Origin of the sequence: Novosphingobium sp. fls2-241-R2A-195, from assembly GCF_030209485.1 — a bacterium.
GTDB lineage: Bacteria > Pseudomonadota > Alphaproteobacteria > Sphingomonadales > Sphingomonadaceae > Novosphingobium > Novosphingobium resinovorum.
In genome coordinates, this window is the sequence record NZ_JARVRY010000039.1 from 1 (window position 1) to 57671 (window position 57671).

Annotated in this window: 41 protein-coding genes and 3 pseudogenes (1 of these 44 running past the window's edge); 15 read left to right on the top strand and 29 right to left on the bottom strand. The window is 63.3% G+C overall.

Annotation, left to right across the window (positions count from 1 at the left end):
* Nucleotides 1–9 precede the first annotated feature (9 nt).
* The 8 genes and pseudogenes from istA to QRN25_RS24815 form a co-directional block, all read right to left on the bottom strand.
* Nucleotides 10–1515, bottom strand: a complete 1506-nt coding sequence (gene istA, locus QRN25_RS24780) for an IS21 family transposase (protein WP_502910497.1) — start codon at nucleotides 1513–1515, stop codon at nucleotides 10–12.
* A 177-nt stretch (nucleotides 1516–1692) separates the two neighbouring features.
* Nucleotides 1693–2650 (bottom strand): annotated as a pseudogene (locus tag QRN25_RS24785) (IS91 family transposase); the annotation flags it as partial.
* Nucleotides 2651–2828: 178 nt separating this feature from the next.
* On the bottom strand, nucleotides 2829–3059 hold the full coding sequence (locus tag QRN25_RS24790; RefSeq protein ID WP_285022067.1) for a hypothetical protein: 231 nt from the start codon (nucleotides 3057–3059) through the stop codon (nucleotides 2829–2831).
* A 97-nt stretch (nucleotides 3060–3156) separates the two neighbouring features.
* Nucleotides 3157–3432 carry an HU family DNA-binding protein gene (locus QRN25_RS24795; protein WP_285022126.1) on the bottom strand — a complete coding sequence of 92 codons (276 nt, stop codon included), beginning with the start codon at nucleotides 3430–3432 and terminating at the stop codon, nucleotides 3157–3159.
* 108 nt (nucleotides 3433–3540) lie between these two features.
* On the bottom strand, nucleotides 3541–4560 hold the full coding sequence (locus tag QRN25_RS24800) for a MucR family transcriptional regulator (RefSeq protein ID WP_285022068.1): 1020 nt from the start codon (nucleotides 4558–4560) through the stop codon (nucleotides 3541–3543).
* 167 nt (nucleotides 4561–4727) lie between these two features.
* Nucleotides 4728–5942: a GGDEF domain-containing protein gene (locus QRN25_RS24805; protein ID WP_285022069.1), complete on the bottom strand. Its 1215-nt coding sequence runs from the start codon at nucleotides 5940–5942 to the stop codon at nucleotides 4728–4730.
* Between the two features lie 120 nt (nucleotides 5943–6062).
* Complete coding sequence (locus QRN25_RS24810; protein WP_211151889.1) at nucleotides 6063–6590, bottom strand: MgtC/SapB family protein; 528 nt, start codon at nucleotides 6588–6590, stop codon at nucleotides 6063–6065.
* Nucleotides 6583–7191 (bottom strand): DedA family protein, encoded by a 609-nt coding sequence (locus QRN25_RS24815; RefSeq protein ID WP_285022071.1) that lies wholly within the window; start codon nucleotides 7189–7191, stop codon nucleotides 6583–6585. Before QRN25_RS24815 ends, QRN25_RS24810 begins: the two co-directional genes overlap by 8 nt.
* Nucleotides 7192–7649: 458 nt before the next feature.
* On the opposite strand from QRN25_RS24815, the gene QRN25_RS24820 reads away from it, so the two are divergent.
* Together QRN25_RS24820 and QRN25_RS24825 are read left to right on the top strand one after the other, a co-directional pair.
* Nucleotides 7650–7832 carry a DUF6771 family protein gene (locus QRN25_RS24820; protein ID WP_211151887.1) on the top strand — a complete coding sequence of 61 codons (183 nt, stop codon included), beginning with the start codon at nucleotides 7650–7652 and terminating at the stop codon, nucleotides 7830–7832.
* Between the two features lie 90 nt (nucleotides 7833–7922).
* Nucleotides 7923–8174, top strand: a complete 252-nt coding sequence (locus tag QRN25_RS24825) for a hypothetical protein (protein WP_211151886.1) — start codon at nucleotides 7923–7925, stop codon at nucleotides 8172–8174.
* Between the two features lie 56 nt (nucleotides 8175–8230).
* Here QRN25_RS24825 and QRN25_RS24830 read toward each other — a convergent pair whose 3' ends face one another.
* A complete protein-coding gene (locus tag QRN25_RS24830; RefSeq protein ID WP_285022075.1) occupies nucleotides 8231–9193 on the bottom strand; it encodes a tyrosine-type recombinase/integrase in 963 nt (320 codons plus the stop codon).
* On the opposite strand from QRN25_RS24830, the gene QRN25_RS24835 reads away from it, so the two are divergent.
* On the top strand, nucleotides 9113–9562 hold the full coding sequence (locus tag QRN25_RS24835; RefSeq protein ID WP_285022077.1) for a UTRA domain-containing protein: 450 nt from the start codon (nucleotides 9113–9115) through the stop codon (nucleotides 9560–9562). The two genes, QRN25_RS24830 and QRN25_RS24835, sit on opposite strands and share 81 nt — an antisense overlap.
* Nucleotides 9563–9958: 396 nt before the next feature.
* Here the strand turns inward: QRN25_RS24835 and QRN25_RS24840 are convergent, their stop codons facing one another.
* Both QRN25_RS24840 and QRN25_RS24845 read right to left on the bottom strand, forming a co-directional pair.
* Nucleotides 9959–11146, bottom strand: coding sequence for a M24 family metallopeptidase (locus QRN25_RS24840; protein ID WP_285022078.1), 1188 nt, complete (start codon nucleotides 11144–11146; stop codon nucleotides 9959–9961).
* Nucleotides 11147–11158: 12 nt separating this feature from the next.
* Entirely contained in the window at nucleotides 11159–12379 is a 1221-nt protein-coding gene (locus tag QRN25_RS24845) for an NAD(P)/FAD-dependent oxidoreductase (protein WP_285022079.1), read from the bottom strand.
* A 308-nt stretch (nucleotides 12380–12687) separates the two neighbouring features.
* On the opposite strand from QRN25_RS24845, the gene QRN25_RS24850 reads away from it, so the two are divergent.
* From QRN25_RS24850 to QRN25_RS24865, 4 genes are all read left to right on the top strand, one after another.
* Nucleotides 12688–13344 (top strand): GntR family transcriptional regulator, encoded by a 657-nt coding sequence (locus tag QRN25_RS24850; RefSeq protein WP_211151763.1) that lies wholly within the window; start codon nucleotides 12688–12690, stop codon nucleotides 13342–13344.
* A 23-nt stretch (nucleotides 13345–13367) separates the two neighbouring features.
* Complete coding sequence (locus QRN25_RS24855; RefSeq protein WP_211151764.1) at nucleotides 13368–14789, top strand: amino acid permease; 1422 nt, start codon at nucleotides 13368–13370, stop codon at nucleotides 14787–14789.
* Nucleotides 14790–14838: 49 nt separating this feature from the next.
* Entirely contained in the window at nucleotides 14839–16365 is a 1527-nt protein-coding gene (locus tag QRN25_RS24860) for a glycoside hydrolase family 27 protein (RefSeq protein WP_285022080.1), read from the top strand.
* Between the two features lie 147 nt (nucleotides 16366–16512).
* Nucleotides 16513–19437: a TonB-dependent receptor gene (locus QRN25_RS24865; RefSeq protein WP_285022082.1), complete on the top strand. Its 2925-nt coding sequence runs from the start codon at nucleotides 16513–16515 to the stop codon at nucleotides 19435–19437.
* A 96-nt stretch (nucleotides 19438–19533) separates the two neighbouring features.
* Here QRN25_RS24865 and QRN25_RS24870 read toward each other — a convergent pair whose 3' ends face one another.
* The 10 genes from QRN25_RS24870 to QRN25_RS24915 all read right to left on the bottom strand — a co-directional run bounded on the left by QRN25_RS24870 (nucleotide 19534) and on the right by QRN25_RS24915 (nucleotide 38155).
* Nucleotides 19534–22635 carry a glycoside hydrolase family 2 TIM barrel-domain containing protein gene (locus QRN25_RS24870; RefSeq protein ID WP_285022083.1) on the bottom strand — a complete coding sequence of 1034 codons (3102 nt, stop codon included), beginning with the start codon at nucleotides 22633–22635 and terminating at the stop codon, nucleotides 19534–19536.
* 42 nt (nucleotides 22636–22677) lie between these two features.
* Nucleotides 22678–24939, bottom strand: coding sequence for a S9 family peptidase (locus tag QRN25_RS24875; RefSeq protein WP_285022084.1), 2262 nt, complete (start codon nucleotides 24937–24939; stop codon nucleotides 22678–22680).
* 70 nt (nucleotides 24940–25009) lie between these two features.
* Nucleotides 25010–26008 (bottom strand): 4-hydroxyproline epimerase, encoded by a 999-nt coding sequence (locus tag QRN25_RS24880; RefSeq protein WP_211151768.1) that lies wholly within the window; start codon nucleotides 26006–26008, stop codon nucleotides 25010–25012.
* 10 nt (nucleotides 26009–26018) lie between these two features.
* On the bottom strand, nucleotides 26019–26948 hold the full coding sequence (locus tag QRN25_RS24885) for a dihydrodipicolinate synthase family protein (RefSeq protein ID WP_285022085.1): 930 nt from the start codon (nucleotides 26946–26948) through the stop codon (nucleotides 26019–26021).
* Between the two features lie 89 nt (nucleotides 26949–27037).
* A complete protein-coding gene (locus tag QRN25_RS24890; RefSeq protein WP_211151770.1) occupies nucleotides 27038–27334 on the bottom strand; it encodes a hypothetical protein in 297 nt (98 codons plus the stop codon).
* 256 nt (nucleotides 27335–27590) lie between these two features.
* Nucleotides 27591–30317: a TonB-dependent receptor gene (locus QRN25_RS24895; protein ID WP_285022087.1), complete on the bottom strand. Its 2727-nt coding sequence runs from the start codon at nucleotides 30315–30317 to the stop codon at nucleotides 27591–27593.
* A gap of 230 nt (nucleotides 30318–30547) precedes the next feature.
* The gene (locus QRN25_RS24900) at nucleotides 30548–32131 is read right to left on the bottom strand and encodes a family 43 glycosylhydrolase (RefSeq protein WP_285022088.1); all 1584 of its coding nucleotides are present in this window, start codon (nucleotides 32129–32131) and stop codon (nucleotides 30548–30550) included.
* Nucleotides 32121–34946: a DUF885 family protein gene (locus QRN25_RS24905; RefSeq protein ID WP_285022089.1), complete on the bottom strand. Its 2826-nt coding sequence runs from the start codon at nucleotides 34944–34946 to the stop codon at nucleotides 32121–32123. The genes QRN25_RS24900 and QRN25_RS24905 overlap by 11 nt, the downstream gene beginning before the upstream one ends.
* On the bottom strand, nucleotides 34943–37315 hold the full coding sequence (locus QRN25_RS24910; RefSeq protein WP_285022090.1) for a glycoside hydrolase family 127 protein: 2373 nt from the start codon (nucleotides 37313–37315) through the stop codon (nucleotides 34943–34945). Before QRN25_RS24910 ends, QRN25_RS24905 begins: the two co-directional genes overlap by 4 nt.
* 102 nt (nucleotides 37316–37417) lie before the next feature.
* Nucleotides 37418–38155: a FadR/GntR family transcriptional regulator gene (locus QRN25_RS24915; RefSeq protein ID WP_285022092.1), complete on the bottom strand. Its 738-nt coding sequence runs from the start codon at nucleotides 38153–38155 to the stop codon at nucleotides 37418–37420.
* 255 nt (nucleotides 38156–38410) lie between these two features.
* Between QRN25_RS24915 and QRN25_RS24920 the strand changes: the two genes are divergently transcribed.
* The 4 genes and pseudogenes from QRN25_RS24920 to QRN25_RS26465 form a co-directional block, all read left to right on the top strand.
* Nucleotides 38411–40654: a S9 family peptidase gene (locus QRN25_RS24920; RefSeq protein WP_285022093.1), complete on the top strand. Its 2244-nt coding sequence runs from the start codon at nucleotides 38411–38413 to the stop codon at nucleotides 40652–40654.
* 19 nt (nucleotides 40655–40673) lie between these two features.
* A complete protein-coding gene (locus QRN25_RS24925; protein ID WP_285022095.1) occupies nucleotides 40674–43430 on the top strand; it encodes a DUF5695 domain-containing protein in 2757 nt (918 codons plus the stop codon).
* 1 nt (nucleotide 43431) lies between these two features.
* A complete protein-coding gene (locus QRN25_RS24930; RefSeq protein WP_285022096.1) occupies nucleotides 43432–45282 on the top strand; it encodes an Svx/AvrXca family virulence/avirulence protein in 1851 nt (616 codons plus the stop codon).
* Between the two features lie 36 nt (nucleotides 45283–45318).
* A pseudogene (locus QRN25_RS26465) lies at nucleotides 45319–45471 on the top strand (IS30 family transposase); the annotation flags it as partial.
* A 379-nt stretch (nucleotides 45472–45850) separates the two neighbouring features.
* Here QRN25_RS26465 and QRN25_RS24935 read toward each other — a convergent pair.
* The 3 genes from QRN25_RS24935 to QRN25_RS24945 form a co-directional block, all read right to left on the bottom strand.
* Nucleotides 45851–46282 (bottom strand): hypothetical protein, encoded by a 432-nt coding sequence (locus QRN25_RS24935; protein WP_285022098.1) that lies wholly within the window; start codon nucleotides 46280–46282, stop codon nucleotides 45851–45853.
* Nucleotides 46283–46770: 488 nt separating this feature from the next.
* A complete protein-coding gene (locus QRN25_RS24940; RefSeq protein WP_285022099.1) occupies nucleotides 46771–47040 on the bottom strand; it encodes a hypothetical protein in 270 nt (89 codons plus the stop codon).
* A 55-nt stretch (nucleotides 47041–47095) separates the two neighbouring features.
* Complete coding sequence (locus tag QRN25_RS24945) at nucleotides 47096–48052, bottom strand: chromate resistance protein ChrB domain-containing protein (protein WP_285022101.1); 957 nt, start codon at nucleotides 48050–48052, stop codon at nucleotides 47096–47098.
* Nucleotides 48053–48138: 86 nt separating this feature from the next.
* On the opposite strand from QRN25_RS24945, the gene QRN25_RS24950 reads away from it, so the two are divergent.
* Both QRN25_RS24950 and QRN25_RS24955 read left to right on the top strand, forming a co-directional pair.
* The gene (locus QRN25_RS24950) at nucleotides 48139–49467 is read left to right on the top strand and encodes an alginate export family protein (protein WP_285022103.1); all 1329 of its coding nucleotides are present in this window, start codon (nucleotides 48139–48141) and stop codon (nucleotides 49465–49467) included.
* A gap of 341 nt (nucleotides 49468–49808) precedes the next feature.
* Nucleotides 49809–50069 carry a hypothetical protein gene (locus tag QRN25_RS24955; RefSeq protein ID WP_211151415.1) on the top strand — a complete coding sequence of 87 codons (261 nt, stop codon included), beginning with the start codon at nucleotides 49809–49811 and terminating at the stop codon, nucleotides 50067–50069.
* 612 nt (nucleotides 50070–50681) lie between these two features.
* Here the strand turns inward: QRN25_RS24955 and QRN25_RS24960 are convergent.
* A pseudogene (locus QRN25_RS24960) lies at nucleotides 50682–51037 on the bottom strand (IS66 family transposase zinc-finger binding domain-containing protein); the annotation flags it as partial.
* A 60-nt stretch (nucleotides 51038–51097) separates the two neighbouring features.
* The gene (locus QRN25_RS24965; protein WP_248006245.1) at nucleotides 51098–51421 is read right to left on the bottom strand and encodes a hypothetical protein; all 324 of its coding nucleotides are present in this window, start codon (nucleotides 51419–51421) and stop codon (nucleotides 51098–51100) included.
* A 132-nt stretch (nucleotides 51422–51553) separates the two neighbouring features.
* Here QRN25_RS24965 and QRN25_RS24970 point away from each other — a divergent pair, with 132 nt between their 5' ends.
* On the top strand, nucleotides 51554–52177 hold the full coding sequence (locus QRN25_RS24970) for a TetR/AcrR family transcriptional regulator (protein WP_285022107.1): 624 nt from the start codon (nucleotides 51554–51556) through the stop codon (nucleotides 52175–52177).
* A 227-nt stretch (nucleotides 52178–52404) separates the two neighbouring features.
* Here the strand turns inward: QRN25_RS24970 and QRN25_RS24975 are convergent, their stop codons facing one another.
* From QRN25_RS24975 to QRN25_RS24985, 3 genes are all read right to left on the bottom strand, one after another.
* A complete protein-coding gene (locus QRN25_RS24975; RefSeq protein ID WP_285022108.1) occupies nucleotides 52405–54786 on the bottom strand; it encodes a TonB-dependent receptor in 2382 nt (793 codons plus the stop codon).
* Nucleotides 54787–55083: 297 nt separating this feature from the next.
* Nucleotides 55084–56700 (bottom strand): cytochrome P450, encoded by a 1617-nt coding sequence (locus tag QRN25_RS24980; RefSeq protein WP_285022110.1) that lies wholly within the window; start codon nucleotides 56698–56700, stop codon nucleotides 55084–55086.
* A gap of 34 nt (nucleotides 56701–56734) precedes the next feature.
* Entirely contained in the window at nucleotides 56735–57052 is a 318-nt protein-coding gene (locus QRN25_RS24985) for a 2Fe-2S iron-sulfur cluster-binding protein (RefSeq protein WP_211151408.1), read from the bottom strand.
* 563 nt (nucleotides 57053–57615) lie between these two features.
* Between QRN25_RS24985 and QRN25_RS24990 the strand changes: the two genes are divergently transcribed.
* Nucleotides 57616–57671, top strand: the 5' portion of a protein-coding gene (locus tag QRN25_RS24990) for a glycosyl hydrolase (protein ID WP_285022112.1). The gene runs 3355 nt beyond the window's last position; only the first 56 of its 3411 coding nucleotides appear in the window; the start codon lies at nucleotides 57616–57618; its stop codon lies beyond the right edge, outside the window.

Here is a 57671-nt window from a genome sequence, read left to right on the forward strand (position 1 = left end):
GAGTTGCGTTCATGCGGCTTCTCCCTGTTCGATAAGTCCGTCGTAGATCGAGAGCTGCACCAGTTCGACCACGACTTCGGGCAGATCGGCAGGGTCCGGACAGAACCGGGCCCGCAAGGTTGTCAGGCAGGGCGTTCGGCGCGCCGCCAGGTCCTCGGTCAGGAGCCCCGCGAGTTCAGCTTCGCATGCACGCTCGTGAGCCATGGCCAGAAGTTCGACGGTGGTGCGGCAGGCTTCCCGCTCGCCCTGAACTTCCAGCAGGTGGTCGAACATCAGGCGATAGGCCTCTCGCGGGAACAGGCTATCGCGATAGACCAGCCCTAGCAGTGCCATGGGCTTACGGCGCAGAGAATGGATCACGTGACGGTAATCGACAACGTGGCCGTGCTTCCCGTTCATGCCTGCGCGTCCGCGCGGCAGGGTCATGAGTCTCGTGCCGCCGATGAAGAGGTCGAGGCGGTCATCATACAGGCGAGCCCGCAAACGGTGCCCGATCAGGCGGGATGGGACCGTGTAGAACACCTTGTGCAACGTGAAGCCGCCCGAGGATGTGACCGTCACGAGGATCTCCTCGTAATCGGTGGTGCGCACGTCCGGCAGCGGCCGCAGGAACTTGCGTTCGGCATCGATCCCGGGGCCGTGCCGCCGGTTGCGCGCATTTACGACCTCGTCGATGAAGCGGCGATAGTCGGCAAGGTCGGAGAAGTCGGCGCTCCCGCGCAGCAGCAGCGCATCCCTTATGGCAGCCTTGATATGGCCATGGGCACTCTCGATCGCGCCGTTCTCATGGGCAACGCCCCGGTTGTTCCTCGTGGGCTCCATTCCATAATGGTCACAGAGCGCGTCATAACGCTTGGTCAGGTCGATCCTGGCATCAGCGTCCAGATTGCGGAAGGCGGCCGAGAGGCTGTCGGTACGATGAAGCTTCGGCGCACCACCTGCGGACCAGAGCGCGTTCTGCAGCCCTTCGGCCAAGGCGACGAAGCTCTCGCCGCCCAGGATGATGTGCCCGTGTTCGAAGCCGCCACAAGGAAGCCGGAAGTGATAGAGCAGATGGTCCAGGGGCTGTCCGGCGATGGAAACTCCCAGATCGTCCATGCACGTGAAATCGGACAGGCCGAGCCGCCCGGCCTCATGCACTTGCCGGAAAATGACTTCGCGATCTTGCCCGTTCATGGCGCGCCAGTCGCGAATGCACCTCTCCAGGGTTCGCCGGGAGCCGAACTCCGTCTTGGGATATCGGCGCCGCAGCTCCTCGAAGATCGCTATGGGCCGAAGGCCCGGGGCAGCCTCTAACATCGGCACGACAACTTCATCGAAAATACCGGCAAGCGGATCGGGTCGGCGCCGGCTGCGCGGTGTTTGCCGCTGCGATGGCAGCTGGGTGTCCTGCAGAACCCGATAGCCCGTCGCCGGACTGAACCCGGCCTTCGCCGCCGCCAGCGCGACGGGGTCATAACGTCTGTTGGTCATGAAAAGCCTCACTTGATGATCGTTGATGTGTCGGCCGGCCACACGTCCAGTCCTCCTCCCCGGAAAACCCGATGCATAGCGGCCACCACGACCATCACAGGCACCCGGCAAAGAGTGCCTCCGGTGTGTCGGGACCGGCTACGGGCTACGCCCTACGCCGATCCCGACACACCGGATTCTCATCTTGATTGTCGCGCTTTCTCATCCAGATCGCCGCGCGACACGGTGGAAGCCGCGCGGTAGGACATGGGTCAGGAAGCGCCGGATGAACTCGTCGACCGGGAGGGCCATGACGCGCTGGCGATCGGCTCCATCGCGGCGGTAATCCTTGTAGCGCAAGGTGACGTTGGCGCCATCGAAGGCCAGTATCCGCCGGTTCGATATGGCAACCCGGTGCGTATAGCGCGACAGATAGGCCAAGACGGCCTCGGGTCCTGCGAACGGCGGCTTGGCGTAGACCACCCAGCGCTTCTTGCGGACCGGAGCGATATGACGCTGGAACGCCCGGCGATCGCTCAGCGGCAGGAGCGTTCCGAAGAAGGCCAGCTTGCCGCTGTCGTGGAGCTGGGTCAGCCGGGTAAGGAACAGCCGGCGGAACAGCTTGCCCAGAACCCGAACTGGCAGAAGGAAGGCGGGACGCGAGGATATCCAGCGCGTCCCGTCTGAGGCCAGGCCTCCACCCGGCAACCATGTGAACATGCGGGTGGTGCGTCATGGACGAACCCCACGTGTGCAACACCGCGGTGATGCCGATGCGCGCGCCGAGATGTTTGGGATCGGCCGCGATCGTCAACATGGTTTCGGACGCAATGCGGAACAGCAGGTCGTAGAGCAGCGCCTTGTTGTGGAAGGCGATCTCGGCGATCTGCGCTGGTAGCGTGAAGACGACGTGGAAGTAGCCCACTGGCAGCAGATCGGCCTCGCGTTCCGCCAGCCAGGTGCGCGCTGCCGCACCCTGGCACTTGGGGCAGTGCCGGTTGCGGCAACTGTTGTAGGCGATGCGCCAGTGCCCGCAGTCCTCGCAGGTCTCGACATGACCGCCCAAGGCAGCGGTGCGGCAGTTCTCGATCGCGGTCATCACCTTGAGCTGTGTCAGGCTCAGATGGCCGATGTGGGCCGCCCGATAGGCCGGCCCAGCAGCGCGGAAGATGTCGGCGACCTCATGGTCGGTGCGCACGCCTCAGCCGTCTGGCGATGCCTGAGGTCGAGGGGAGCCGATAGAGTCTGCCTGCGCTCGCCTGCGCTCAAGTCAGGCGCATCGCAGGCGTGGCCCGCACGACATCAAGGTCATAGGCCAATCCCGCGCAGCGGGTTCGTACAAGTCCCAGCCCCGGCCATTCCCGTGCGCCCTACTCTCAGCTGGCAACGACGATTGAGTGTTCAAGGCGTACGTCGTCGAGAAGTCGCTCGATGGCGGAACGCTGCCTATCTGTCCCGCTGGGCCTGACATCCCAATTGCAATGAGTATAGGTTTTTGCGTCGCGAACGATGATTTTGCCGAGAGCTCGCCGCCATGTTTGCGATGTGCCACCGCTTTCCCGAATGAGCCGGGCAATCAAAAGCTGTTCGAGGTCCGATGCAGTCATTGCATCCACTTAACCGCCACCGACTGCAAGGCAAGCGCAGCGTCAGGTAGCTCGGGCAAAAGGCGACGCCTCGCTGGGGGCGCCGCCTTTCCAATATTCAGCCGTTAAGCTTGTCTTTGATGCCCTTGGCAGGGGTGAAGCTCAGCTTGCGGGCGGCCTTGATCGTCATCGCTTCGCCGGTGGCCGGATTGCGGCCTTCGCGCTCAGGTGTGTCCTTGACCTTGAACTTGCCGAAGCCATTGAGCGAAATCTCCTCGCCCTTGGCCGCCGCATCGGCGATCGCATCAAACACTGTGTCGACGACCTTGCGCGCCTCCGCCTTGGTAAGCCCGGCATCGGTGGCGATCGCCTCGGCCAGATCATTGTTGTTCATAGCAGTTCCTTCTTCTTTTAATGGGCGGCGGCCCTTAGAGCCGTCCGCCAGATCCATCACGTCCGAACGCTGCGCGCCCGGCCATTATTGAGAGGGCGGGCCGCAAACTCAGCCAGCGTTGTTCGGGGTCGCTTTCGGCGCGCGTGCCATCCGCTTGGCCCTCGGTGCCTTGGCCGGATTAGCGGTCTGCACGGGTTCAGAGGGTATTTGTCCCTCAGCTGCAGGATCACCGTCACCCGGCGTCGCCAGTCCTTTGCCGAATAGCCCCAACTTGCCGCGCGGCTTGCGAACCGGTGTCGGTGCGGGTGCCGGCGCGCCCGCCGGAATTGCTTCGGCAATTGGAGTCGGCGCGACGTCAGCCGCTGCGTCCTTCTTCGCCGCACGCTTCTTTCGGGGATCGGCCGCGCCTTCCGATGCGGACGTCTGACTGCCCTTAGGCTTGCCTTTCGCCTTGGGCGCGACTGGCTCGGCCGAAGCAACCTTGTCATCCTCGGCGGCCGCAGCAACTGGCGTATTATCTTTAGCTTTGACTGGCTTGGTAGCGGCCTTCCGCTTCGCCTTGCCTGCGGGTTCTGGGGATTTCGGGGCCCCTTTCCTGGCGATTGGCGGTTTGACCGCAGGGATCTCCGCAGCCGATGGCTTGCTCTCGGCAGCAGGCTCAGTGCTTGCCCCGGCCAGGGGCGCTGCAACGGGCTCCGCATTGCCTACGGCGCTGGCGGTTTTCGGGCGATTGCCGAGACCAATCTGCTCCGCAATGGCGCGGCGCTTGGCCGCGAAGTCCGGGGCGACCATGGGATAGTTCGCCGGCAGTTTGTACCGCTCGCGGTAGGTCTCCGGGGTCAATCCATTTGCAGCCAAGTGGCGCTTGAGCGTCTTGTAGCGCTTCCCGTCGATGAGGCTGATGAGATACTCAGGAGACGATATACTCTTTCGCACCGACACGGCTGGCGTGTGCACCTCAGGCTCCTCAGCTGGCGCTGAAGCAGCGGCATCCTGCGCCAACGCCTCCCTCGTTGTGCGGATGAGATCGGCGAGGTTCTCCGAAGCAACGGTATTATTGGTGAGGTATGCGCTCAGCAACTGCACCGTCAATGCCGTGACATCGGCGGGATTTTCAGGTTCGGCCATTACAGATGCTGCTCCAAAGACTGCCTATCAGGATCGACAATTTGCGACCGCATGCTTGTCATGCTCGGACTAACATCTTGCAAGTCAGAATGTGCCCAAGAATCCTGAATTTGGCGGACGGAACGTCTTGATGGGGGGATCCAAGGTCTGTCGCTCAATCCGAGGGCCTACGCAACCACCCTTCCCCGGTCGCCCGGCACCGGGTCATCGCAGAAATGCACCTGCGCTTTGCCCTTCCTCTTGGAACGGTACAGCGCGGCATCGGCACATTGCAGAAGCCTGTCGAGGTCGAGACCATGAACCGGCGCAAGTGAAATCCCGACGCTGGCGGAAATCTGCATCTCCGTATCGTCGATGTGGTAGCTGTCGGAGAGTTGGCGGATAATCCGGCGCGCAAGAAGCTCCGCCTGGTCCGCATGAAGAACGTCAGGCTGAAGCACGACAAATTCATCGCCGCCCAGTCGGCCGACGACATCATCACCTCTTACCGTAGCCGCCAATCGCCCGGCGACCTGGACCAGCAGCCTGTCTCCGATGGGATGGCCGAACTGGTCATTGACCGCCTTGAACCCGTCCAGATCGAGATAGTGAATGGCGATCTGGCGATCGACCCGGCACGATTGCGCCTGTCTCAGAAAGCATTCGCGCACCAGCAACCGATTGGCGAGGCCGGTGAGTGGATCGTATCGCGCCAGGTTTCCAAGGTCATGCTTGGTCGTCAGATGCTCGAGCGCCGATTGATAAAGATGTCGGACGGATTCGATGCTCATCGCGGCCACGACGAGAAGCAGAATGGCCTCAAGTATGAAGAACTGCCCGGTGACGGTAGAAGCACCGATCCGCGTCGCATGCACGAGCATTCCCAGCGAGACTGGAACAACTGTGATCGTCTGGCCAAGCAGACAGAGCCGGGGTCGGCCCGCATTGCGCGATACGATCCCGGCGCCAAAGGTGAAGATCAGGCTGACGGTGGCCAGATGGACGAGTGGATGAGGCGCTCCGAGCGCCACCAGATTGAGGCTCGCGATCAGGCCGGCACAGGCACATGTTGCCCACGTGTAGCGCTTCTCCCATCGTCGAAGCGCAGACACCTCCTGGGTCATTCCCCCTGCCCTGTGATACCCGCGAATGATCAGAAGGCGGATGGCGGTGACAATGCTGGAGCACACAACCAGCGCGAGGACTGCTCGGCTGTGCCAACTGACGAAGACCAGTATTCCAACGACCGCGTAGAGAATGCCAAATCCCAGTATGGGCGTTGCCATGGCAAAAAGAGGTGCCACGAGATCGCGATAGACGGCCTCCGGCAGCAACTGATCGGCCGCCCTTGCAAAAACGGTGGCTTGGGATCGCGCGCGGGGGGATGGGGTCCGTCTCTCCATCAGACGATCATACAGATCCAGAATTAACGATTTGACCAGAATGAGGCAGGCTGTGTGTATCGCTTGAGCAGCCGCATTACGCTCGGGCTCTCCAAGGTCTTTGAGGCCTTCCGTCTAAGCCTAATCGTCGTTTTCCTGCGGCTGATCGGAAGGAGTAGGCGGAACAACTGCGCCGCGCCGGTTCGGCATTTGCGTGGGTTTCGGGTTATCCGGGGTTTCGTCCTCCTGCGGAAGGCACCGTTCGACGAGGGACGCGGCGACGAGCAGCAGAAGAGCGAGCGCGGTACCGGCCAGCACGAGAATATACTGCCCAGCCCCGGCAGTGATGCCCACAGCGGCCGCCATCCACAAGCTTGCCGCCGTGGTCATATTGCGCACATCTCCGCCGCGCACAAAAATGAGCCCGCCGGCAATAAAGCCGATGGCCTGGGCGAGCCCCTGTATGACGCGAACAGGGTCGCCTTCTGGATGGTGTTCCACGAGTTCCAGCGCCGACAAGGTCAGCATTCCCGAGCTCAGCGCGACAAGTCCATGCGTGCGTAAGCCCGCATCGTGGCCCCGGCGCTCGCGTTCGAAGCCCAGAGCGAGGCCCAGAATCGTCGCAAGCCCAAGCCTCATGAGGGTGGTGGAGATGTCGTCCTCAAGCATTTTTCGTGCTCGGCCTGAAGGTGATGACGCGGTAGATGTAGTACAGCAGGACTGCCCCCATGATCCCGAGGCCCGCAGGCCCTAGGTACCGATCAACCGCTGAGAACTGCTTCCCCAGAAGGTATCCCGCTCCAGCCAGAAGACTGTTCCAGACCGCCGATCCCGATGTGGTCAGGACGATGAACCGGGCGAAGCGGGTGCCGAACATGCCAGCCGGGATCGAGATCAACGTACGTAGCCCCGGCACGACATGCGCGAGAGGAATAGCCCAGGAGCCATGGCGATCGAACCAGTCATCGATGCGATCTATTTCATCGGCTGACAACGTCAGCCAGCGGCCGTGGCGATCCGCGAGGGCCTTCAGTCTCCGCTCACCGTACTTGCCTGCCAACCACCACCAGAAGGCGGCGCCCTCAACCGTCCCAAGCGTGCCGGAAAGAATGACAAGCGCGAGGTTGAGACCGCCATCGGCCGCCGTATAGCCAGCGAGCGGCATGATGACCTCGGAGGGTATCGGGGGAAAGACATTCTCGAGCAGCATGAGCAGGGCTATGGCCCAGTACCCCAGCTTCTCGACAATGCCGGTGATCCATTCGGTCATTTGCGCTGCCCCCAGGGCCTGAACAACTTCACACGCGTCGCCGCTTGCCCGTCAGGCCCGCATGCGTCTCCTCTCAAACAGGCTTCGCGCCACCCCGTTCCCGAGGACATGGGCGCTCGTGCTCTTTCGAAGCCTTTTCGGCGTTCAGATCGTCCGTGCCGTTCACGCAAAGATGGTCATGCCGGAGACTTGGGTGTCGCAGCAAAACCCAACACCGATGAACATCGAGCAACCCCCCGCGTATCCGCCAATTCCCCACCCATTTTGCGCTGGTTATACTCCAAGTTATCCACACCCCTCCCCTGAATGTGCCTTGGCGCTCGCCGGCTCTGATTAGCGGTAAAGCGTAGCTGCGCTATTGATCGTCGCCCGGCAGTGCTTTCCGATTTTTGGGCGGCGAAAAGCCGCGAGCTTCTACAAGCTGGACACATCCCGCGCCGCGCGTTCATAGGCAGGCGATGACGACCTTGCTGACTTCCACCATCCTTGCCGTGATCGAGCGCGCGCCGCAGTGGGTTCGCCACGATCTCGAATCCAAGGATGACTCCCTTCGCGCCCGCGCCGAGGAGACACTCGCGGCGATGATCGCCGCAGCCCTTCAGGACGCGAAAGAAGCAACGCCGGGCGGCCCCTCCGCCTGAACCCTGGGCTCGCCTTGCGCGATCGGCGAGCCCAAATATCAGGAACAATTTCGGACGTCTGCCTTTGATCCTGGCGAAGGAGACAATCGCATGATTGGCAAGATTATCGGAGCGATCGCCGGAACCCAGGCGTCGAAGCACGTGCGAGGCCTCAATGGAACGGGCGGTGCACTTCTGGGTGCCGCAGCGCCGATCCTGCTACGTCGGCTCAGTCCGCTCACGCTGATCGCCGCGGCCGCAGGCGCGTACGCCGCCAAGAAACATGCCGACGGCCAGAAGGCGGAAAAGCTGCCGCGCGCACGGCCTAGCGGTATTGTCGAACCCACGCGGACCCAGGCCTGACGCAAGGCTCGGCGCTCTCTGAAGGGGCGCCGGGGGCCTTATGGCTTGCTAAGCGCTCAGCCCAGCTTCTTCATCAGCCGTCCGGCCGCGCCATTTTCAGCAGCGAGGTTGCGATTGTAAGCAAGGGGCATGCGCGGGCTCTTCCAGCGCAGCGCGTCCATGATGCCTGCGAAATCCTCACCACTCGCGAAAAGGTCCTGATTGAGGCCAACCCGCGTGGAGTGCCCGCTGATGCGCTTCAGCCAGTGCTCAAGATCGTCGCGGGTCAGATCAGGCAAGGCCCCCTTCTCAAATGCTCGCCGGATGATCGCGCGCCAGATCGGCCCAATCGAGCCGGGGTGAAGCGCGGTATCGCCGATACTGTATTCCGTACGCGCCGCCACGGCAGGCTTGGGCAAGGCCTTGCGCCAATCATACGCCTCGCGCCCGGACAGCGTCGTCAGGTCTCGGCCGGGTACGCGGGCCCTCGCCTTGTAACGGCGCACGAAGACCCGCCGGAACAGTGCGCCCTCGCTGATCTCGGCCGCGTCCAACCACGCTTTCACCGCACGCACGGTGCGAGGGCTGAGGAAAGCGGTAGCCCCTTCCCCTTCGCTATCGCTCTTGCTGCGCGGGATCGCAAGCAGCCGCGCATCGGCGTCGATGGCCGGGAGGATGTGCCCGACTTCGACGGCGACCAGTTCGCTGGCCCTGAGCCCTGTGTCGTAGGCCAGACTGAGGAGGGCGCGATCGCGCAGACCCACGAGGTCCACATCGCAGCTTTCCAGCAGCGCACGAAGATTGAGACCCCTTGCCAGGTCGCGTTCGATGTCCGAGATAGGTCCCTTGAATCGCAGCGGCGCCGCCTGGCGCTGGGCCACCCCCTTCTCCTTGCGGATCGCCGCCAGCGTCAGCTTGACCAGCGGAGCCGTTGTGGGATCGATGAGGCCAAGCAGCTGGTGCAGCCGCGCGATCGACGCCTTGTTCTTGCCAATAAGCTGGGGCTGCGCCCGGGCTCCAAATGGCTGAAGATTTCGCATGTCAGGTTCGATCCCGAGACACCTGACGCTCTCCCGATTTGCTGGACCGATGTATATGTTCCAGAACGGCATGCAGCCTACGTCAGGGAGCACCTACCGGATCACCCAAATGCCATCTCGGAGTTGGTGGAGCAGTCTGCAGGCCGGGCAATCAACGATATCGAGCAAGTGCTGGCTGCATCAGGTGTGCCGGAGCATCAAGCGGAGGAGCTTCGAGCCAAGGAAGGAAGCTATGCGCTCGAGATAGTGCGGAAATACTACTTTACTGCGCATGACCTTGCAGAAGTGTCTGTCTCACTGCACCCCGCAGATCGCTTTGCTTATACCGTTCGCCTTACCCGCCAGCAGCCGGATAATATAAGCGGTTGATGTGCTGTTCTCGGTCGGTGCTCAGTTGAATCAGAGGGCAGCAACGCGCCCCTTGTCGCCATTCGACGGCAGATTTCAGCTTCTCGGAAGCCGCCATTCGTTCAGGTTAGACTCGGTCACTTGACGCGAGAAAAGCTGCCAGTCAAGCAACGCCCCGTTGCGGACATAACGACGGTCGCCATCATGCGAGCCGATTGCGCGATATGCTCCTGCAAGTGCTTCCTTACCGTGACCGCCACGCCGATCACCGAAGCATTCTGAGCAGAACGATCAGACCGCGACTACGCTGATCGACAAGCGGGCCGCTAAGTGCGCCGCTTCTCATCTACCGGCAAGTTCGTTTCGGACTTGCCGGATGGCCATTCCGGCAGGGCGCACATCGCTGGATGGCCCGTGTCAGAGCGCGAGTTTATCAATCCTGGCTTGCGGCTCGGTAAACCAGCGGGCGCCACCGTCCGCCACGTACATGTGATCTTCCAGCCTCACCCCGAAACGACCGGGGACGACGATCATCGGTTCGTTGGAGAAGCACATACCCGGCTCCAGCAATGTTCGGTCCCCGCGTACAAAATACGCCGGCTCGTGGATCGACAGCCCTATGCCGTGACCCGTGCGGTGTGGGAGTCCGGGCAAGGCGTAGTCAGGGCCAAGACCGGCTTTCGCCAGCACGGCGCGCGCGGCATGGTCGACGCTTTCGCACGGCTCGCCAGGGCGGACCGCATCAAAGGCGGCCTGCTGCGCCTCCTTTTCGATCGCCCAGATATCTTGGATGTCCCCCGACACTGCACCGAAAGCATAAGTACGGGTGATGTCCGAATGGTAGCCCTCGACGGTGCAGCCGGTATCGACGAGGACGAGTTGTCCTTCCTGCAGCGCGCGATCGCCGGGCAGGCCATGGGGATAGGCCGTCGCCTCCCCGAACTGGACGATGCAGAAACTCGATCCGCTCGCGCCCAGCCGGCGATGCGCGGCATCGATGAAGCGGACGACCTCGCTCTGGCGGATGCCGGGCCGCAGGATGCGCGCGGCGGCATGCTGGACCATCAGCGTCATCGACTTCGCCTGTTGCATCAGCGCCAGTTCTGCGGCGGACTTGACCATGCGGCACTGCTTGACCACCGGCATGGCGTCGATCAACCGCGCGGTCCCGGCGGCGCGGATGCGCTCGGCGAAGTGGAACGGCAGTTCGGGGTCGATCGCCAGCGTCTTCGCACCGATCTCGCTAAGGGCATCGATCACCAGTGCCACCGGGTCCTCGTCCTCCTGCCATGACCTGATCTCGACGGGCACCGCCAGATCGGCCTCCAGCGTGCCGATCTCGAAGTGCGGACAGATCATGATCGGCGTGCGGCCGGGCGCGAGCAGCATCGAAACCAGGCGCTCGGTCTGGCCCCAGGGAAGGCCCGTGAAGTAGCGCAACGATGCACCCGCATCGACCAGCAGCGCATCGGCGCCGAGCTTTTCGGTCAGTTCGCGGGCGCGCTCCATCCGGGCTTCGCGCTCGGCCGGGGCGATGGCGGGAGCGCGGTCGTCCCAGGGGGAGAGCCGGGCGAGTTCGGTTTCTGCGGTCGATCCACCGATCATGTCGTCAATTCCTTATGCAAAACGTGCGATGTCGAACGGCGCCAGCGGTATGACGGGCGGCGTACCGCCGATCATCGCGGCGACCAGCCGCGCGGTTATCGGCGCCAGCGTGAGGCCGAGGTGCTGATGCCCGAAGGCATAGAAGAGGTTATTCGCCTTCGTCGAGCGACCGATCGCCGGAAGGTAGTCCGGCAGCGTCGGGCGGCACCCCATCCAGCGCGTGAACGGCCCCGAAACAGGCAGGCCGAGCTGCGCGACGTGCCGTTCCAGCCGCTCCCATTTGCGCGGGTCGGCGGGCGTGTCGGGATGGCCCAGTTCCACGAAGCTGGCGGCCTGCAACGTGTCGCGGTAACGGGTGACGATCATCGCGCGGTCCTCGAACACCAGCGGAGGCAGGTCTGCGGGCCAGTCGCTTTCGCGCACTTGCGCGCGGATGTGATAACCGCGTTCGGCGATCATCGGGACGACATGGCCGAGCCCCTCCATGATCGCGCGCGATCGGACGCCCGCGCAGACCAGCACCCGGTCCGCATCGAGCCCGGCAATCCGCGCGCGACCATCGATGAGCGCGACTTCGGCTTTCGCCTCCATCAACGTACCCCCGCCCTCGACGAAAGCGCAGCGCAGCACTGCTCGCAGATCGCCGAGGTCGGATATCTGCGCAGTGCCCGAAAAGCGCACGGCTCCCGCGATCGGCTCTCGGCACAGGGCGGAAAGCCGCGCGATCTCATCGGACGTAGCGGGATGGACTTGCGCGGTGCCCGTTTCGGCGGCGTCCCAGGCGGCCTGTCCTGTCCGTGCGGCCTCGTCGCCGTGCCACAGTATGAAATGGCCCTGCGTATGCAGCAACTCCGGCACGCCGATCCGCTCGACCCGCCCCGCCCAGGCCGGCAGCGCCTCGGCCATCAGCGGCCGCATAGCCTCGCAACCAGCGCGAAAACGCGAAGGCCGTGCCGCGGCCAGCAGGCTCAATCCGAACGGCACCCACTGCGCCATCGCGCCGGGCGGAAAGGCCAGCGGGCCGCCGCGCATGAACAGACGGCTTGGCAAGGTACGCACCATGTCCATCGACGCCAGCGGCTCGACCTGCTCCACGGCGATATGACCGGCATTGCCCCATGATGCCGCGTGCCCCCGCACGTCGTCATCGATGAGGGCGACGCTATGTCCGGCTTCAAGCAGGTCCAGCCCTGCACACAACCCGACGACCCCGCCGCCGACAATACCGATCACCCCCACGAAAACTCCATTGCATTTGTCGGACTATATCGTATACCATATATCAATCGCCATCCTTTCGTACAAGGCTCGATGCGCAAGATGCTTCGCCCAGCTGTCTATCCACCTGCCGCCATGGCACTCCTGAGTGCCTTTATGGTACCCTTGTGTGCGGGGATGGTGGACCTCGGGCGGAACCTGCCGGACCATCACGCGGTCAGAGTACAAGCGGAGCGATTGCAGGCAGATCGCCAATCATCTACGGTATACGGTAATTTGCTCCGGCGCCATCGCCGCGCCGAGAACCGTATGGAGATCCACAGATGACTATCGTCGTCCGCACGCTTGCCGAACGCATTTTCGACGTGATCCGGGAGAGAATCGTAGAGGGCAAGCTCCCCGTCATGGAGCCGGTGCGCCAGGATGCCCTCGCCGCCGAACTGGGTGTCAGCAAGATCCCGCTGCGCGAGGCGCTGGCCCGCCTGGAACACGAAGGGCTGCTGACCAGCCAAGCCAATCGCGGCTGGTTCGTGCGCCCGATGTCACAGGATCAGGCCGAGGAAATCTACCTCCTGCGCCTCGCCACCGAACCCGCTGCCGCCGCTTATGCCTGCGCCCGCGCGGACGAGAGCGACAAGGAAGCCGCCCGCCGCGCCTTCGATATCCTCGATGCCGCCGCCAAGGGGGATCGCGCCGAAGTCGCTGTGCGTAACCGCGAATTCCACGTCTCGCTGGTGCGCCCGGGCAAGCGCCTGCTCACCACCCAACTGGTCGAGCGCCTTGAAGTGCTGGCCGAGCGCTATGTCATTGCGCACCTGGAGCCCGCCGGGCGCGGCGACCGCGCGCACAACGAACACAGCGAACTGCTCGACACCTGGCTCGCCGGAGACGCGAACACGGTGAAAGACCTGCTTACCGCGCACATTGCCAGCACTCTGGACGATTTGCGCGCCCATTTCACAGCCAGCCAGACCGGCTGAAACATAAAACTTCAGGGGACCTTATGCTCGGACCGCGAAAATCCATCGAAAGACTGTCGCAACGCGAATCCGGGCATTCCCTGGCCAAAACCCTGAGCTGGCCGCACCTGATCGCACTGGGCGTCGGCGCGATCGTCGGCACGGGCATCTACACCCTCACCGGCGTCGGTGCCGAGCGTGCCGGCCCGGCAGTGATCCTCGCCTTCGCAATCGCGGGGGCTGTCTGCGCCTGCGCTGCGCTGGCCTATGCCGAAATGGCGACCATGATCCCGGCAGCGGGCAGCGCCTATACCTTCAGCTACGCCGCGATGGGCGAGACGATCGCCTGGATCGTGGGCTGGAGCCTGATCCTCGAATACTCGCTCGCCTGCTCGACGGTCGCGGTGGGCTGGTCGGGCTATCTGGTCGGCTGGATAGAATCCGCCGGGATACACCTGCCGCACATGCTGCTGGTGGGGCCGCACGGCGGCGGCATCGTCAACCTGCCCGCCGTGCTCGTGGCGCTGGGCGTGATGGGCATGCTGATCGCGGGAACCCGTGAAAGCGCGACGCTCAACATCGTCCTCGTCATCATCAAGCTGGCCGCACTGTCTGTGTTCGTCATCATGGCGCTGCCCGCGTTCCAGTCCGGCCACCTTGAGCCGTTCATGCCCTACGGCTTCGCCAGCACCGAGATCGAGGGCCACAAGCGCGGTGTCATGGCCGCCGCCGCCATCGTCTTCTTCGCCTTCTATGGCTTCGACGCGGTCGCCACTTCCGCCGAGGAAGCCAAGAATCCCGGGCGTGACCTCACCATCGGCATCGTCGGCTCGATGGTCGTCTGCACGCTGATCTACATGGCCGTCGCCGTCACCGCGATCGGCGCTCTTCCGTTCCAGCAGCTCGCCAACTCGCCGGAGCCGCTGGCGCTCGTGCTGCGCAGTCTCGGCCAGCCGGTTGCCGCGCATCTGATCGCCCTTGCCGCCGTGCTGGCGCTGCCGTCGGTCATCCTCGTCATGATGTACGGGCAGAGCCGGGTGTTCTTCGTCATGGCCCGCGACGGGCTGCTGCCCCGCGCGCTCGCCAAGGTCAGTCCGCGCACCGGCGCTCCCACGCGCATCACGCTGATGACCGGCATTTCGATCGCCGTCGTCGCGGGGATCTTCCGCCTCGACGAGATCGCCGAACTGGCCAACGCGGGAACCCTGATCGCCTTCATGTCGGTGGGTGCCTGCCTGATGATCCTGCGCCGTCGCCGCCCCGACCTGCCCCGCCTGTTCCGCTGTCCCAAGCCGATGCTGGTCGGCACGCTGACGATCCTGGGCTGCGCCTACCTGCTGTTCAGCCTGCCCAGCAGCACGCTGATCCGCTTCGGTGCGTGGAATGTCATCGGCCTTGTGGTCTACGTGCTCTACGGCCGTTTGCGCAGCGAAGCCGGGCGCGAGGCGGCCGCCGCCGGAGCCTGAAGCCCCCTTCCCTTTTCGTTTCCCAGTCTTCCCTTCAAAGGAGATCGCGATGTCGCGCGCCCTGTTCGCCGCTGCAGCCCTTGTCGGCACCTGCCTTTCCGCCGCTCCCGCCCTTGCAAAGAGCGCCTATGACGGCGTCTGGTTGTTCGATGAAGGCCAACCCAAACTCGGGCCCAATCCCGGCGTCACGATGATGGAAGTGGCCTCGAAGGGCGGGAAGATCACCGGCAGCGTCACCACCCAGTGGTACGGCCCGGTCGAGATGCAGGATCCGCACGTCGAGAACGGCGTGCTGCGCTTCACTGCCCGCAACATAAACGATCGCGAGCATCCCACCCGCGACTGGAGCGTCACGCTCGAAGCCGGGAAAGCCCACCTCAAGGGCCAGATCTGGGAATCCGAGGTAGACGGCTTCGGCCGCCCCGGCACTGCGAAGGACGCAAAGGCGCGCGCCTTCAGGTTCACCGCCCTGCCCGCGCTCGGCGCGCCGATCCCCAAAACGCTCGCCGCCACGCCGCCGATGGGCTGGAGCAGCTGGAACAAGTTCGCCGAACACATCGACGACAAGACCGTACGCGCCATGGCCGACGCTATGGTCTCCACTGGCCTGCGCGACGCGGGCTATACTTACGTCAACATCGACGACGGCTGGCAGGGCAAGCGCGACCCCAATGGCGTGCTCCAGCCCAACGCCAAGTTCCCGGACATGAAGGCGCTGACCGACTACGTCCATTCCAAGGGCCTCAAGATCGGCATCTATTCTTCGCAGGGGCCGCGCACTTGCGCCGGGTACGAGGGCAGCTACGGCCACGTCCAGCAGGATGCGAAGACGTATGCGGAATGGGGCTTCGACTACCTGAAGTACGATCTGTGCTCCGGCGAATGGTTCTATGCCGATGCCGACACCGTCCAGCGCAGCTACCATGAAATGGGCGCGGCGCTGCAGGCGACGGGGCGCGACTTCATCTTCTCCCTGTGCGAATACGGCCGTTTCGACGTGGGCCGCTGGGGCCGGGACGTCGGTGGCCAGCTGTGGCGCACGACCGGTGACATCACCGACGACTACCCCACGATGGCGAAGATCGGCTTCGACAAGAACGGCAATCCGGACTGGGCCGGCCCGCACGGCTGGAACGACCCGGACATGCTCGAAGTCGGCAACGGCGGCATGAGCGCAGACGAATACCGCACCCACATGACCCTGTGGGCGATGTCCGCCGCGCCGTTGATGATGGGCCATGACTTGCGTGAAACCTCGCCGGAAACGCTGGCGATGCTCACCAACAGGCGCGTCATCGCCATCGATCAGGACGCCAGGGGCGTACAGGGCAAGGCCGTGCGCAAGGACGGTGCGACCGAGGTCTGGGCCAAGCCGCTCGCCGACGGGCGCGTCGCGCTGGCGCTGTTCAATCGCGGAGATGCTGCGGTCTCGCTCGCCATCACGGCCCAGGACGCAGGATTACGCGAAATCACGCAAGTGCAGGATGCATGGTCGGGCGCGACTTCGCCGCGACCAGCGACAGCATACGCCATCCCGGCGCGCGGCGCGGCGCTAATCGTCCTCTCTGGAAAATAAGCCCCGGCGCCGCGTGGGAGCCTCTTTCGACGCGGCGCATCCTGCGGCACACACGTCTCGTCACAAATCTACGATATTTCGTATACTATATTTGACTTGTCCGACTAGATGACGCATCCTCCTGGCATCAACAAGGGAGTGACATTCATGAGGGGTCATCACAGGAAACTTTATTGCGCGGTTGCGCTGGCGGCACTTGTCGCCGGCACCGCGCAGGCGCAGGACCTGCCTGCCGACGGCGCGGAGGCCGCACCCGCGAACGACATCGTCGTCACCGGCACCCGCATCAAGCGCGCCGACCTGCAAAGTAACAGCCCGCAGACGATCGTCGGTTCCGAAGAATTCCGCTACCAGGGCGCGACCACCGTGGAGCAGGTGCTCAACCGCCTCCCGCAGTTTACCGCCGACGCCAACGAGAACGTCTCCAACGGTTCCGATGGCACCTCCAAGATCAACTTGCGCAACCTTGGATCGAACCGCGTGCTGGTATTGATCGACGGCCAGCGCATGATGCCTTCGCAGGCGGTCAACCTCAGCTTCCTGCCCAGCAGCCTAGTCGAGCGCGTCGACGTGATGTCGGGCGGCGCCTCTGCGGTCTATGGTTCGGACGCGCTTTCGGGCGTCGTCAACTTCGTGCTGAAGAAGAACCTCGACGGCGTCCGCGTCGATATGCAGACCGGCTTCGCGCAGCATAACAACAACAATTCCGCCATGCGCAGCCTGCTCAGCACCAAGGGCTACGACTTGGCGCCCAGTTCGGTGATCGACGGCGGCAAGCAGGATATCACCGTTTCGGCGGGCAAGAACTTCGCCGACGGGCGCGGCAACATCACCGTTTACGGCGGCTACCGCAGCTTCAGCCCGGTGCGCCAGTCCACCCGCGACGTGTCTTCTTGCGCGCTGCAGGACCAGAACAACGGCACCGAACTGTTCTGTGGCGGTTCGAGCAACTCGCCCTTCGGCTCCTTCGTTCCTTTGTCGGACAAGAGCGCCTTCCAGGGCCAGACGCTGGTCAACAACCGCAATGGCGACGGCACGCTGGTGCCCTACGACAACTCCTACGCTTACAACTACGCGCCCGACAGCTACTTCCAGCGTTCCGACGAGCGCATCACCGCTGGTGGCTTCGCACACTTCGAATTCAGCAAGGCGGCCGAACTCTACGGCAGCTTCATGTACATGCACGACCAGACGTTCTCGCAAGTCGCGCCTTCCGCGATATGGCTGGGGACCGCGTTCCCGATTTCCTGCAACAACCCCTATGCCAGCGCCAGCCAGCTCCAGACGATCTGCGGCAGCGCGGCGGGCACCAACACCACCGAGGACGCGCTGGTCGCCTACCGCACCGATGTGGCCCCGCGCCGGGACAACTTACGCTTCAACGACTTTCGCTACACCGCCGGCCTGCGCGGCGACCTGGGCATCGGGTTCAGCTACGACGTCAACTACATGTACTCGCTGGTCAAGTACAAGGAGACGTACCTCAACGACGTGAACCAGGTGAAGGCCGGTCGCGCCCTCAACGCGATCAGCGTCAACGGCGTGCCAACCTGCCGCTCGGTGATCGACGGAACCGATCCCGACTGCATTCCCGTCAACGTCTTCCAGCCCGGCGGCGTGACGGCGGAGCAGGCCGCTTACCTGTTCGGCGAAAGCAACACCGCCTCGCGCAACTCGCTGAGCGTCTTCTCCGGTACGCTGAGCGGCGACCTCGGTCAGATGGGCGTCACTCTGCCCTGGGCCACCAAGGGCGTCGCCATTGCGCTGGGCGCCGAGCGCCGCCGCGAGACGCTGAACTTCACCGCCGACGAAGTCGCGCAGCAGAACGGCACCGTCAATTCCGACGGCATCATCAGCGTGACCGAGTTCTACGGCGAAATCGAAGTGCCGCTGATCGAGGACAAGCCGTTCTTCCGCTCGCTGACGATCAACGGCGGCCTGCGCTATTCGTCCTACGACAACAAGCAGAACTCGACCGGCTACGGCTCGAGCTACAATGTCTGGACCTACAAGGGCGAACTGAGCTGGCAGCCGATCGACGATCTGCGTATCCGCGCCAGCTATAACCGTGCCATCCGTGCGCCCAACGTGGGCGAGCTGTTCGCATCCCAGTCGGTCGGCAACGTCGCGGCGCAGGATCCCTGTGCGGGCGCCAACCCCAGCGCGTCGCTGGAAATCTGCCAGCTTACCGGGGTGACGGCGGCGCAGTACGGCCGTATCGTCGAATGCCCGGCAGCGACCTGTTCGGCGCTCGGTGGCGGCAATCTGGCGCTCAAGCCCGAGACCGCCGACACCTACACCGCAGGCGTCGTCATCACACCGAAATTCCTGCGCAATTTCTCGCTGTCGATCGACTACTACAACATCAAGGTGAAGGACTACATCGGCTCGATCGCGCCTTCGCTCATCATCGGGCAGTGCGCGGAAACCGGCGATCCGTATTTCTGCGGGCTGTTCAAACGTGACTCGCGCTCGGGCGCGCTGTTCGGCCAGAACGCGGGCTACATCGTCTCCACGACGATGAACACCGGCTATCTCAAGACCTCCGGCATCGACATCAACGCCGACTACACGTTCGACATCGGCAATGCCGGACGCATCAACGTGGGCGTGGTCGGCACCTACCTCATCAACCAGGTGTCGCAGCCGGTTCCGGGCCTGGGTTCCTACGACTGCAAGGGCCTGTTCGGCTATACCTGCGGCCAGCCTTCCCCCGAATGGCGTCATGTCGCGCGGTTCACCTGGATGGCTCCGGGCGACACCGTGGTCTCGCTGTCGTGGCGCCACATCGGCGGCACCACGCTGTCGAGCCTGACCGACAACCCGCTGCTGAGCGCGCCGCAGACGGTCGTGAACAGCAAGATCAAGCCCTACAACTACATCGACCTGTCGTTGACCCAGACGATCGACAAGCGGCTCACCCTGCGCGCGGGCGTGAACAACCTGTTCGACAAGGATCCGCCGGCACTCTCGGCCGGGCTGCTCCAGCTGTTCGGCAACGGCAATACGTATCCGGGCGTCTACGACGCGCTGGGCCGCACGATCTTCGTGGGGGCCACGGTCAACTTCTGATCCGAAAGACGGGCGGCGGCCTACCCTCACCCATCGAGCGCCGTCGCCCGCGGAGTGACCCGCCCGGTTCCAAGGAGCCGGGCGGGTCTTTTTTGTTCAGGGCCTGCCGATGGTGAACGACCAGGTCACCGGCTGCAACGCGATGCGGTAGGGCATGTGCGCACGGCCATCGAGGCTCCAGCCGGTATCGCCGCCGACCCCGGCCTGCGCGGCATCGATCAGCAGCGTGCCGTTGCCATGCGGGCGAATGTCCGAGCTATGCGCCTTGCCGGGGGCTTTCAGATCGAGGTCCGCGTAAGGAAACGCCAGCGCGTTGACCGAAAGCGGCTGCGCGCCCGTGACGCGCAGGCCGGTATGTCCGCCGGCCAATTCGATCCAGCGCACGTCGGTCTTGTTGCCGCTCTCCTGCGGGCGGGCATAGCCGTGGTACTGGTCCGCCAGCCTGCCGCCCCAGCGCGCGATCATGCCGCCGCTCTTGCGGTCCGCATACGTCTCCTGAGGCCCGCGCCCGTACCAGCGCACGGTGTCGAGCACCGGCGGCATCTCGAAGGCAAGGCCAAGGCGTAGAGGATCGGGCAGCGTATCGCGCACCGGTTCGAACCGCGCGGTGACGCCGACGGTGCCGTCCGCCGCCATCGTCCAGCGGGTCTCCATCTTCACCGAGCCCACGCCCATGTCATGCCGCACGACGATTGCGTCGCCGTCCCGCGTGACCGATTCCACCCGGCGGTTCCGCGAGAAATGCTGCCACATCGCATGGGATTTGGGCACGGCCGCACCGACGTCGTTGTCGGTCGGCGCGCGCCAGAAGTTGGGCGCGCCGCCGGTCAGCAGGACCGTGCCGCCCCTTGCGTAGCGCCGCACGAGGCCGGTGGCGCGGTCGATCTCCAGCACCGCATCGCCTGCGGTGAGGCGCAAAGCACCGTCGTCCTCCTGCGGCACAACAGCGCCAGCCGGAACATCCACCGAGGGGCCCGGTGACAGCACAAACTGCTCCCAACCGACGACGTGCCCTGCAGGCTGCGTCGGCACCGTGCCCGCCTTCGCCCTGGCACGCAGAGTCAACAGGCGCTCGGCCGAGGCTCCCGTCGCCGCCGGGACAGGGACCGCAAGCGGTGCGCTGCCGCCTGCCGCAACCGCAGGCACGGGCAAGGTGCCGCGCGCGGTCTCCACGCCGTCTTCGGTCACTGCCCAGTCCAGCGTGAAGCCGGAAAGGTCGATATGATCGTGACGATTGACCACGCGGTAACCGCCCGCGTCCTGCATGAACGCCACCGGCGACTGTACGTGCGCCAGTTCGTAGTATTCAGGATCGGGCGTGCGGTCGGACCGGATCACGCCGTCGCCGACCGGACTGTCATCCCCATGGACGCCGGGCGCGGCGGGGTCCGGATCGAAGTCCACTCCTTGCGCCCAGTAGTCCCGCCCTTCGGCGTCCTTCAGCAGCATGGTCTGGTCCACCCAGTCCCATACGAAGCCGCCCTGCAGCTTGGGATGGCTGCGCATCGCCGCCCAGTACCCCGCCAGATCGCCAAGGCTGTTGCCCATCGCGTGCGCGTACTCGCACAGGATCAGCGGCTGGACGAAGGCGGGGTCGGCGGCGTAGTCCAGCATCTTGGGCACGTCATCGTACATCGGCGCGAAGATATCGACGTAGGCGTTGGTCGGGTGGCGCCAGTTGCTCATGCTCCAGCCGAGGAAGCTGACAAGGCGGGTCGGATCGCTCGCCTTCACCCACTTCGCCGCCGCCTCGAAGCTGTCGCCGATACCCGTCTCGTTGCCGAGCGACCAGAATATGATCGAGGGATGGTTGCGGTCCCGCTCCACCATGCGGCTGACACGGTCGAGATGGGCGATGCGCCACTTCGGGTCGTTGCCGAGGAGGTACGACGGATCGTTGCCATGCTCCTGCGACAGCGAGAGGTAGCCGTGGCTTTCGATGTTCGCCTCGTCCATCACGTAGAGGCCGTATTCGTCGGCGAGGTCGTACCAGCGCGGATCGTTGGGATAGTGACTGGTGCGCACGGCGTTGACGTTGGCGGCCTTCATCAGTTCGATGTCGCGGCGCATCGTCGCTTCGGAAACGATGCGGAAAGTGTGCGGGTCGTGCTCGTGCCGGTTGACGCCGCGGATCATGATGCGCCTGCCGTTGACGCGCACTTCGCCCCCGGCGACTTCCACCGTGCGAAACCCGATGCGGCGGCTGGTCGCTTCCACCAGCCTGCCCTGCCCGTCCAGCAGTTCGACCAGCAGCGTGTAAAGGTTGGGCGCTTCCGCCGTCCATGTCCGCACGCCGGACAGCGTGGCGGCAAGGGACAGCGTGCCCTGCCCGGCCATTTCGCGCGTCAGCACCTGCCGCTTGCCGTCCAGCACCGCCATGCGCACGCGCATGGCGGCAGGCTTGCCGCCCAGATCGACCTTCACACTGAGGCTGCCGTCGCGGTAGCCGTTCTCAAGCCCGGCATCGACGACGAGATCGCGGATATGCGTCGGCGGCGCGGAATAGAGCGTGACGCTGCGCTCGATCCCGTTGACGCGCCAGAAGTCCTGATCTTCAAGGTAGCTGCCGTCAGCGAAGCGGTAGAGTTCGATCGCCACGGTATTGTTGCCCGCATGCGCGTAGGCCGTGACGTCGAACTCGGCCGGGAGCTTGGAATCCTCGGAGTAGCCCACCCGCTGCCCGTTGACCCAAACGTAATACGCCGCGCCCGCCGCGCCGATCGTCAGCAGCAGGCGTCGCCCGGCGAAGTGTGGCGGCACGGTGAAGTCCCGCCGGTAGGAAACGACTTCGTTGACGCTATGCTCGATCTTCGGCTGATTGCGCGGGAACGGATAGCCGCTGCCCACGAAGACCGGGCGACCATGCCCCTCGGCCTGGAGGATGCCGGGGACTTTCATGGTGCCCCATCCGCTCACATCGAAATCGGGCCGGAAGAAGTCCGCCGGGCGGGTCTCGGGCGTGGCGGAAAGCTGGAACTTCCAGTCCCCGTCGAGCGAGAGGTGATAGCGCGATCTGCCCACGTCGCGCGAAAGCGCACCCGCGCGGCTTTCGAAGCCGTCGAAGGTGGTGTGCATCGGCTCCGCGCCCTGCCGGACGATTTCAGGCTGCTCCCACTCCGCCGCAGGTGCGTCTGCAAGGGCGGGACTGGCAAGGAGGCATGCGGCAAGCGCCGCCATGCTGGTGTGGACGGAGCGCATGTCGGTATCCTCTCGTATCGTTCGCGGGGGGCGTGGCGCGCCTTACTGAAGGGCGTGCACGAAGAAATCGAACTGGCGGCGCGTCACATAGTCGATCGGCCCGCTGGAGCGGCCGACGCTGTGCTCGCCGCCCGGGACGACCAGCAGATCGAAGTCCTTGTCCGCCTTGATGAGCGCATCGACCACCTGCATCGTCGATGCAGGATCGACGTTGCTGTCCTGCTCGCCGACGATCATGAACAGCTTGCCCTTGAGGTTCGCGGCGTGATCGACGCCTGACGCGGCGGCGTAGCTGGCATCCACCGGCCAGCCGAGCCACTGTTCGTTCCAGCTGATCTTGTCCATGCGGTTGTCGTAGCAGCCCGCCATGGCGACCCCCGCCTTGTAGAAATCGCCGTGGAACAGCAGCGCGTTCAGCGTGCTCTGTCCGCCCGCCGAGGCTCCGTAGATGCCGACGCGGCTGATGTCGTACGCCGGATCACGCGCGGCCATGGCCTTGTGCCAGGCGATGCGATCGGGGAAGCCGGAATCCTGCAGGTTCTTCCACGCCACGTCCTGGAACGCCTTGGAACGATTGGCCGTGCCCATCCCGTCGATCTGCACGACGATGAAGCCGAGGTCGGCCAGCGCCTGCATGCCGATCACCTTGTCGCCGCCCGAATGGTAGCCGAAAGGCCAGAACTGCTTGGGCACGAAGCTGTCGTGCGGACCAGCGTAGATGTTCTCGATCACCGGATACTTCTTCGCCGGGTCATAGTCGCGCGGACGCACGACGAGGCCCCAGATATCGGTCTTGCCGTCACGCCCCTTCGCGCTGAACACTTCAGGCGCACGAAAGCCCGCAGCGGCAAGGCGCGTGATATCGCCCTTGGTCACGGTCGAGACCGGCGCGCCGTCAGCCGCGCGGCGCAGGACGCTGACGGTCGGCAGGTCCACCCGCGAATAGGTATCGACCAGGAACCGCCCGTCCGGCGAGAGACTGGCGACATGGTCGGCCCCCTCCGGTGTCAGTGGGACAAGGTTGCGCCCGTCGAAATCGACGCGATAGTAGTGCCGGAAGTATGGATCCTCGCCTGCGTTCATACCGCTGGCGGCGAACCAGATCTGGCGCTTGTCCTCGTCGATCCTGACGACATCACGCACCACCCAGTCGCCTTTGGTGATGCGGTTCTTCACGCGGCCCGTGCGCCCGTCGATCAGATAGAGGTGATTCCAGCCGTCGCGTTCGGATGCCCAGACGATCTCGTTGCCCGCCTTGCCTAGTTCCGAGGCGAAGCGGCGATCGGCATAGACGAACGTGCGCGCATCCTCGGTGACGGCCGCATGAGCCTTGCCGGTGGCGGCATCCACCGCGACGATCCGCGCCTGCCCGAAACCGCGCCGCACGTAATCGAAAGCGACGCTTTGGCCATCCGGCCGCCAGCGCGGCGCGGAGAGTTCATAGGCATTGGGAAACAGCGCGGGATCGATCACCGTCTGCCGCCCGCTCTCGACGTCGAACAGCACCGGCTGCTCGATATCCACCGCATCGCCGGGCTTGGGATAGAGCTGGCTGCGCAGCACCGGCTGCAATTGTCCTTGCGGTGCCGCTTCCACCCGCAGCACATGGCGCGCGTAGCCCGGCCGCACGCGGTAGATCATCAGATGGCGACTGTCCGGCGACCACGCGATCGTCTCGGGGTCGTAGAAGTCTCCCGCCGAACCGTCCGTGCTGAGCTTTACGAGATCGCCGCCCTTGCGGCGCACCACGAGGTTGTCGCCCTCCACGAACGCCTCGCGGCTGCCATCGGGCGACAGGCGCGGATGGTTGTCCGCCGGGACCGACAAGTCGCGCACCACGCCGAACCCGCGCGGGCGACCGGCATTGACCTGTGCCTCGCAGCGGTAGTCCGCCAATGTGCAGCGCCAGCCCTCCTCATCCAGCCAGAAGGTGATGACCTGCGGGTCACCGGCATAATCGAACTCGGCGAAGGGCAGGCGCAGCGGCTGCACCGGACGGCCGAGCGCCCGCGTCAGTTCGCGTGCGAGCCGTTCGTGATCGAAGGCGAGGGACTTCTTCAGCGTCGCGGCATCGACCGTCTCGAACGCGAACCCGCCCTCCACGGTCTTGCGATACGTGAATGCGGTGGAATCCGGCGTCCAGTGCGCAGGCCAGGCGATTTCGCGCGTGAGGTATTGCCAGTCCTCGCGCAGCGCAACCGAGCGATCGATCTGCTCGCGAGTGGGCGCCGCGAGCGCCGGAGTGCAAAGCAATACGCCCGCAAGGACGCCGGACAGGGACAGGCGGCGTAGCGCGCGGGACATGGCAGACCTCTTCGACGAAGACAGTGCCGCCGGGCCGCACACATGTGCGCGGCCCGGCGGTCGGGGGGGGTTACTTGACCTGGAAGCCCGCCCAGAACGGGTCTTCGCGGTCGATCCAGATGGTGTTGAAGCCGGTCGCCACCGCCGAACCCTCGATCGAGGGGATGATCGCAGGCTCATCGCCCAGCGTCACCGCCTGCTCCACGCGGCCGATGAAGCGACTGCAGATGTAGCTTTCGTGGACGAAGCTGTCGCCAACCGAAAGCGCGCCCTTGCCCGCCAGATGCGCAAGCCGCGCCGACGTGCCGGTGCCGCAGGGGCTGCGGTCGATCGCCTTGTCGCCGTAGAACACCGCATTGCGTCCGTCCGCGCCGTCATGCTTCGGCTTGTCAGCCCAGAGGACATGGCTGACCCCGCGAATGGTGGGGTCGAGCGGATGGACCGGCTCGAACTTCGCACGCACCGCTTCGCGCACGCGGTCGCTGAGTTCGACGATACGCGCCGCGCCCAGATCGTCGAGGCCGGTGTACGCGCCCTGCGGCTCGACGATGGCGTAGTAGTTGCCGCCATAGGAGACGTCGATGGAGAGCGGGCCAATGCCCTCCACGTCCACTTCGATGCCGCGCGCGGCGACATAGGCGGGGACATTGGTGATCCGCACCGAAGTGACCTTTGCGCCTTCCACCTCGTAAGCGATCTCGATGGTGCCGGCGGGCACTTCCACCTTCAGGCGGCCAGGCACCGCGGGCTGGATCAGGCCGTGTTCGAGACCGAAGGTGACGATGCCGATGGTGCCGTGGCCGCACATCGGCAGGCAGCCGCTGGTCTCGATGAACAGGATACCGATGTCGTTCGCGGGGTCGACCGGTGGATAGAGGAACCCACCCGACATCATGTCATGACCGCGCGGCTCGAAGCACAGGCCGGTCCGGATCCAGTCGAAACGCGCCAGGAAATCCTGCCGCCGCTCGGACATCGAGGCGCCCTTCAACAGCGGCGCCCCGCCCGCCACGAGGCGGACGGGGTTACCTGCCGTATGACCGTCGATGCAGAAGAAAGTATGCCGCATCGATGCTCCTTCAGGCTGCCGTCAGAGCGGCGGGCGCCGAGGGGGTGAGGTCCGGACGGGTCGCAGCGGCCTTCTCGACCATCGCGATCACTTCGGCGCGGCGCTCGCCCTCAAGCACGTAGCGCGGAGGCAGCACGCGTTCCGAACCACGACCCATGACTTCCTCGGCCAGCTTGATCGACTGGACGAGGTCATGTTCGGCGTCAAGGTGGAGCAGCGGCATGAACCAGCGGTAGATTTCGAGCGCCTTGGCATGGTCGTCGCGTTCGAAGGCGTTGACCAGCTCAACCGATTCCTTCGGGAAGGCGTTGGTCAGGCCCGAGACCCAGCCCTGCGCGCCGAGGTAGAGCCCTTCCAGCGCTACGTCGTCGAGACCGGCGAAGAGGACATAGCGATCGCCGAACTCGTTCTTGAAGTCGGTGAAGCGGCGGGTGTCGGGCGCGGATTCCTTGACCGCGACAATGTTCTTCACATCGACCAGCGCCGCCAGCACGTCCTTGTCGATGACGGTGCGGTAAGCGGGCGGGTTGTTGTAGAGCATGATCGGCAGCGCAGTGCTGTCCGCCACGCCCTTGAAGTGGTTCACCAGTTCATGCGCCTTGGGCACGTAGACCATCGGCGGCAGCAGCATCAGGCCGTCTGCGCCCACCTTCTCGGCCGCCTGCGCATAACGCGCCGCGCGGCGGGTGTCGTATTCCGAGCAGCCGGTGATGACCGGCACGCGCCCGTCGACGACTTCGACGATCGCCGAGAGAACCTGGACCTTTTCCTCGAATTCCATCGAGTTGTTCTCACCCACGGTGCCGAGCGCGATCACGCCCGTGACACCGTCACGGATGAGATCGTCGACGACGCGCTGGGTGTCCGCCAGATCGATCGACAGGTCCGCGCGAAGCTGCGTGGTAACTGCCGGGAAAACACCCTTCCAACCGATTGCCATGTATGTTCGTCCTGCTATGCGTTAACTTGAGATATCGTATACGATATTATTTCTGGCGGGGCAATGGCCTTTTCGCATCTGCACACAGATTACTCCTGCAGATTTTCCGGCACCGGATCGTCGATATCGCCCGAGAACGGGGCAAGATGATCGATGATGCAAGCGGGGCCCGGAATCTGCGAAGCGCTGATGACTGCTCGAATCCGATCGCCTTCGCAAACCAGATCGCCGCCTGGCTCAACGCTCAGGCTCGCGAGTGGATTCAGCTTGCGGCAGGCATCGCCCTTGAAAACGGCGATGTAGGAACGACGAGGATCGGGCTGCCCGCGAAAGTACACTCGCCCATCATCACGTACAGTCGGGCCGGCCAAGTTCGAACGCAGCACACATGGCCGCCGCGGCGCGGATTGCGATGCCCCCTCAGGCTTTCGCGCTGCACGACCCGACGCGGCAGCCCCCGAGGTCAACGCAAACAGCACAGCGACAGCACCGGCCATTGCGAGCGAACTTGCCAGTCTCTTCACGGTGATCCTTTCGGAAATGCATAGCGGGAAGGCAGAATTGAAAACGACCGCGCCATGGGAATGGCGCGGTCGCTCTCGGGTCATGGCGTGAGGGACAGGTCTTGCGCCATGAGGGTCATCAGAAGCGGAAGCGCACGCTGCCCTGCACGGTGCGCGCAAGAGTACGCACGCCCAGCGGGAGCAGTTCCTGGCTGCCGTGATAGCGGAACACGTCGTTGCCCAGGATGTTCGACGCCTCGACCGAGAGCGTCATAAACGGCACCGGCGTATAGTTCACCGCCGCATCGAGCTTGGAGGTGCTGCCGTTATAGGGCGAATAAGTGGCGTCGCCATTGTCCAGCCAGACACCCAGACGATAGGACGAACGATAATTGTACGCGACGCGGGCGCTGAAGCTGGGCGTGTCGTAGAACAGCGCGGCGTTGGCGGTCCACTTCGAGGTGTTGGGGGAATCGAACTCGCCGGGGAAGCTTTCCTCCGCAGCATATTCGACCCGCGCCTTCATCATGTGCGAGGCGTTGAGGCTGACGCCGAAGTTGCGCAGGATGCCAGGCGCGAAGTCGAAGAAGGTCTGGAACGTGCCCTCCAGCCCTGCGAAAGTGCCGTCGCCGACGTTGCGCAGCTGCTCGACGTAGCCGAACGAGGCGCCTGCGTAATCGTCGAGGTTGATGCCGTAGGAGAGCATCTCGTCACGCGATGCCTGCTCGCGGCTGTAGAGCAGGAAGCCCGTCGCCTTCTTGTAGTAGCCCGCCAGCGAGATCTGGCCGCCACGGCCGAAGTAGTACTCGGCGCTGACGTCGAAGGCCTGCTCGCGCTGGGCCTTGAGCTTGGGGTTGCCCGCATAGACGATCGGCGGGTTCGACGACGTGTTGAGCGAGTAGAACGGGCGCATGTCGTAAAAGCCGGGGCGCTGCACGTTCGTCGAGTACGACAGGCGCAGCTGGGCCTTGGGCGTGAAGTGGACCACGGCCGAAACGGTCGGCAGGATGTCGAAGTAGTTGCCCGAACCCGGCGATTCCTCGACGATCTCCTGATTGCCGTTGGCCGCGTTGCCAGGACGGTAGTTGAAGCTCTGCGAAGTACCCCAGGTGTTGGTGTAGCGCACGCCGGCAAGACCATCGACGGGGATGGTTCCGATGTCGAACGCATAGTTGATCTGGGCGTAGGCGGCGAAGTTCTTCTCGTTGGAGCGGAACGTCTGCCCCTGGTCGCTCGGCGGATAGATACTGGAGAAACGCGTCGCGTTCGCCGGGTCTGTCTGCTGGATCAGTTCGCGGTAGGCATCGATGTTGGCGAGCACCGCCGCGCCCGGGATACGATACCACTGCGTCGTCGCACCGCCGATGTCGGGACCGACCATCGACGCATCGTCGTAGCCGGGGAACATGCTGAGCGGCGCATAGGCGCCGTTTACGCGCGGGAAGCCGTCACGGTAACCGTAGTAGCGGCTCGTCCGGCGCTGGTTGAAACGGCCGCCGACCTGCAGGTTGCGTAGGAAGCCGGTCTCGCTGACGGTCAACGTCAGGTCGGTCTGTGCGGCGAACTCCTTGTTCCTGGAGCCGCCACGGTTGTCCTGGAAGCGCTCGACACCGTACGCCGACAGGTCGTTGAGATCGACACCGTTGAAGGTGATCGACGGCACGCCCTTGCTGTAAAGGTTCGACGCGAAATCGACGCTGGCGGAGCGGATCACACCCGGCTTGATGATCGATTCGACGAAGTAGTTGCCCTCGTTCGACCAGTTGTACTGAACGCTGCTGTTGATCTGCACCCGATCGGAGCGCCAGTGCGCCTCGAAATTGGTCGTGTAGAGGTTCGAGTGGATCGTGTTGTACAGGCTGTCGATGCCCGCCGCGAGACCGTTCGGATTGGTGAGCGTAACCGACTTCACCGTCTTGCCGTCCGGCATCAGCACGAGGTCGCTGTACGTGCCGACCTGCATGTCCTGCACGTAAAGGCGTTCGACCGACCGCATTTCACGCGACCCCAGGTAGCTGCCCTCGATCACGAAATCGAGCTTGTCGCTGGCGCGCCACTGCAGCACGCCGTTGATCGACGGGCGCTTCACGCTGCCCTGCTCGATGCCGTACTGGGCGCGGTAGGGGATGACGATAGTGCCGTCGGTCGTCGCGACCTTGAACGGCGATTCGCTCTCGATGAAGTTCTCGCGGTAGTTGGTCTTGGTCATCGATGCGTTCACGAGAACGCCGATTTCCCCGATGCCGGTTTCGAACCGGTCGGCGAGCAGCAGGCTGCCGTAAGGGCTGACCTTCTTGGAGATATCATCGTAGGACCCGCGGATGCTGCCCGCGACGGTCAGGCCCTTCTTCATGTCGAACGGGCGGCGCAGTTCAACGTTGACGGCGCCGGCGATGCTGCCTTCGACCTGATCCGCCGAGCGGGTCTTGTAGACGTCCACCTGCTTGAGCAGTTCGGCGGGAATGTCGGAGAGGTTGAGCGAGCGGCCGTCGCCAAGGTTGGTGTTGTTGCCATTCACGGTCGTCTGCGCGCCGGACAGACCGCGAATGACGACGCTCTGCCCCTGGCCGCGCGCACGGTCGATCTGGACGCCGGTAACGCGCGCAAGCGCTTCGGGAACGTTGTTGTCAGGCAGCTTGCCGACGTCTTCGGCGACGACGGAATCTACGATCTGCTTGGAGTTCTTCTTGTTGGTGGTCGCGGCCTCTACGCTGCCGCGCACGCCGGTCACGACGATGTCGGCCTTGGGCGCATCACCTTCGGAAATTGCGGCATCTGTTGTCTGAGCAATGGCGGGCGCACCCACCAGCACGAGCATGGCTGACGACAGCGCCGTGGAGAACTTCAAAGCTTCGTGAAATCTCATGACAAACCCCCTGTTTGAAATGTCTGGCGCCTTGGAATGACGCCTTAACTTATATCGTATACTTCTTATGGTATCTGAATCGAGTCAAGCTGATTGTTGCGGGTTGATGAATTTTTAGTCGGACAAAATATGCAGCGAAGCGACAGTGGCGGATTATGAAAAAAGGCGCGGGCTTTGAACCCGCGCCTTTCCATGTAACCTCGTGTAAAAGGCTCTCTCGCAGCGTGCGATCAGTTGCAGGGAACCGGTGGCGGCCCTTCGCCGCGAACGACCACCGGCCGTGCAGCGGGTACCAGCATTTCCCACTCCTGCACCGCCAGAGCCGCATACGTCTTCCCATCCGTAGCGGCATCCATGACAGCGCGCATGCAGCGTGTCGTGACGGGCTTGAAGGCGATATCCTGCCAGTCGTCAGTGGCGACACCATAGCGCCCGACAGCGCGCACTGGCTTCCAGCCGTCCTTGCCCGAAGTGCTCCAATATTCGAGATGCCAGACCTTCGGCGGCGCCACGCCGACGCCGGAACCCGCAGGCTGATCGTTCCAGAAGCGGATGCGCGAACCGTCGATCGTCACGGGCTCGTCCCAGCGGTATTCGATCCATTGGCGTGGCGGATTGACCGGTGTCCAACTGCCCCACATGTCCGGCGGCAACGGAGCCGCCTTGACGATCCCGTCGTTCAGCGACCTGATCCAGAATTGCACCGGCACCGGATCGTTCGAGGCCGTCGCCCATGCCGCGCGGGCGACGTTGCGTGAGGGCAGGATGGGCGGCTGGAGGCGCCGGGTCGGAACGACGGGGAGAATGCGGGCGGGCGTCACGCCATCGTCCCACTCCATACGGTCGAGCGCCACGCTGCGGCGGAAATGCCCGCCGCCGGCCGCATCGGCCGTATGGTAGGCGAGATACCACTGCCCCTTGAATTCCACCGCGCCGGAATGCGATGTAGTGGAAGAAACCGGCCTCAGGATCACGCCGCGATACATCCATGGCCCCATCGGCGAAGGTGCGGTGCCGTAAGCGATGCATGCATGGTAGACGGCAGGCGTGCAGTCCGATGCCGGACCAGCTTTATTGCCCGCATAGAGCATATAATATGTGCCCTTTCGCTTCATGATCCACGGCGCCTCGAAGAAGCCGTCCACGCCCTCGACCTTCCATTCCGCACCTTTGGGCGTAACCATGTCACGCGCCAGTTCCATGCCGCGCAGCTTTCCGAATGTGCCCCAGTAGATGTAGACCCGCCCGTCGTCGTCGATCATGACGGTGGGATCGATGTTCTGGATATCGTTCGCCTCGGGCACCCGCTGCGAGATGATCGGCCCTGCAGGATGCGCGTCGCGCCACGGTCCGGTGGGACTGTCGGCCACTGCAACGCCGATCGCGAACCGGTCCTGCGCATCGCTCGTCTTTTCCAGTACCGGGGCGTACAGATAATAGCGCTTATCCGGCCCCTGAATGATCTGACCCGCATAGGCGCGCGCCTGCTCGGCCCAGGCGAAGACGTTCTCCGGCTTGATGATCGCGGGATAATGCGTCCACTTGCCCGAGGCCGGATCGGCGGTCTTCAGCAACTGCCACTCGGGCATGATGAAGTCGTTGACGTCCGGTGCTGCTTCGTCACGCCCTGCAAGAATCCACAGCGCGCCATCCGCCACAAAGGGCGCCGGGTCAGTGGAATAGTAGTCCCCGTCCGCAAGGATCGGATTTCCCGGCACGGTCATTTCGCGCACCTCCTGCGCCCCGGCCGAAGCGGTCAGCACAGTTGCGGCAAGACTGGCGGCAAGGATGTGCAGGTGGCGATCATTCCTCATCGGGATAAGGCCCCTTGCCGCCGTCCTTGATGAGCGTGTCGACGCGCTGGTCGATCAGCGGCAGCGGCACGCCGCCCAGCTCCAGCACCGCATCGTGGAAGGCGCGGATGTTGAACTTCGGTCCCAGCGCCTTCTCCGCCTTGTGGCGTCCGTCGATGAAGGCGAGCTGCCCCATATAGTAGGACAAAGCCTGTCCGGGCCAGGAGATGTAGCGGTCCACCTCGGTCTCGATCTCGTGATCGGACAGGGCAGTGTTGTCGCGCAGGTACGCCTGCGCCTGCTCGCGCGGCCAGCCCATCGCATGGATGCCTGTATCGACGACGAGGCGCGAGGCGCGCCAGGCCTGATAGCTGAGCATGCCGAACCGGTCGTACGGCGTCTCGTACATGTCCATGTCCTCGCCCAGCGCCTCGCAGTAGAGCGCCCATCCCTCGCCATAAGCGGGAAGGTAGGTATCACGGCGGAAGGCGGGCAGGTCGAGGTTCTCCGCGGCAAGCGGCATCTGCCAGGCGTGGCCCGGCGCGCTTTCGTGCAGGGTCAGCGCGATCTGCGAGTAGAACGGGCGTGAAGGCAGGTCGTAGGTGTTGACCGAATAGATCCCCGGACCGCCGCGTCCACCGGTATAGAACGGCGCAATGTCGTCCGGCACCGGCTTGATGGCGAAGCGGCTGCGCGGCATGCGTCCGAAGAACTGGTCCGCCTTGCCGTCGAAGGTCTTGGCGATCCATGCGGCGCGATAGAGCAACTCGTTCGGGGTCTTTGGATAGAACTGCGGGTCGGTGCGCAGGAAGTGCAGGAACGCCTTGAGCTCGCCCTTGAACGCGACCTGTTTCATCACCTCGTTCATCTGCGTGCGGATGCGCGCCATCTCGGAAAGGCCGATCTGGTGGATCTCCTCCGGGCTCTTGTCGAGCGTGACGAACTCGCGGATCTTCGAGCGATAGTACGCCTCGCCATCGGGGAGGGCATAAGCGGCCAGCGACTTGCGCGCGCCGATCTCGTACTCGCCGCGCATGAAGGCGAGCAGCTTGGCATGGGCCGGAACGACGCCTTCGGTGATCGCCTTGCGGGCTTCGGCGCGCAGCTTTTCCTGCTCATCCGCCGGGATGGTCGAGGGCAGGCGTACGAACGGTTCGTAGAACGGTGAGGCTTCCGCCGTCTTCGCCTGCACCACCAGTTCGATACCCTTATCACGCCCGGTGAGCGTGACCTGCGGGGCGGAGAAACCGCGCGCGAGCCCTGCGCGCATGTTGATGATCTGCTGGTCGTAATAGCGAGGAATGCCGCGCAGCATTTCCAGATAGTCGTCCGCTGCGGCCTTGTCCTTCAGCGGATTGCGGGCCCAGTCGGCAAGGTCGCCCCAGAAGCTGGTGTCGGCGTTGAAGGGCTTCTCGTAGTCACGATATTGCTGCGATGCGAGCAGCGCGTCGATCTGGCCCTTGTAAACCGCGAAGTTGATGCGGTTGGCGGGAGAGAGCCGGTCCTGCCGGATTGCGGAAAGCTGCTTCTCGACCTTCTCCCAGCATGCCAGCCGTTGCGCCTGCGCCTCCGGCCCGACGTCGGGCAGTGCAATCTTCGCTTCCTTCGGCGTATCCTCGCAGGGGCCGAACTGCTTTTGGCGCCATCCGTATTCGGCCATGTAGATCGCTTCGAAGGCCTTGTCCGCGCCGCTTTCCTTCACCGACGCCTCGACTTTCGCCACTGCGGGCGCGGCGACGAAGGCCGCAGGCACTGCCGCAAGGGCGGCACCGGCCATGAGCATGGTCCGTGCGACCGTTCCGTTCACGTCATTTCCCCTTTCGAGAACTTCCAGAATATCCTGATGAAGCTGCGCCGGAATGCGCAGCCCTTCCGCGTCCGATCGCGCCCGCGCAAGCAAGCGGCGCGATCCGGGAAGGCGTGCGCCCTGCGCTTCGATCGCGGTGAACATCGCCTCGGCCCGGCGCAGGTGGTCCTGCACTCCGGCGCCGAGGAAGCCTGCCGGATCGATCACGACGATCAGTTCGCCGCCCAGCGGAGAGCCGCCGCGCCCCTCATCGGCCGCCAGCGATTCCGCACTGGTCATGTCGCCGATCAGCGGCCCCGCGACGAGTTCGACCAGCGCCGCCAGCGCCGATCCCTTGTGCGCGCCGAACGTGCGCATGGCGCCGTCCAGCACCGCCTTCGCGTCGGTCGAAGGGTTGCCCTCGGCGTCATAACCCCAGTCCGCCGGAATCGCCTTCTCCGCGCGGCGGTGCAGTTCGATCTCGCCGCGCGCCACCGCGCTCGTCGCGAAGTCGAACACGAACGGAGCCTTATCCGGGCGCGGCCAGCCGAACGCGATGGGGTTGGTGCCGAAGACCGGCTTCGTGCCGCCTTCCGGCGCCACCCAGGCATGACTGGGGGTGAATGCCAGCGCGACCAGCCCCTGCTCCGCCAGCGCCTCGACCTCGGGCCAGAGCGCGGCAAAGTGCACCACGTTGTTGAGCGCCATGGCGGCAATGCCGTAACGCTTCGCCTTCTCCACCAGCAGCGGCATGCCTTGCGCGAAGGGAAGCTGGGCGAAACCGCCCTTCCCATCCACCCGCACCAGCGCAGCGGCGGGCTCGCTCACTTCCGGCACGGCATCGGGCACGACGACGCCGCGCTCCACCGAGTTGGCCGCCACCAGCAGGCGATAGAGCCCGTGCGAGGTGCATCCGTCGCGCTCGCCCGAAACCATCGTCTGCGCCACGGCAGCGGCATGGTCCGGCGCCAACCCCCATGCCTGCAGTACCGTGCGGGCAAGGTCGTCGGCTTCCGCCAGCGTCAGGGCAATCTGGTCGGCGTCGCTCACTGTGCGGTGCCGGCCTTCGCGGTGAACAGGCGCACGCCGAAGACCGGCCCGGCGGAACTGCGGTCGGCAGGCACGAAGCGTACCTTGACGCTGCTCTTGCCCTTGGTCAGCGCCTCGGGCAGCGGATAATCGACGTCGAAGAACTTGCCCGGACGGTCGTTGTCCAGCTTCTGCGTCGCGATCTTCACATCATCGACGATGATGTCGAACGTACGCGACCGCTCGCTGCCCCAGTAGCTGGCCTGCAGCAACAGCGGGCCCGGCTTCACCTTCATGGTGAACTCGAAGTACCCGCCCGAGCGCGCGTCGCGCCCGTTGCGGCCCCGGTATGAGGCCGGGTACGAGAGTTCCGAGGTGAGGTTGTGGTCACGCTCGGGCTGCATCTCGCCAAGGTGCATGATGTCGATCGAGCGGGCGGCAATATCCTTCTGACGCGCCTGCTCGGCCAGGAACGCGGCTTCCTCGGTCTTCCAGCCGCTTTCAGAGAAGCGCTTGAAATAGACCGCGCTGCGACGCTCGTACTGGCTGTAGAACGGCACGAAATTCAGGTTGCCCGGACGGATGATGCCGGTTGTCTGGAAACGCGGGCGATCCGAAACCATCGGCGTGAAGGCCGCCAGCGGGTTCTCTCCGACCATGGCCGGTTCCACGCCGGTCCATTCGGTCTCGGTCGGGCCGAGATCGGCAGCAAGCACCATCGGGCCGCGCACCACAGCGACGACATCGTCCGAACCGGCGGCAGCCTCCAGACGCAGTTCCAGCGGCAGGTCGAGCGCGATGACATCGCCCTTCTTCCAGCGCCGGTCGATGAAGGCATAGCCATTGGTGGCGCTGGCGGAGACGGGCGAGCCGTTGACGGTGATCGTGGCCTTGCCGCCCGTCCATGCCGGAATGCGCAGCGCCACCCGGAACTTGCCCTGCTTCACCGCGTCGAGCGTGAAGCGGATGCCCGGCTTGAAGGGATATTCGGTGTCGATCGTCGCGGCGACGCCCTTGGCCTTCCAATCCATGCTGGCGGGGATGTAGAGGTTGACGAACAGTGTATCGCCGCCTTCCCAGAAGATGGAATCGCCGTGCTTGGCATGGCTTTCCATGCCGGAGCCGACGCAGCACCAGAACGCCTCTTCGCCCGGCCCCGAATACCCGCGCGCGGCGCCGCTCATCATCGGCGTCATGTACGTGAAGCCGCCCGTCGCCGGGTTCTGCGCCGAAAGCACATGGTTCAGATGCGCGCGCTCGTAATAGTCGAACAACGCGCCGTCCGGCTGCCACCCATAGAGCTGGCGCGTCAACTTGAGCATGTTGTAGGTGTTGCAGTGCTCGCAGGTCGATTCCGTGAGGTGCAGCGCCACGGTGTCCGGCTCGAAGAAATATTCGCGGTCCGCATTGCCGCCGATGACGTAGCTGTGGTGCTGCGTCACCCGTTCCCAGAAGAAGCGCGCGGCGCGGCCCGGGTCTTCCTTGCCGGTCAGTTCGTGAATGCGGCCAAGGCCGATCAGCTTGGGCACCTGCGTATTGGCGTGGAAGTTGGCAAGCTTGTCCTCCTGCGCCACCAGCGGGGCGAGCACCCGGTTGTCGAAGATGCGCTCCGCTACCTTGAGCCAGCGCAAGTCGCCGGTCTGGGCGTAGAGTTCGGCGTAGCTTTCGTTGAGGCCGCCATATTCGCAGCCCAGCAGTTCCTGCATCTGCGCATCGTCGAGCGCGGCGAAGACCTTCTCGAAATACCCGCCAAGGCCGATCACCACTTCGAGCGCACGAGCATTGCCCCAGGCCGCGTGAACGTCGAGCAGCCCCGCGAAGTACTTGTGCACGGTGTAGAGCGGCGACCACGAACCATTGAGGTCGAACCCACCCGACTTGATCTGCCCCTTCATCACTTCGGGGAAGATCGCCTCGCCATCGACGATCTTGCCGTCCTTGGTCTTGCGGCCCAGCGCGCCGATGTAGCCATCGCTGCGCTTCGACTGGCACAGCGCCAGTTCGTCGACGATGTAGTCCGCACGGCGGCGGCATTCGGGGTTGCCGGTCTGCTGCCAGCCGAGCACCAGCGCGGTCATGTAGTGGCCGAGAGTGTGACCGGCGATCGTGTCTGATTCCCAGCCGCCGTAGATCGGCGCCTTGGGCTCGAGACCTGCATACTTCCGGAAGTTGTGCAGAAAACGGTCGGGGCTGAGCGACATCAGGTAGTCGATGTTCACCTCGACCGCCGTCGCGAAGGGGGACGGGCGCAGCCGCACGTCGGTGAGCGGCAGGGGCTTCGCGCGCAGCGGAACCTTGGGCGCGACGATGGCCGCAAAGCCCTTCAGGGGAACCGAGCAGATCGCCAGCGCCGCCACACCCGCCATCCATTCGCGCCGATTGGCTTTCATGCCCTCATAACTCCTATCGAATATCGTATACGTTATTGATAGAAGGCAGGCAGGGAGAGTCAACCCCGCTTCGGTCGTGCTGTTGGAGACGGTAGCGGAAACTCAGCGGCGAAGCGCGATCCGGGTGTCGGCATGGGCCAGTTCTATCAAGGCGATCATGGCCTTGCGCGCCTGCTTCGGATTCGCCTCGGCGATCTGGGTGTAAAGCGCGCGATGCTCGGGCATGGCATTGCGCGGCGATCCGTCGAGCGCCTGCTTGATCGCCGTTGTGGAGGCGATCGCGGTGGAGATCGAGTTGGACAGGGCCAGCAGCATCTCGTTGGGGGTCGCCTCCATCAGCAGTTCATGGAAGCGGATATCGGCGGCGCGGCCCTTGGGCGTAGACAGGGTGAAGCGCTCCATCGCGTCGAGCGCATTGGCCATGTCGACCAGTTGCCCCTCATCGCGGCGCATGGCGGCCATTTCCGCCGCCTGGGGTTCAACCACAAGACGCAGTTCGAACAGGTCGCGCAGGAATTCGTCGTTGGCGCCGCACTGTATCTGCCAGCCGAGCACGTCGGGATCGAGCAGGTTCCACTTGCGGCGTTCATTGATCCGCGTGCCCGCCTTGGGCCTGCTGCTGACCAGACCCTTGGCGGTGAGAATGCGGAACGCCTCGCGCAGCACGGAGCGCGACACGCCCAGCATCTCGGCATGTTCGACTTCGGCCGGAAAGACCTGACCGGGAATGGCTTCGCCGCTGACGATCTGCGTCGCCAGCCGCTGAGCCACGACATGGTGCAACCGCCCGCTCGGCAACGGCAGCGCCGCCGTTTCCTCTCCCGTAACCCTCTCTGCCATCCTGTACGCGTTCCTCAATCACCGCATCCGTGTAACACGCATCAGGGCCAAGGAAAGGTGGAAAAGATCGGATCATATATCGTATAATTTTCTTGACGCATGCATGACCTCCCTTCATGAACAGCTGCACTTACAAATAGACGACGGGCCTCAGCTGTGAGCATTTCTCTTTCCTGCATGTCCCGATCGATCAGCCTTGTTGCGCTGGCATGCGCCTGCGCGCCGGCCGTCGCACAAGCCAGACCCGCAGCATCCGTGACGCAAGCTCCTGTCAGTATCGCCCAGCGTTATGCGGCCGCAGATGCGTTTCTCGGAAATGCGCTGGGCGACCTCATCGACAACGCCGACATCGCACCGCGCTTCGTTGATGGCGGCTTGTTCTACCGCACCGGCAACCGCCTCGATCAGCACTACCGCTTGCTCGACCTTTCGACCCGTAAGGAGCGAGAAGTCGCCTCGACCGCGAGCCTGCTTGCCGCGCTGTCTGCCGCGAAGGGGGAAACGGTGTCTCTCGACTCGGCGCGGATTACCGAAGTCGAATACGATCCCGCGAAGGACACCCTGAAGCTGCGCGCCTTCGACGGGGCCTTGTGGAGCATCGACGCCGCAGGCAAAGCCGCCGAAATCGAGAAGGTGGACCACCGCAAACTCGACCTTCTCTCGCCCGACGGCAAGACCCGGATCATCGCACGCGCTTTCAACCTGATCGCCGTGGACGTCGCCAGCGGGCGCGAAGTGGCACTGACCACTGACGGCACGCGCGAGCAGCCTTACGGCCGTTCAATCCCTGAACTGTCCGATATCCTGCGCGAAGGCACCGAGGAACCGGCGATGCCGGTATCGGCGCTATGGTCGCCCGATAGCCGTTACCTGCTCAGTTGGCGCCTCGACACGCGCGAGGTCCGCAAGCTTTGGATCACGCAGCAGAATCCTCCTGGCGAATTCTACCCGCGCAGCTTCTCCTACATCTATCCGCTGGCCGGAGCCGAGAAGCTCCCCCAGGCGACCCGCTTCGTGATCGACATGAAAGCGGCGATGAAAGCCGGCAAGGCGCGGATTGTGCCGATCCAAATGCCGGCGGAATCGATCCTCTACCCCTCGCCGCCCGACATGGGCTGGGTGGACGGTAAGCCGCGCATGCAGTGGGCCGAACGCGGCTATGCGCAGCAGGCCGTCTACACCGCCGATCCCAAGACAGGCGAGGCTCGCATCGTCGCGCATGAGGTGGTCAAGCCGGTGGTCACGGTCACTTCCAGCGCACTGATGTCCGCGCCCGAACTGGGCGGCGAACTGGCGATCTCCGAACGCTCGGGCTGGGCTCAGCTCTACCTCGTACGGCCCGATGCACCCGATGGCGGCACTGCGCTGACGCAAGGTCAGTGGGAAGTGCTCTCGGTCGACAACGTGGCGCAGGACAAGTCGTCGCTGATCGTCACCGGCGTTGGGCGCGAGGCGGAGCGCAATCCCTACTGGCGCGCGCTCTACAAAGTGCCGGTCGATGGCGGCGCGCTCACCGAACTGACGCCCGAACCGCTCGATCACGATGCGCATGTATCCCCGGACGGCGCGTGGATCGTCGATCAGATGTCCAGCCCCACCTCGCCGACCCGGGCGGTGCTGCGCGACGGGAAGACCGGACGCATCGTCATGGAACTGGCGAAGGCCGACGACAGCCGCCTGCGCGCCAAGGGCTATACCGCGCCGGAACCGTTCAAGGGTCTGGCAGCAGATGGCAAGACGCCGATCTACGGCATGATCCTGCGCCCGGCGAACTTCGATCCCAAGCGCAGCTATCCGGTGATCGACAACGTCTACACCGGCCCCACCACCACGGACGTGCCCGCTACCTGGAGCGACGCGCGGCGGGTGGGCGGCAACAGTCTGGCGCAGATCGGCGCGATCGTGGTGATGATCGACGGCACCGGCACGTCGCGGCGCGGACAGGCATTCCGCCTTCCCGCCTTCCAGAACCTGGGTGAAGTCGGCCTTGACGATCACATCGCCTTGATCCGCCAGATGGCGGCGAAGTATCCCTACATGGACGCCACCCGCGTCGGCGTGTTCGGCGGCTCGGCGGGCGGCTACGACACCGCGCGCTTCGTGCTGCGGCGCCCGGACTTCTTCAAGGTCGGCGTTTCGGCATCGGGCAACCATGACCTGCGGCTCGACAAGACCTGGTGGCCCGAAGTTTCCATGGGCAATCCGGACACGGCGACCTGGGAGCGCAATTCCAACATGTCGGTGGCAAGCCAGCTCAAGGGGCACCTGCTGCTGATCCACGGCGACATCGACGACAACGTGCCGATCACCGAGAGCTTCCGGCTCGCCAAGGCGCTGATTGACGCAGGGCGCGACGTCGACATGGTCGTGCTGCCCAACACCACGCACCGGGTCAACCAGCCGTTCTTCTTCAAGAAGCTGCGCGACTACTTCACCCAATACCTGCTGGGCGAAAGCCCGCCGCCGCTCGGCCCGGTCAAGCCGGTCGCTGGCCAGTAATCCCACGCGAGGACACCAAATGAAGCATCTCCTGAAGCCCCTGCCCTTCGTGGCGCTGATGCTGGCTGCTGTTCCCTCCGTGCTGCCCGCCGTCTCCGCTCATGCCGAGGAAGGCGAGCAGAAGCCGAAGCCCGTCTTCCCGCCGATCCAGACGAACGCGCTGCAGACGCCCGCGTTCGACCTTGCCCTGCGCGCCGATACCCAGACGCTCGCGCACCTCTCGCCCACCGGCGAGGGAGCGTTCGACTTCGTCCCTGCGAGCCGCGAGGCAGAACGAGCGGGCGACGGCTACGTCCACATCGGCGACATTCACGTACGCCTGAAGACCGCCGGATCGGACTGGCAGGACTTCTCCTCCGCCAATGCGCGCAAGCAGATCACCGCGCTTGCGGGCGGCAATGGCGTGCTCGCCGCTGCCGACATTACCGCCTCGATGGGCGCGGGCATGCCATTGCGGATCGAGCGCCGCTGGGTGAACGATGCCGGGGTGCTGGCGATGCGCTTTACGCTGGTGAACACCAGCAAGGCGCCGGTCGAGATCGGCGGCCTCGGCATGCCGATGGTGTTCGACAACATCATCCTCGACCGCGATCTCGATCAGGCCCATGCGCAGGCGAGCTTCGTCGATCCCTATATCGGCCGCGACGCGGGCTATCTGCAGGTCACCCGCCTCAACGGACAAGGTCCGGCGCTGCTGGTGCTGCCCGAAAAGGGTACGCCGCTCGAAGCCTACCGTCCGGTGCTGGAGGCGCGTGCCGCGCCCAAGGGTGACATCTTCACCGACCGCAGCCCGCGTTCGCAGGTGTCCGAAGGGTTCTACGACTGGACCGTCGCCAGCAAAGGCTTCGCCGAAAAGGAATGGGCCAAAGCGGGCCAGCAGTGGAACGCCCCCACCAGCTTCACCCTCGCGCCCGGCGAGAGCCGCACCATCGGCCTGCGCTTCGTGACTTCGCCCAGCGTGCGCGCGATCGAGGACACGCTGGTCGCCCAGAAGCGCCCCGTCGCGGTGGGCATTCCGGGCTACGTGGTTCCGACCGACCAGACCGCCAGCCTGTTCCTCAAGTCGCCGAGCAAAGTGGCGAGCATCGAATCCTGGCCGACCGGCGCTCTGACGGCAACCGCCGACAAGGCCGGTAAGCGCTGGGCGCGCTACAGAATCAAGGCCAGCGGCTGGGGCCAGGCGCGCCTGACGGTGACATACGCGGACGGCCAGAAGCAGACTGTCAGCTACTACATCACCAAGCCGCTCGACACCGTGATGGCCGACATCGGCCACTTCACCACGACGAAGCAGTGGTTCGAGGGCAAGGACGATCCCTTCCACCGCTCGCCCGCGATCCTGTCCTACGACCGTGAGGACAACAAGATTCTCACGCAGGACGGCCGCGTCTGGGTTTCTGGCATGAGCGACGAAGGCGGCGCCGGTTCGTGGGTCGCTGCCGCGATCAAGCAGCTCGACAATCCGAATGCGGAAGAAGTCGCCAAGCTGGAACGGCTGGTCAACGAGACCGTGCTGGGCACCCTGCAGGTCGCGGACGGCCCGCAGGCAGGCGCGGTCAAGAAGAGCATCTTCTACTACGACCCCAAGGAATTCCCGGACTACTACGACCCGAAGATCAACTGGAAGAGCTGGACCGCGTGGTCGAAGAAGGACTCCGATGATCTCGGCCGGTCCTACAACTACCCCCACGTCGCGATCGGGCACTGGGTGCTTTACCGTCTTGCGCGCGACAACCAGGGTCTGGTGAAGCAGCACGACTGGAAGTTCTACCTCGACTGGGCCTACCGCACGAGCGTCGCGATGATGCGCGATGCACCGTACTATGCGCAGTTCGGCCAGATGGAAGGCGACGTCTTCCTCGACATTCTGAAGGATCTCAAGCGCGAGGGAATGACCGCCGAAGCCACCGAGATGGAAGGCCTGATGAAGGGCCGCGCCGATCACTGGCGCACGCTCAAGTTCCCGTTCGGCAGCGAGATGGCGTGGGATTCCACCGGTCAGCCCGAAGTCTACGCCTGGATGCGCTATTTCGGCTATCAGCCGCAGGCCGACGTCACCCGCGAAGTGATCCTCGGCTACGACCCGACGATCCCGAGTTGGGGCTACAACGGCAATGCGCGCCGCTACTGGGACTTCCTCTACGGCGGCAAAGTCTCGCGCATCGAGCGGCAGATTCACCACTACGGCTCGGCGCTGAACGCCGTCCCGCTGTTCGACGCCTATCGCCAGAACCCCACCGACCTGCACCTCCTGCGCGTCGCCTACGGCGGCATGATGGGCGGGATCACCAACATCGACCAGGAAGGCTTCGGCTCGGCCGCGTTCCATTCCTGGCCCGACATGATGAAGTGGGACGTCATCACCGGCGACTACGGCATGGGCTTTTACGGCCACGCGATCACCTCGGCGAGCTACATCGTCAACGACCCGCAACTGGGCTGGCTTGGCTTCGGCGGCGATCTGGAGAACAAGCGCGCACAGGTCAGCTTGACTCCGAAGGACGGCGCCCGCCGCCGTCTGTTCGTGGCGCCCGCAGGCCTGTGGATCACGCTGGAGGCAGGCCGCATCCAGAGAGCGGCCTACGATACGAAGTCCGGCAAGGTCGTGCTCACGCTCGACCCGGCCAGCGCCACTGCCCCCAGCGCGCGCCTGCTTTTCGAGACGACGACCAGCGGCGGCCGGACTTACGCGACCTCCACCGGCACGGCGGACCGGGGTGGCTATGCGATCCCGCTGGGCGCTGCGGCAACTACCGTCACGCTGGCTCCGCGCTGACATGAAAGCGCTGCTTCAGGCATCGGCACTCACGCTCGCCGCCCTTCCCAATCCGGCGATCGCGGTGCCGGTGCCTGAAGCTCCGGCACCAACGGCCATCCCCGCCTGCGCGGCGGGGACATGGAGCGTCGCCGCGACCGACCCGTCCGACGTGGCGAACTCCGCCCTGCCTCTCCAGATGCAGAGCGCGCATTTCGCGCTGCACTGGAAGCCTGGCACGGTCTCCGACGCCGATGCGCAAGGGGCGGTGAAGCACCTCGAATACGTGTGGGACTACTTCACTGGCACCTTGCACTTTCCCGAGCCGCACTGCGGGGCCACCAGCAAGCTGAAGGTCAATGCCTACATCGGTGTCGATTACGGACTGACCGGAGGCGCGGATTCCCTCGGCCATCCGGGTATGTGGATCGGCCCGGGCGCACTGCGGGACCGTTTCGGGCTGGCGCACGAGCTGACCCACGCCCTCCAGGCCGCCACCGGCCACCTGATGGATTCGCCCTATACCGGCTGGCTGTTCGAGAGCCACGCCAACTGGATGACCGTGCAACTGCCGGAATTCCAGGACAAAACGCATTGCTCGGTCCTGCTCAAGCAGTACCCGCATCTCTACTACGGCTCGACCCGGACGCGGTACTGCAACTGGCAGTTCCTCGAATACATCAAGGACCGCCACGGCTTCGACGCGATCAACGCCATCTGGCGCGAAGCCCCCGGAACCGACGATCCGGCACACCTAACGACCGATCCGTTCAGTGTACTCGAACGGCACCTAGGGTGGTCACAAGCGCAGCTGAACGACGCCTTCGGGGACTGGGCGCTCCATAACGCAGGCTGGGACTACCCCGGCATCCGGGGCGCGGCCTTCCGCCGCGATTACGGCGGGTACGAACAGAGCACCGGCCCGGGCATCCTCTCCGCGACCGTGCTCGATCCGATCGATCTGGCGAAGCGCCGCTTCGCCGTGCCGGAAATGTGGGCCCCGCAGCGCTGGGGCTACAACATGGTCAAGCTCCATCCCGATGCGGGCGCCGCCCGCGTGACGGTGTCGTTCCGGGGCGTCGTCCAGCAGACGAGCGCCGCCGCTGCCCTGCCCGGGCATGCCGACGAACCGGCTTCCGTGCCGCCGCCCGCCTCGGACTGGCGCTGGGGCCTCGTCGCCATCGGGGCCGATGGCGCGAGCCGCTACAGCCCGCTGCAGCACGGCAGCATCGCCAAAGCCTCCATCGCCCTGCAGCAGGGCGACACCGGGCTCTTTCTCATGGTCATGGCCACCCCGTCGCAGATGCAGCAGATCCGCTGGAACCAGCCCTGGTACGCGATCTACCGCTATCCATGGATGGCACAGTTCGAAGGCGCGATGCCCGAGCGCTATCAACCCGGCACCCCCGAGCCGATCGCGGGCGGGCATCGCCATACAAACGGCGGCGGCTGGGTCGGTCCCGGCGCCACCGTCTCCGAAAGCGCTTACGTCGGGCCTTACGCCCGGGTCGTTTCGGGCACCGTCTCCGGCCGTGCGCGGATCGAGGATCATGCCGTGGTGCTCGATCGCGCTGAAGTCCGCGACCAAGCCGTCGTGGGCGGGCTGACCGTCCTGCGCGGAGACACCGTCCTGCGCGACCGGGCCGTGGCCCGCACCGCGATGCTGGGCATCGGCGAGTACGAGAAGGGTATCGTCCTTTCCGGCACCGCGCAGAACATCGGCGATGTCGAGCAGCGCGGCGGTTCCGCCGCCAGGGGCGTGTTCTACGGCTTCGTCGATCCTGGCACAGTGCAGGACCCGGCCCACGGCGCCGATTTGACGGCACCGGTTCAGGAGGTCACCGCACCTGTGCATTATCGCTGGCCCGGCTGACCCTTCACCGGGCGCCCCCAAGCTCGACGGAGCGGCAAATGGCCACCGGAACTGATTGCGGGGTGGCTCAGGCGCAGCTTTCCCGAGGAGCCGCATAGGCAGGTGTCGCACGAGACCATCTACAGGAGCCTGTATATACAGGCGCGCGGGGTTCTGAAAAAGAAACTGCTGGAGCATCGACGTGTTCGATTACATCGAGCGTTTCTACAATCCCACCCTCAGGCACTCGACCCTGGGCTATCTCAGCACTATCGACTTCGAACGCCAGGCTAGGGTAGGCTAAGCTAAGAACCTTATCTCTGTCCATCAACCGGCAGCAGGCCAAGCCCCGCAAGGCAGTGTGAAGGTCGAGTAGCCGACCGGCCGGAAATCTCGTTCGTCAGCGATGCACGACACCGAAGGCGACGGGCAGCTATCTGCCGATCTGAGCCGGAAAGCCGCCTTTCCGGAATGGCCATGAGAGCCGAACAGCTGCCCTTGGCGTTCCGGTGGGTCTCGTCGAGGAAGACCAAGTTTTCTGGCCGCCGGAAGATGCTTCAGAACCAACATAACAGAACTCGGCGCAAGCCTACATTGCGAGGTCTGCGCCAGAAGATTTGTTTGCCCGCCTCGCCCTCTCGGCCTGCGCAGTCGCATGTTGCAGATTGGTATAGTGGTAAGGGCCGACCGCATAATGCTGCTCCATGGTAACGATAAGGTCTGGATCCAAAACGCCTTCCTCGGTGAAGCAGCCGCCCTCATTGTACCAGCGATCTTGTCCGTCTTCACTGCTGTCGGAAGGCGGTCCGATGCTGGTCCTGCCGCCATACATAGAATCGCTGATCAAGCGAAGATCGGCGTGAATCAGCGCAAGTTGGCGGCCGATCATCTCTAAAGCAACGACCGTCCGCTCCTCGGACGTGTAGGCGCTGCACGCACTTTCCCCGTCAGCTTGGCTTGCCTCGTTCGCGGCGGAGGCAAAGGCGCTGAAATTAGTGGTTTTTGGAAATTGGTCGGACATGGAGCATCTCCGCAGGAGCGGGAGTTGCCAAACTCTCAGTCGCACATTGCTCGAAACCGAAGCGCGATCCTAGCGACATGGGGACGAACGTTTTAGATACTAGTGCGGCATCGAGAATGTGCCGCCAGCGACGGAGTCACTGCATTGCGGGGCGCGTCGCTGCCGACCATTGCAACCTTCGCCCCGCTGTAGCACTTGGTCCCGATACTCAGCGAACGCGGATGCGGAGAACTCATTTTGAGCCGGATAAAATTGGTAGGCGGGCCATGCGATGGGAAAGGCCTCAACGGTGAATTCGGCGACGAATTGAGGATGGTGCGGACCCATGATGGCTATGTTCGGTGGACACAGCCCAATGAGCCGCTGATACCGAATGAACTTTATCGACGGTCGCTTCGGAGCCGCGACAAGTTTGTGTGGCAACCCTGATCGGCCGTGGGCAGAACATCGCGCATATCCGCTTCCGGGGGGTTTGCGGTCAGTCGCCGCTATCGACCGATGGCGTAAAGTTGCCGCAACATCGCCGCGACGTCACGATCTCGATCCGGCTTACTCGGAAGCTCAATCCGATCGCGGACTACTATCGCTAGATAAGTGGCGATCGCGTCTGTCGGTGCATCGGCTTCGAGCAATTTCAGCACTTGAGGCGCGTACATGTCGTATTCGTCGGCGGCTTCCTCGATACCGCGCACGCCGATCGGGTCCCAAGCCCAATGCAGGACGATTTGGATCATTTGAAGGTTGGGGTTGCTGCTCATTGGGTGGTTCTGCGTAACGTATCGAACGGCGGCAATGGGGCGAGGTTGACAGTCGTCATGGTGCAGGCTTCCTCGCGCTGAAGAACGCATAGAACTGGTTGAGGGCCTCGCCGGCTTGAGCGATGCGCTGAAGATCGTCATCCGACGACGCGCACACCCCGGAGAGGATAGCGCCGAGGCCGGGGGTTTCTGGACGGTTGAACTTGCCATCGGCGATGTCGAGATCGTGAATGATCTCGCCTATGGCGACCAGAGCCGGGTCACCTGAGAGACCGGCGCGCAGCACGATGGTCTCGAAGCTGCAGCGGTCTTCCTCATGGGTGAACTCCGCCTCGGCCATGTCGAAACGAAGCTCGCCAGGCCCATGCAGGTAGCTGCGAGCGTCAACGAACTTGAACGCCGCTTCGGGATCCACGAACCGGCGAATGAGCCAGGCGCAAGCTATCCGATCGACGTGAACGCCGCTGCGCGTCACCCAGACCTTGGATTTGAGGTCGAGGGGTTGCTCGGCGAAGGGTTGTGAGCGGCAAACGTCCGGATGCTCGTAACGCTGTCGATCGAGCTCGGCGAAAGCCGCTTCCGCGTCTCGGCGGCCTGGTGCTCCGAAATAGTCGAGGGCAGTGACCTCGCTCATCCGCTTCTGAAGGCGCGCGATCTCGCTACCGCCTACAGGCCCCGTTTCCAGCAGGCGGCGGGCGTTCTGGGTGATTTCGTCGTAATCAGTGTCCCGGGCCGCATTGAACAAGGCCTGCACATCCCCATCGGTCATACCGACTAGAAGGCTGGCTTCGATCAGAATTGCCTCGCCCCCATTCATGACGATCTCGTTCAGCAGTTCTAGAAAGGTTGCTTCGTGCTCCGGCGTCTTGGGCAGAACGTGAACTGCATTCTTGATCGCCACGGCGCCGATCGCCTGAAGTCGGCGCCAGATTTTCACCCGTAGATATGGCGGTTTCGTGGGCAACTGGTGAAGCAGCGCGATCCACTCGGAACGAGGTGTTGCTTGAATCATGATATAGATATATCTCAATGATGCAGTGGTGGGAATAGGTATATCTAATGAGGCGTGCGACGGTGGGATGGCTCTCGGGGTACGTGATGGGAATGGCGGCTGTCTGTGCAGCGACTGCGGCACCAGCCCAAGCGCAGGAGGTTCAGGAAGGCCTGTCGATCTCCGGGGCGGTGCGTCTGCGCTACGAATCCATCGACGGGCAGCCACGGGTGGGCTTCAACAGACGTGATGATTTGCTCAACTTGCGTACCAATATATTGGCTCGATACCGCAAGGCTGACATCGAGGTCGCGGTCGAACTTTATGATAGCCGGGTCTGGGGTAACCGGGTTGGTACGCCTGTATCGACGAACGAGGTGAACGCGTTCGAGCCGGTTCAGGCCTATGTCGCGGGAACCTTTCAGAATCCGCTGGGCGCTGGTTCGAAAATCACACTCACCGCCGGGCGCATGATGCTCAACCTTGGTTCGCGGCGTCTTGTCGCCGCCGACGATTACCGCAACACGACCAACGGCTATACCGGCGTGAAGGCGGATTTCGCCGCCCGTGGTGCGTGGAAGGGCTCCTTCATTTACACTTTGCCGCAGGTTCGCCTGCCAGATACGTTGGCGGATGTTCGTTCGGCCAAAGTGAAGCTCGATCGGGAAAGCTTCGACCTCGTCCTTTGGGGCGGTCAACTTAGCCGTGCGAAGACCATTGGCCCCGCAACCCTCGAGTTCACGTATTTTCATCTGGGAGAGCGTGACGCCCCGGGGCGGCCGACCCGTGACCGTTCGCTCGATACCTTCGGTGGCCGCCTGATCCTGGAGCCGAAGTCTTCGCAATTCGACTATGAAATTGAAACGTTCTATCAAACCGGGTCGGTCAGCACCTCAGCAACGGCATCCGCCCAGCGCCAGAGCGTGGCTGCGAGCTTTATCCATGCCGACGTGGGCTACACTTTCCCGGGCGTTTGGACGGCGCGTTTGTCCGTCGAATATGATCGCGCGAGTGGCGACAAGTCCGGTGGAAAGTCTGGCCGGTTTGATACCCTCTTCGGTATGCGCCGCGCCGACCTCGCGCCGGCTGGGCTCTACAATGCCCTCGCACGAACCAACATCGAAACGGTCGGTATCCGGCTCGAGGCCAAACCCAGCAAGCGCCTCGACTGGTTCGTCGCCTACCGGCCCATGTGGCTTGCTGCCCGGCAGGACAGTTTCTCGTCCACCGGCGTTCGTGACGCTTCCGGGCGGTCAGGCGATTTCGCTGGGCACCAGTTGGAGGGGCGCGTGCGGTACTGGCTGTTTCCGAAGCGCCTGCAGTTTGAATTCGACGGTTTGGTGCTCGCCAAGGAACGCTTTCTTCGTGACGCTCCAAACGCCGCGGCGGGTAAATGGTCGCGATATGTCTCCTTCAACCTGATCGCGACCATCTGAAATCCTCTCAGCACGGGTTACCCCGAGAGGGCAAAGTCCAGCATGATTGACCGCTTCTGGCGAGTGAGGAAAAGTCTGCTGCAGATGAGAACGACTGGGGTTGGACGCGACCTGGCGGATAGCGGACCTTCCGTCCCGCGGAATCTGCAATCCGGTGCTGAGGGTCCGAAATGGGTCGACGACGGGCCGGCAGCTACGCGCCCTAGTCAGCCACTCGAGGGCCTATCTGGCGTGCCAGGAAGCCGTCTGTCCGGTTACGCTCGTCGACCCGATCGGCCGGCAGTCGGGATGGGTGGATTGCAGTCCGCCCGATTTTGAAAAAGCAGATGCGGAGAGTCGACATGTCCGGAATTTTGGACCTCTCTGAAAACGACTATGGTGTTCTAAGAAATGGTGACGATTCGCTGCATCAACTGGAGCGCATCTGCGCCCTGCTCGTGGAACGTTTCGAGTACCTCACGCGGGCGACCCGTCAGGAAATGGGTTCGGCGGTCAGCTTTGCCCGAACAGCGCAGGTGCCCTTCAGCATAGCCCATGTGCGCACCGCGACAAACCATCATGCGATGGGAGAAACCTTATTCCATTTGCATCGAACAAATTGATTGATAAAGAGCGCCCGCTTCAAGCGGGGGGGGGGGGGAATATACCTGCCGAAGATCTAAGCGTGCTTGTGACCATGCGCTTTTACACCTGCAGCGAGGCCATTCTTCCGTGGTCTCACCGCCCGTTCGGTAGCAGGCGCATTCAGAGGCGTGCGAAAATCAGCGCCCCCCGTCAGCGTTTTCTGCGCTTGCAACATGAAGCGAGTTTCAGAATAAATGTCGTGCCTTTTTAGGGCATCCTCTCCCACACTCCTTGAGGGCTGGTCTTTAGGACCGGCCTTATTTTTCCTTCAAGCGTCGCAGACGAACAGCGGCTGCCTGACCCCGTCGCCAGGCTACCCAGTCCATTTCAGCATCATCGACCGCTTCGCATATCTCGAGGTCTGTGCCAATGTCACCCAGGCGTTCGTGCACCGTGTCGGTGTTGCCAAGCTGCGTATTTCGGAAAGCCTCGATCCGACTTCGCGTTGTCGGCGAACTGTGCGAAGGAAGCCCCCCGCCCCGCCTGCACACCTGCACAAAAACCGAGCGTTCGAAAGGCTGCGGTCTTGCTTCGGCTTCGCAGCCTCCCAAGTCGAGAGGGCCGCCCATAATTCACGACCCAGTCACAAAAGGCTGCGAGATCTCCTCGCTAGCGCGGCACCAGACCTTCTCGGCACAGTCTGGATCACCTTCCACGAACGGGGAGTTCCCTTGAGCGTCTCGGTCACATCCTCACCCAGCATCGATAGCCGTTCGCTGCAGCATGACGTGCAGGAACAAGTTGTCGGGATAACGACGCGCTCCCGAAGCAGGTGATCAGGGACCGATTTTCTGACAGGCTTCTTGGGCTCGAAGGCGGCAACACCGGCCGTCCGGCTAGCAGCGGACGCGGCGAGCCGGTCCTCCTCGCGTGCGTCCGCCTCAAGCTCTTGGAGTTCGAACTCGATCTACTCGATAAGGCGGCGCGTACGCTCGGCGCTTGTGCCCAATTACCGGGATCGCGGCACATTGTCATGAGCCACAAGGCGACCGACTATTTGGTCCAGCTATTTTTGAGCGGGGACCCTCACAAGTTCGGCGTCGATCTTTGCGAGCACTTCATCAGTGACCGTATCGGAAGAGTATGACTGGATCTGCTTTAGTGTCATACCGCGCGCCATCTCGATTTGCGGGTTGCTCACCAAGTCTGGAAGATATTTCGTGAGAATGGCGCTCGTTGCCGGATTTTCCAGCAAGGTGCCGATCGAGCTGGTCGAAGTCGAAAAGGTGCCGGACGGGGCCGAGACGGCAGCTGGCTCAGCTGCACTGGCCCATGCCGGCGCAGCAACCGCGAAAGCCATAGTCCCGGCAATGAAGATCTGACGAAGCATAAGTTCAATCCTCTCTCAAATGTTGTTATTTGACCCAGTTCGGTCAGCCGTTAGTCCTATTTTTGCTCGACCCCGAGGACCGGCTGCCTACCTGCTTGCGCTAACGGTCGCTTTTGCGACACACACAATCGGATGGCCAAGAACAGCAAACCGAATCGCCTATTGAGCGACACAGTATCGCACAAAGCCGAGCCCCTGGCATCATCTAGATCGACCCACGCCCGCGCAGTGCGATCCGGCAAGGCATTGCAGGAAGCCATGTTGGCTCTACTCCAGCGTAAACCGTTCGATCAGATCAGCGTGCGTGAGATCTGCTCGGAAGCCAAGGTCCACTACGCCACCTTCTTTCGTCATCACGAGACCAAAGAGGCTCTGCTGAATGCAATCGCCAAGGACCAAATCGCCCACCTCAATCAATTGACGCTGTCGATCCGGGATGCCGAGAGTTACGAAGCCGGATTTGAAGCCTTGTGCGCTTACGTCGCGGATCATCGCGGTCTATGGGCAATCCTTCTCAATGGCGGAGCCGGCGGCGCCATGCGGGAGGAATGGCTGCGCGTCTCCATGGTCGTGGCGAAAGAGGAGAAGCCGATCAATGCCTGGCTCCCTACCCAACTTGGTACGATATGCGCTGCCTCGCTTATAGCCGAAACCCTCGCCTGGTGGGTTGGTCAACCCGAAGAGGCCTACAGCGTATCGGAAATTGCCGGGATCCTTTACCGGCTCCTTTCTACGTCCATCATGGCACCGGACTAAGCGATATGAGGCGCCAAGTATGGCTAGGCCAAGGCCGGACTCGAGCGCGCGCGTCTGAAGCATTTGGACGCTAGGAACTATCCGCCAGCAACTTCGAAAGAAACAAGATTTGAAAATCTAACCGAGGGAGAAACCGCCCGCGGATGCAACGGCCAGATCCCATCGCCGGCCCCATGCCGGAAGGTCTGCGGTTGTGAGATCGCACAGCCCTTCCGTTTACAAGCCTCCTACCGGGAGCCAAATGCTGCGCGGAAAGTCACGCCGAATTCACGCGGTGCGGTCACCGAGACACCCGCGTAGCGGCTGCTGTAAACCGTCGAGCCTATTCCCGAGACGCTGAAAGTGGGCGGACGCAGATAAACATCGGTGACTGACGTGAACTGCGCCAGTTCATCCTGACTGATCAACTTCGTCACATCAAAGAGGTTCTTGGCGTAGACCGACACTTCCCAGGAACCGTCCTGCGAGCGCAAACCGCCGAAAAGATTGAGCAGGCCGTAAGCTCTCACATCATCGTAAGGATTGTTTGGATCAGTCCTGGATTTACCCCTCCAGCTGAACAGGCCGCGCAGGTAGCCGTCCATCTTGTCGCCAACGGGCAGAGTATACTCGGCCCTGAGTACGCCCGACCATTCGGGCTGAAAGGTTGCCGACTGCCCACCCCCAGGACACTGCGCCACGCGTTCACCGCCGTAGGCCTGCTGCATCTGCGCGAGCGTGGGGGTGACTGCATCCGGGATACCATCGGAACCGACGGCCCCGCTCTGATTGTTAAGGGCATCCGTGCAGGCCAGCAGGGCATTGCCGATGCGGCTGCGAGCGAAGTTGACGGTCGCACCAAGATTCAAGCGCGATGTTGGCGTGAAGTCCAGCTCGGCCTCGATCCCGTTGACCTTGATCGGTACCGCGCTCACGAAGTTGAAGTTGCCGATCGTCGGGGCGCCCGCCGAATTGATGTTGATGTAGGCTATGCCTGCGCCGCCTGCTCGATACGGATAGTTCTTGTAGTCCTGATGATAGGCGGTGAGGTTGAAGTGCAGTTTGCGGTTAAGCCAATCCGACTTCAAACCTATCTCGTAAGATTTCGAGCTCTCCGAAGGCAGCGCAATGTGGGCAACCTCGTTCGGGGTGTAATCGGCGTTCGTGAAATTTCCGATGGCCACGACCGGCGGGCGCCATGAACTGCCGGTCGATGCATAGACCATAAGCCCCGGTGTAAACCGATGCTTGATGCTGGCGCTGTAGATCGTGGTGTTTTCACTGACGTCAGATTGCGTGCCGTTCTGGCGAGTGCATTGCCCCGCCGCATACATCTGCGGCGTGCAGCTGATGAAAAGCCCGTCACGGTTATCGGTGAAATGTATGCGACGCAATCCGCCGGCAAGTTCAGTCGATTCAGTCAGATGAAACGTCAGATTGCCGAAGAATGAATCTTCCATGGGCGTGCCTTTCGCGACGTAGATCGGCGTGTCGGTGACGCTCGGTGACGCTATCGGTATGCCCGGGCCGGCAAGGCGAAGCTGCGTGATGCTTAGGTCGCTGAGATTGGTCTGCGACGGAACCGCATAATGGAAATAGCCGGCTACATAGTCGAACAGACCCACAACCCGATCCAGGTTTTGCAGGCGCAATTCGTGGCTGCTGGTTGTCCCCTTGGTATCCGCGATCTGCGCGATTTCCAGACCGGGGAAAAAATTCGCAAGATCGCGCACGCCGTAGCTATGGTATTTCTGGGACGTGGCCGAACCGACATAAATGAGGCGCTGGCCCAGGAAATCGACTTCGGCATTCCAGTTGTAGAATTGGAACTTCTGGGTGGTGATACTTGGCCGTGACTGCACGGAAAGCCGGTCGCTTAGGCCGATATCGCCATAATCCGGCGCGCCCGCACTGGGGACGTACCGGGAATCATACTGGCTTACCGACCGCACCTGATCAAAGCGGCGCCCGTCATTCTGCATCCCTTCGTAAAGGAAGCCGAGGCGAAGCCAGGCAGTAGGTTCGAAGCGAACCGCTGCGCGGATCGCATTGATCTCGCTGCGGGGCCTTTCGTCGCTATTCACACTGGTCACACGATTGCCGCGATCAACGCTGTGAACTCCCGCAATCCGTATTCCCAAGACATCCGCGATGATCGGGATGTTGAGCGCTCCGTTGAAATTGGTCGCACTTGCCGAACCGAGAGTACCGGCGAGGTAGCCCCCGGCTTCGAGGAGCTCGGGCTGTCTGGTGGTCACCGTGACGGATCCCGACGGTGTAGATCGCCCGCGTAGAGTGCCCTGCGGACCACGCAGCACTTCGATCTGCCCGACATCGTACATCGTCTGCATCACAAAGTTCGACGGAACGGGCGCGTCGTTGCGATAGTATTGGATGGTGCCGTTTTCGGCGCTCACATTGACGTCGTGATTGACACCGCGGATGGAGGATGAGGTTCCAATGCCGTTCGCATTGGGGGTGAGTTGTAGTCCCGGAACAACCGAGCTGATTTCCGTGAAATTCCGGATGTTCAGCTTGGTAATCGCATCGGCAGTGACGGCATTCACAACGAGCGGCACATCCTGAAGACTTTCATCGCGCCGGCGAGCTTGCACAATGATTTCGTTCACTGCCGTAGCGTCAAGGGAGCCAGCTGCGCCTGACGATTCCGGTTCCTGTGCCAGCGCCGGAGCTGTCGTGGCCAGCGCGCCTATGCCCACGAGTATGCATGCGTTCCTGCTACGCATCGAATCCCCTTCCCTAGCTGTTCTTTTTCTGGCTGACATTTTGTGCGCCACACTATCGCATTCGTCAATTAGCTTGTGGCATTCGAACCAATCGTTCGCTCTGGCGAAATCCGCGGCGTTGCCATGAGATGAGCCGGAGAAACCAACGGGTTATGCCGGCTCTACTCGTCGTTCAGCCTATTACTCCGACCGTAAAAGGGCCAAGTCCCGATCGACGGCGTCAAGCGCGTCATTGGTGAATTGACCCGGAGCGAATTTCTGAATGGAACGCAGGGTCATCGACTTCGCCATTCCGATGCGCTTGTCAGTGGTGATCCCTGGAAAGTGCTGATCGAGCACTGCCCTGGCCCTTGTGTCTGCCAGAAGAATTGCCAGCTTCGTAGCGCCGGTTGAGTACCCCGAGGTCGCTGTCTCGACACGAGCGGCAGGGATAGTCGGCGGGGGCGAAACCGCTGCCGACTGCTGGATTACCGATGGACGATTGGAGGAAAGATCGAGGTCAGCAGCGGGTGTCAGCTTCAGGTGAAGCTCCGAAAGTCCCCGGATGATGAAGCTCGGCTCGAAGTTGAGTTTACGCGCACCGCGGGGGCCGTGTATCTCTGAATCCAGGTCGATGTCGGAGGTATACTGGAGAAGCTTTTCCAGGATAATCCGGACTTCGACCCGTGCGAGCGGGGCACCGGCGCAGGTGTGCGCGCTGCGACCAAAGGCAACGTGTTCACGAATCTTCGGCCGGTTGAGCTTGAACTCCTGGGGATCTTCCCAGCGCGCCGGGTCGCGATTGGCCCCAGCAATCGACAGCATGATCTTGGTTCCGGCCGGAACCGGTATATCGCCGATCCTGGTGTCGCGGCGCGCAAGCCTGGCCGTCTGCTTGGTCGAACCTTCCAGGCGCAGAACTTCCTCGATCAGCGCGGGGATGAGCTTGGGATCGGCCCGGAGTTTGTCCTGCAGGTCCGGCACGTCAACGATATAGCGCATCGCATTTCCGAGGAGCTTTGCGCTCGTATCCTGGCCCGCACCAAACATGAACATACCAAGCTTGACGATCGCCATCTCGTCGGGAAGCGTGCCATCGGGATAAAGCGCGTTTGCCAGTTCCGAGAGAATATCCTCACGCGGATTGGCGCGTCGCTCGGCGACGTATTGCGCAAAGTACCCACCCATGATCATGAATGGATGATCTTCCGCATTGAGATCGAGTTCGCCATCGAGATTTCCGGGCGGCGGCGCATCCTGGATAATATCCATGAACTTCTGTCGATCTTCGGCCGGAATGCCGAGCAGGTCAGCGATGACCAGCGTGACGAAGGGCGTTGCGATCGTCCTGACCAGTTCGACGCCGCCATTTGCCACGGCGTCACGAACGAGTTCGTCCGAGAAAGCTTGAATGAACTCCTCGTTCGCCTTCAGACGCGAGGGCGTGAACAACCGATTAACGAGAGAGCGCAGCTGCACGTGCGGATTATCGTCAAGATTGACCAGCAGGTCGCCGCCATGGAACTCGTCGCGATGCGCTTCGAGCTGCGCAGTGATGTCGGACCCGTGCGGTGTGAACGGGAGCGGCGCGGAGGCCCCCTGCAGACCGATAATCGCGGAGAAGTCTTCGGAATTACGCATTATCTCAAGGGTTTCCTCAAACCCCATGACCATCAGATAATCCTTGCCTTTGGGCTGATAGACCTTCCCCTTGCCCCTGACCGCTTCGAAGTAGGCGTAAGGATCGACGAGGATCTCGTGGTCGGTGAAGTAATCGCGATCTGCCAATTCAGTCATGTTGTAGCGCTCCTGCGTCATGCCCGCTTCTGGCCGGCAAGCAATGTCCGTTCATTTAGTCGTCCGCTGCAATCCTCACTCGCAGCCCGTCGAGTGCATCGGTAACCGGCAGTTGGCACGACAGGCGGGAATGACCGCCACGGTGGCTGGACGAATCAAGAAGATCGTTCTCGTCGTCACTCATCGACACGAGAGCGTCGGCCGGACCGGCTTCGATATGGACGTGGCAGGTCGCGCACGAGCAGCACCCTCCGCACAGCGCCAGCATTTCATCGAACCCCGCGTCGCGTATGACTTCCATGACGGTCTGTCCGGGCTTCGCCTCGAGAACCCTTTCTTCTCCTGAGACACCCACGACGGTAATTGATGCCATTTCTCCGCTCTCTTTCAGGATGTGTGCTCTTAGCCCCCGTCACCGCCGTCGGTGCGGCAGATGTTCTCCGGCGGCGCACCGGAATTTCATGCGATACAGTGTCGCATAAACTGATCATCGTAAGGTCGTCAATCGGGAACGGGTTAGGTTCAGGGCTTGGAAGCTAGCTGGCAGGCCCGACTTTTCAGGAAAGAACAGTAGTCGCAAATCCTTCTGACATCCGGTTCCATCGCTAGAAAGTCTCGACCTTGGCGCGCCCTGCCTGACAAAGCCTCGCCCCCTCGGTCCTGCGGGGCAGCCTGCGTGCGCACCAAGCTTCGATGCGGATTATCGCTGCAGCGTTATCCGTTACGCTCCTGGGTGCCAAAGGTCTGGTGAGAACCAAAGCCCATGAGCTTGACCGACCTCTCCGCACCCAAATTCGAATGGTCAGACCGCCTTGACAGTCCGAGCGCGCAATTATACGCGACACAGTGTCGCACATAAAAGCGATATTGGGAGTGCGGTGGGCATCGCTGCAGTAATGCGGGCGTCCTCATGCGAACATCGGGCAAATACAAGACATGGCGAAGAACGACCCCATCAGAGCTGCCGCCGTATCGGTGAAGTTGGCTCTTTT

Excerpts from the sequence above, each read along its gene's own strand:
- QRN25_RS24825 (WP_211151886.1), top strand. The coding sequence starts at position 7,923 with ATGATTGGCAAGATTATCGGAGCGATCGCCGGAACCCAGGCGTCGAAG.
- QRN25_RS24855 (WP_211151764.1), top strand. The coding sequence starts at position 13,368 with ATGCTCGGACCGCGAAAATCCATCGAAAGACTGTCGCAACGCGAATCC.
- QRN25_RS24850 (WP_211151763.1), top strand. The coding sequence starts at position 12,688 with ATGACTATCGTCGTCCGCACGCTTGCCGAACGCATTTTCGACGTGATC.
- QRN25_RS24870 (WP_285022083.1), bottom strand. The coding sequence starts at position 22,635 with ATGCGCTCCGTCCACACCAGCATGGCGGCGCTTGCCGCATGCCTCCTT.
- QRN25_RS24820 (WP_211151887.1), top strand. The coding sequence starts at position 7,650 with ATGACGACCTTGCTGACTTCCACCATCCTTGCCGTGATCGAGCGCGCG.
- QRN25_RS24965 (WP_248006245.1), bottom strand. The coding sequence starts at position 51,421 with ATGCTTCGTCAGATCTTCATTGCCGGGACTATGGCTTTCGCGGTTGCT.
- QRN25_RS24880 (WP_211151768.1), bottom strand. The coding sequence starts at position 26,008 with ATGCGGCATACTTTCTTCTGCATCGACGGTCATACGGCAGGTAACCCC.
- QRN25_RS24885 (WP_285022085.1), bottom strand. The coding sequence starts at position 26,948 with ATGGCAATCGGTTGGAAGGGTGTTTTCCCGGCAGTTACCACGCAGCTT.
- QRN25_RS24980 (WP_285022110.1), bottom strand. The coding sequence starts at position 56,700 with ATGACGCAGGAGCGCTACAACATGACTGAATTGGCAGATCGCGATTAC.
- QRN25_RS24840 (WP_285022078.1), bottom strand. The coding sequence starts at position 11,146 with ATGATCGGTGGATCGACCGCAGAAACCGAACTCGCCCGGCTCTCCCCC.
- QRN25_RS24865 (WP_285022082.1), top strand. The coding sequence starts at position 16,513 with ATGAGGGGTCATCACAGGAAACTTTATTGCGCGGTTGCGCTGGCGGCA.
- QRN25_RS24940 (WP_285022099.1), bottom strand. The coding sequence starts at position 47,040 with ATGAGCAGCAACCCCAACCTTCAAATGATCCAAATCGTCCTGCATTGG.
- QRN25_RS24945 (WP_285022101.1), bottom strand. The coding sequence starts at position 48,052 with ATGATTCAAGCAACACCTCGTTCCGAGTGGATCGCGCTGCTTCACCAG.
- QRN25_RS24815 (WP_285022071.1), bottom strand. The coding sequence starts at position 7,191 with ATGACCGAATGGATCACCGGCATTGTCGAGAAGCTGGGGTACTGGGCC.
- QRN25_RS24875 (WP_285022084.1), bottom strand. The coding sequence starts at position 24,939 with ATGTCCCGCGCGCTACGCCGCCTGTCCCTGTCCGGCGTCCTTGCGGGC.
- QRN25_RS24985 (WP_211151408.1), bottom strand. The coding sequence starts at position 57,052 with ATGGCATCAATTACCGTCGTGGGTGTCTCAGGAGAAGAAAGGGTTCTC.
- QRN25_RS24795 (WP_285022126.1), bottom strand. The coding sequence starts at position 3,432 with ATGAACAACAATGATCTGGCCGAGGCGATCGCCACCGATGCCGGGCTT.
- QRN25_RS24950 (WP_285022103.1), top strand. The coding sequence starts at position 48,139 with ATGGGAATGGCGGCTGTCTGTGCAGCGACTGCGGCACCAGCCCAAGCG.
- QRN25_RS24925 (WP_285022095.1), top strand. The coding sequence starts at position 40,674 with ATGAAGCATCTCCTGAAGCCCCTGCCCTTCGTGGCGCTGATGCTGGCT.
- QRN25_RS24955 (WP_211151415.1), top strand. The coding sequence starts at position 49,809 with ATGTCCGGAATTTTGGACCTCTCTGAAAACGACTATGGTGTTCTAAGA.
- QRN25_RS24930 (WP_285022096.1), top strand. The coding sequence starts at position 43,432 with ATGAAAGCGCTGCTTCAGGCATCGGCACTCACGCTCGCCGCCCTTCCC.
- QRN25_RS24800 (WP_285022068.1), bottom strand. The coding sequence starts at position 4,560 with ATGGCCGAACCTGAAAATCCCGCCGATGTCACGGCATTGACGGTGCAG.
- QRN25_RS24805 (WP_285022069.1), bottom strand. The coding sequence starts at position 5,942 with ATGGAGAGACGGACCCCATCCCCCCGCGCGCGATCCCAAGCCACCGTT.
- QRN25_RS24915 (WP_285022092.1), bottom strand. The coding sequence starts at position 38,155 with ATGGCAGAGAGGGTTACGGGAGAGGAAACGGCGGCGCTGCCGTTGCCG.
- QRN25_RS24970 (WP_285022107.1), top strand. The coding sequence starts at position 51,554 with ATGGCCAAGAACAGCAAACCGAATCGCCTATTGAGCGACACAGTATCG.
- QRN25_RS24895 (WP_285022087.1), bottom strand. The coding sequence starts at position 30,317 with ATGAGATTTCACGAAGCTTTGAAGTTCTCCACGGCGCTGTCGTCAGCC.
- QRN25_RS24910 (WP_285022090.1), bottom strand. The coding sequence starts at position 37,315 with ATGAAAGCCAATCGGCGCGAATGGATGGCGGGTGTGGCGGCGCTGGCG.
- QRN25_RS24810 (WP_211151889.1), bottom strand. The coding sequence starts at position 6,590 with ATGCTTGAGGACGACATCTCCACCACCCTCATGAGGCTTGGGCTTGCG.
- QRN25_RS24830 (WP_285022075.1), bottom strand. The coding sequence starts at position 9,193 with ATGCGAAATCTTCAGCCATTTGGAGCCCGGGCGCAGCCCCAGCTTATT.
- QRN25_RS24900 (WP_285022088.1), bottom strand. The coding sequence starts at position 32,131 with ATGAGGAATGATCGCCACCTGCACATCCTTGCCGCCAGTCTTGCCGCA.
- QRN25_RS24790 (WP_285022067.1), bottom strand. The coding sequence starts at position 3,059 with ATGACTGCATCGGACCTCGAACAGCTTTTGATTGCCCGGCTCATTCGG.
- QRN25_RS24935 (WP_285022098.1), bottom strand. The coding sequence starts at position 46,282 with ATGTCCGACCAATTTCCAAAAACCACTAATTTCAGCGCCTTTGCCTCC.
- QRN25_RS24860 (WP_285022080.1), top strand. The coding sequence starts at position 14,839 with ATGTCGCGCGCCCTGTTCGCCGCTGCAGCCCTTGTCGGCACCTGCCTT.